General features: G+C 67.3%; 55 protein-coding genes, 1 tRNA gene and 3 pseudogenes (1 of these 59 running past the window's edge). 44 read left to right on the top strand and 15 right to left on the bottom strand.

The features are described 5' to 3' along the window. Positions 1-18: 18 nt before the first annotated feature. The 3 genes from EZH22_RS21170 (at position 19) to EZH22_RS21160 (ending at position 5,994) form a co-directional block, all read left to right on the top strand. The gene (locus EZH22_RS21170) at positions 19-1,794 is read left to right on the top strand and encodes a type I secretion system permease/ATPase (RefSeq protein WP_203192412.1); all 1,776 of its coding nucleotides are present in this window, start codon (positions 19-21) and stop codon (positions 1,792-1,794) included. Positions 1,795-1,810: 16 nt separating this feature from the next. Beyond that, a complete protein-coding gene (locus tag EZH22_RS21165) occupies positions 1,811-3,109 on the top strand; it encodes an HlyD family type I secretion periplasmic adaptor subunit (RefSeq protein WP_203192411.1) in 1,299 nt (432 codons plus the stop codon). Between the two features lie 89 nt (positions 3,110-3,198). Continuing rightward, positions 3,199-5,994 (top strand): VCBS domain-containing protein, encoded by a 2,796-nt coding sequence (locus tag EZH22_RS21160; protein WP_203192410.1) that lies wholly within the window; start codon positions 3,199-3,201, stop codon positions 5,992-5,994. A gap of 190 nt (positions 5,995-6,184) precedes the next feature. On the opposite strand, the gene EZH22_RS31955 is transcribed toward EZH22_RS21160, so the two are convergent. Both EZH22_RS31955 and EZH22_RS21150 read right to left on the bottom strand, forming a co-directional pair. Next, positions 6,185-6,706 carry an alcohol dehydrogenase catalytic domain-containing protein gene (locus tag EZH22_RS31955; RefSeq protein ID WP_231711084.1) on the bottom strand — a complete coding sequence of 174 codons (522 nt, stop codon included), beginning with the start codon at positions 6,704-6,706 and terminating at the stop codon, positions 6,185-6,187. Beyond that, positions 6,703-7,251 (bottom strand): hypothetical protein, encoded by a 549-nt coding sequence (locus EZH22_RS21150; RefSeq protein ID WP_203192409.1) that lies wholly within the window; start codon positions 7,249-7,251, stop codon positions 6,703-6,705. Before EZH22_RS21150 ends, EZH22_RS31955 begins: the two co-directional genes overlap by 4 nt. A 194-nt stretch (positions 7,252-7,445) precedes the next feature. Here EZH22_RS21150 and EZH22_RS21145 point away from each other — a divergent pair, with 194 nt between their 5' ends. The 8 genes from EZH22_RS21145 to EZH22_RS21110 all read left to right on the top strand — a co-directional run bounded on the left by EZH22_RS21145 (position 7,446) and on the right by EZH22_RS21110 (position 13,379). Then, positions 7,446-8,444, top strand: coding sequence for a LysR family transcriptional regulator (locus tag EZH22_RS21145; RefSeq protein ID WP_231711083.1), 999 nt, complete (start codon positions 7,446-7,448; stop codon positions 8,442-8,444). Positions 8,445-9,016: 572 nt separating this feature from the next. After that, a complete protein-coding gene (locus tag EZH22_RS21140; RefSeq protein WP_203192408.1) occupies positions 9,017-9,301 on the top strand; it encodes a DUF1330 domain-containing protein in 285 nt (94 codons plus the stop codon). A 103-nt stretch (positions 9,302-9,404) separates the two neighbouring features. Further along, positions 9,405-9,641: a putative quinol monooxygenase gene (locus EZH22_RS21135; protein ID WP_231711564.1), complete on the top strand. Its 237-nt coding sequence runs from the start codon at positions 9,405-9,407 to the stop codon at positions 9,639-9,641. A gap of 35 nt (positions 9,642-9,676) precedes the next feature. Further along, positions 9,677-10,408 (top strand): SDR family oxidoreductase, encoded by a 732-nt coding sequence (locus EZH22_RS21130; RefSeq protein ID WP_203192406.1) that lies wholly within the window; start codon positions 9,677-9,679, stop codon positions 10,406-10,408. Positions 10,409-10,519: 111 nt separating this feature from the next. Beyond that, entirely contained in the window at positions 10,520-10,807 is a 288-nt protein-coding gene (locus tag EZH22_RS21125; protein ID WP_231711082.1) for an Atu4866 domain-containing protein, read from the top strand. A gap of 107 nt (positions 10,808-10,914) precedes the next feature. Continuing rightward, a complete protein-coding gene (locus EZH22_RS21120) occupies positions 10,915-11,844 on the top strand; it encodes a helix-turn-helix domain-containing protein (protein WP_231711081.1) in 930 nt (309 codons plus the stop codon). A 159-nt stretch (positions 11,845-12,003) separates the two neighbouring features. Then, positions 12,004-12,753 (top strand): SDR family oxidoreductase, encoded by a 750-nt coding sequence (locus EZH22_RS21115; RefSeq protein ID WP_203192404.1) that lies wholly within the window; start codon positions 12,004-12,006, stop codon positions 12,751-12,753. A gap of 74 nt (positions 12,754-12,827) precedes the next feature. After that, entirely contained in the window at positions 12,828-13,379 is a 552-nt protein-coding gene (locus tag EZH22_RS21110; RefSeq protein WP_203192403.1) for a flavin reductase family protein, read from the top strand. Positions 13,380-13,435: 56 nt separating this feature from the next. On the opposite strand, the pseudogene EZH22_RS21105 reads toward EZH22_RS21110, so the two are convergent. Together EZH22_RS21105 and EZH22_RS21100 are read right to left on the bottom strand one after the other, a co-directional pair. Then, positions 13,436-13,531: pseudogene (locus EZH22_RS21105) on the bottom strand (LysR family transcriptional regulator); the annotation flags it as partial. A gap of 235 nt (positions 13,532-13,766) precedes the next feature. Then, positions 13,767-14,681: a LysR family transcriptional regulator gene (locus tag EZH22_RS21100; RefSeq protein WP_203196675.1), complete on the bottom strand. Its 915-nt coding sequence runs from the start codon at positions 14,679-14,681 to the stop codon at positions 13,767-13,769. A gap of 121 nt (positions 14,682-14,802) precedes the next feature. Here EZH22_RS21100 and EZH22_RS21095 point away from each other — a divergent pair. The 6 genes and pseudogenes from EZH22_RS21095 (at position 14,803) to EZH22_RS21070 (ending at position 18,505) form a co-directional block, all read left to right on the top strand. Then, a pseudogene (locus tag EZH22_RS21095) lies at positions 14,803-15,710 on the top strand (pirin family protein). Between the two features lie 41 nt (positions 15,711-15,751). Then, on the top strand, positions 15,752-16,348 hold the full coding sequence (locus EZH22_RS21090) for an NADPH-dependent F420 reductase (RefSeq protein ID WP_203192402.1): 597 nt from the start codon (positions 15,752-15,754) through the stop codon (positions 16,346-16,348). A gap of 99 nt (positions 16,349-16,447) precedes the next feature. Beyond that, entirely contained in the window at positions 16,448-16,570 is a 123-nt protein-coding gene (locus tag EZH22_RS21085) for an SDR family oxidoreductase (RefSeq protein ID WP_231711080.1), read from the top strand. 126 nt (positions 16,571-16,696) lie between these two features. Beyond that, positions 16,697-17,296 carry an NAD(P)H:quinone oxidoreductase gene (wrbA, locus tag EZH22_RS21080; protein ID WP_203192401.1) on the top strand — a complete coding sequence of 200 codons (600 nt, stop codon included), beginning with the start codon at positions 16,697-16,699 and terminating at the stop codon, positions 17,294-17,296. 210 nt (positions 17,297-17,506) lie between these two features. Next, positions 17,507-17,941 carry an ester cyclase gene (locus EZH22_RS21075; protein ID WP_203192400.1) on the top strand — a complete coding sequence of 145 codons (435 nt, stop codon included), beginning with the start codon at positions 17,507-17,509 and terminating at the stop codon, positions 17,939-17,941. A gap of 78 nt (positions 17,942-18,019) precedes the next feature. Continuing rightward, a complete protein-coding gene (locus tag EZH22_RS21070; protein WP_203192399.1) occupies positions 18,020-18,505 on the top strand; it encodes a hypothetical protein in 486 nt (161 codons plus the stop codon). A 2-nt stretch (positions 18,506-18,507) separates the two neighbouring features. Here the strand turns inward: EZH22_RS21070 and EZH22_RS21065 are convergent. Beyond that, positions 18,508-18,597, bottom strand: a tRNA-Ser gene (locus tag EZH22_RS21065). A gap of 368 nt (positions 18,598-18,965) precedes the next feature. Between EZH22_RS21065 and EZH22_RS21060 the strand changes: the two genes are divergently transcribed. The 7 genes from EZH22_RS21060 to EZH22_RS21030 all read left to right on the top strand — a co-directional run bounded on the left by EZH22_RS21060 (position 18,966) and on the right by EZH22_RS21030 (position 25,972). Beyond that, positions 18,966-19,766, top strand: a complete 801-nt coding sequence (locus EZH22_RS21060; protein WP_231711079.1) for a septal ring lytic transglycosylase RlpA family protein — start codon at positions 18,966-18,968, stop codon at positions 19,764-19,766. A gap of 193 nt (positions 19,767-19,959) precedes the next feature. Further along, on the top strand, positions 19,960-21,285 hold the full coding sequence (locus EZH22_RS21055; protein ID WP_231711078.1) for a D-alanyl-D-alanine carboxypeptidase family protein: 1,326 nt from the start codon (positions 19,960-19,962) through the stop codon (positions 21,283-21,285). Continuing rightward, positions 21,282-21,947, top strand: coding sequence for a dTMP kinase (gene tmk / locus EZH22_RS21050; protein WP_203192397.1), 666 nt, complete (start codon positions 21,282-21,284; stop codon positions 21,945-21,947). The genes EZH22_RS21055 and tmk overlap by 4 nt, the downstream gene beginning before the upstream one ends. A gap of 37 nt (positions 21,948-21,984) precedes the next feature. Beyond that, positions 21,985-23,016 (top strand): DNA polymerase III subunit delta', encoded by a 1,032-nt coding sequence (locus EZH22_RS21045; protein ID WP_203192396.1) that lies wholly within the window; start codon positions 21,985-21,987, stop codon positions 23,014-23,016. A gap of 43 nt (positions 23,017-23,059) precedes the next feature. Then, complete coding sequence (gene metG / locus EZH22_RS21040) at positions 23,060-24,616, top strand: methionine--tRNA ligase (RefSeq protein ID WP_203192395.1); 1,557 nt, start codon at positions 23,060-23,062, stop codon at positions 24,614-24,616. 146 nt (positions 24,617-24,762) lie between these two features. Then, complete coding sequence (locus EZH22_RS21035; RefSeq protein ID WP_203192394.1) at positions 24,763-25,239, top strand: hypothetical protein; 477 nt, start codon at positions 24,763-24,765, stop codon at positions 25,237-25,239. A gap of 190 nt (positions 25,240-25,429) precedes the next feature. Continuing rightward, the gene (locus EZH22_RS21030; protein WP_203192393.1) at positions 25,430-25,972 is read left to right on the top strand and encodes a DUF2087 domain-containing protein; all 543 of its coding nucleotides are present in this window, start codon (positions 25,430-25,432) and stop codon (positions 25,970-25,972) included. A gap of 6 nt (positions 25,973-25,978) precedes the next feature. Here EZH22_RS21030 and EZH22_RS21025 read toward each other — a convergent pair whose 3' ends face one another. Continuing rightward, on the bottom strand, positions 25,979-26,557 hold the full coding sequence (locus tag EZH22_RS21025) for a biotin transporter BioY (protein ID WP_203192392.1): 579 nt from the start codon (positions 26,555-26,557) through the stop codon (positions 25,979-25,981). Between the two features lie 140 nt (positions 26,558-26,697). On the opposite strand from EZH22_RS21025, the gene EZH22_RS21020 reads away from it, so the two are divergent. The 3 genes from EZH22_RS21020 (at position 26,698) to EZH22_RS21010 (ending at position 29,412) form a co-directional block, all read left to right on the top strand. Next, on the top strand, positions 26,698-27,474 hold the full coding sequence (locus tag EZH22_RS21020; RefSeq protein WP_203192391.1) for a TatD family hydrolase: 777 nt from the start codon (positions 26,698-26,700) through the stop codon (positions 27,472-27,474). Between the two features lie 15 nt (positions 27,475-27,489). After that, the gene (locus tag EZH22_RS21015; RefSeq protein WP_203192390.1) at positions 27,490-28,038 is read left to right on the top strand and encodes a CoA-binding protein; all 549 of its coding nucleotides are present in this window, start codon (positions 27,490-27,492) and stop codon (positions 28,036-28,038) included. Between the two features lie 72 nt (positions 28,039-28,110). Beyond that, positions 28,111-29,412: an O-acetylhomoserine aminocarboxypropyltransferase gene (locus EZH22_RS21010; RefSeq protein ID WP_203192389.1), complete on the top strand. Its 1,302-nt coding sequence runs from the start codon at positions 28,111-28,113 to the stop codon at positions 29,410-29,412. Positions 29,413-29,449: 37 nt separating this feature from the next. Here the strand turns inward: EZH22_RS21010 and EZH22_RS21005 are convergent, their stop codons facing one another. After that, the gene (locus EZH22_RS21005) at positions 29,450-30,346 is read right to left on the bottom strand and encodes a LysR family transcriptional regulator (protein ID WP_203192388.1); all 897 of its coding nucleotides are present in this window, start codon (positions 30,344-30,346) and stop codon (positions 29,450-29,452) included. 139 nt (positions 30,347-30,485) lie between these two features. Here EZH22_RS21005 and EZH22_RS21000 point away from each other — a divergent pair, with 139 nt between their 5' ends. Both EZH22_RS21000 and EZH22_RS20995 read left to right on the top strand, forming a co-directional pair. Next, the gene (locus EZH22_RS21000; RefSeq protein WP_203196672.1) at positions 30,486-30,908 is read left to right on the top strand and encodes a CidA/LrgA family protein; all 423 of its coding nucleotides are present in this window, start codon (positions 30,486-30,488) and stop codon (positions 30,906-30,908) included. Continuing rightward, complete coding sequence (locus EZH22_RS20995) at positions 30,898-31,593, top strand: LrgB family protein (protein ID WP_203192387.1); 696 nt, start codon at positions 30,898-30,900, stop codon at positions 31,591-31,593. Before EZH22_RS21000 ends, EZH22_RS20995 begins: the two co-directional genes overlap by 11 nt. Here EZH22_RS20995 and EZH22_RS20990 read toward each other — a convergent pair. Beyond that, positions 31,550-32,632: a COX15/CtaA family protein gene (locus EZH22_RS20990; protein WP_203196671.1), complete on the bottom strand. Its 1,083-nt coding sequence runs from the start codon at positions 32,630-32,632 to the stop codon at positions 31,550-31,552. The genes EZH22_RS20995 and EZH22_RS20990 overlap by 44 nt on opposite strands. A 195-nt stretch (positions 32,633-32,827) precedes the next feature. Here EZH22_RS20990 and EZH22_RS20985 point away from each other — a divergent pair, with 195 nt between their 5' ends. Then, complete coding sequence (locus tag EZH22_RS20985) at positions 32,828-33,040, top strand: DUF2842 domain-containing protein (protein WP_203192386.1); 213 nt, start codon at positions 32,828-32,830, stop codon at positions 33,038-33,040. A 150-nt stretch (positions 33,041-33,190) separates the two neighbouring features. On the opposite strand, the gene EZH22_RS20980 is transcribed toward EZH22_RS20985, so the two are convergent. After that, complete coding sequence (locus EZH22_RS20980) at positions 33,191-34,582, bottom strand: P-loop NTPase family protein (RefSeq protein ID WP_203192385.1); 1,392 nt, start codon at positions 34,580-34,582, stop codon at positions 33,191-33,193. A 246-nt stretch (positions 34,583-34,828) separates the two neighbouring features. Further along, positions 34,829-35,659: an enoyl-CoA hydratase gene (locus EZH22_RS20975; protein WP_203192384.1), complete on the bottom strand. Its 831-nt coding sequence runs from the start codon at positions 35,657-35,659 to the stop codon at positions 34,829-34,831. 142 nt (positions 35,660-35,801) lie between these two features. Here EZH22_RS20975 and EZH22_RS20970 point away from each other — a divergent pair, with 142 nt between their 5' ends. From EZH22_RS20970 to rpsI, 4 genes are all read left to right on the top strand, one after another. Beyond that, positions 35,802-36,224 (top strand): PaaI family thioesterase, encoded by a 423-nt coding sequence (locus EZH22_RS20970; protein ID WP_231711563.1) that lies wholly within the window; start codon positions 35,802-35,804, stop codon positions 36,222-36,224. Positions 36,225-36,284: 60 nt separating this feature from the next. Continuing rightward, positions 36,285-36,866 carry an NAD(P)H-dependent oxidoreductase gene (locus tag EZH22_RS20965; protein ID WP_203192382.1) on the top strand — a complete coding sequence of 194 codons (582 nt, stop codon included), beginning with the start codon at positions 36,285-36,287 and terminating at the stop codon, positions 36,864-36,866. A gap of 297 nt (positions 36,867-37,163) precedes the next feature. Further along, positions 37,164-37,625 carry a 50S ribosomal protein L13 gene (rplM, locus tag EZH22_RS20960; RefSeq protein ID WP_203192381.1) on the top strand — a complete coding sequence of 154 codons (462 nt, stop codon included), beginning with the start codon at positions 37,164-37,166 and terminating at the stop codon, positions 37,623-37,625. Between the two features lies 1 nt (position 37,626). Further along, a complete protein-coding gene (gene rpsI, locus EZH22_RS20955) occupies positions 37,627-38,106 on the top strand; it encodes a 30S ribosomal protein S9 (protein WP_203192380.1) in 480 nt (159 codons plus the stop codon). Positions 38,107-38,291: 185 nt separating this feature from the next. Here the strand turns inward: rpsI and EZH22_RS20950 are convergent, their stop codons facing one another. After that, positions 38,292-38,612 carry a hypothetical protein gene (locus EZH22_RS20950; protein ID WP_203192379.1) on the bottom strand — a complete coding sequence of 107 codons (321 nt, stop codon included), beginning with the start codon at positions 38,610-38,612 and terminating at the stop codon, positions 38,292-38,294. Positions 38,613-38,779: 167 nt separating this feature from the next. On the opposite strand from EZH22_RS20950, the gene EZH22_RS20945 reads away from it, so the two are divergent. After that, a complete protein-coding gene (locus EZH22_RS20945; protein ID WP_203192378.1) occupies positions 38,780-39,517 on the top strand; it encodes a hypothetical protein in 738 nt (245 codons plus the stop codon). A gap of 104 nt (positions 39,518-39,621) precedes the next feature. Here the strand turns inward: EZH22_RS20945 and EZH22_RS20940 are convergent, their stop codons facing one another. Further along, positions 39,622-39,813, bottom strand: a complete 192-nt coding sequence (locus tag EZH22_RS20940) for a hypothetical protein (protein ID WP_203192377.1) — start codon at positions 39,811-39,813, stop codon at positions 39,622-39,624. 124 nt (positions 39,814-39,937) lie between these two features. Here EZH22_RS20940 and EZH22_RS20935 point away from each other — a divergent pair, with 124 nt between their 5' ends. After that, positions 39,938-41,032, top strand: a complete 1,095-nt coding sequence (locus EZH22_RS20935) for an AI-2E family transporter (RefSeq protein ID WP_203192376.1) — start codon at positions 39,938-39,940, stop codon at positions 41,030-41,032. 151 nt (positions 41,033-41,183) lie between these two features. Then, positions 41,184-42,680 carry a sensor domain-containing diguanylate cyclase gene (locus EZH22_RS20930; RefSeq protein ID WP_203192375.1) on the top strand — a complete coding sequence of 499 codons (1,497 nt, stop codon included), beginning with the start codon at positions 41,184-41,186 and terminating at the stop codon, positions 42,678-42,680. Here EZH22_RS20930 and EZH22_RS20925 read toward each other — a convergent pair. Further along, positions 42,668-43,036, bottom strand: a complete 369-nt coding sequence (locus EZH22_RS20925; RefSeq protein WP_203192374.1) for an RICIN domain-containing protein — start codon at positions 43,034-43,036, stop codon at positions 42,668-42,670. The two genes, EZH22_RS20930 and EZH22_RS20925, sit on opposite strands and share 13 nt — an antisense overlap. A gap of 733 nt (positions 43,037-43,769) precedes the next feature. Between EZH22_RS20925 and EZH22_RS20920 the strand changes: the two genes are divergently transcribed. The 3 genes from EZH22_RS20920 to soxZ all read left to right on the top strand — a co-directional run bounded on the left by EZH22_RS20920 (position 43,770) and on the right by soxZ (position 48,935). Beyond that, complete coding sequence (locus EZH22_RS20920) at positions 43,770-45,839, top strand: NAD(+) synthase (RefSeq protein ID WP_203192373.1); 2,070 nt, start codon at positions 43,770-43,772, stop codon at positions 45,837-45,839. A 27-nt stretch (positions 45,840-45,866) separates the two neighbouring features. After that, entirely contained in the window at positions 45,867-48,470 is a 2,604-nt protein-coding gene (gene mgtA / locus EZH22_RS20915) for a magnesium-translocating P-type ATPase (protein ID WP_203192372.1), read from the top strand. A gap of 135 nt (positions 48,471-48,605) precedes the next feature. After that, complete coding sequence (soxZ, locus tag EZH22_RS20910; RefSeq protein WP_203192371.1) at positions 48,606-48,935, top strand: thiosulfate oxidation carrier complex protein SoxZ; 330 nt, start codon at positions 48,606-48,608, stop codon at positions 48,933-48,935. A gap of 27 nt (positions 48,936-48,962) precedes the next feature. On the opposite strand, the gene EZH22_RS32940 is transcribed toward soxZ, so the two are convergent. Continuing rightward, a complete protein-coding gene (locus tag EZH22_RS32940) occupies positions 48,963-49,061 on the bottom strand; it encodes a hypothetical protein (RefSeq protein ID WP_408647742.1) in 99 nt (32 codons plus the stop codon). 346 nt (positions 49,062-49,407) lie between these two features. Here EZH22_RS32940 and EZH22_RS20900 point away from each other — a divergent pair, with 346 nt between their 5' ends. From EZH22_RS20900 to EZH22_RS20885, 4 genes and pseudogenes are all read left to right on the top strand, one after another. After that, on the top strand, positions 49,408-50,934 hold the full coding sequence (locus tag EZH22_RS20900) for an efflux transporter outer membrane subunit (RefSeq protein ID WP_203192370.1): 1,527 nt from the start codon (positions 49,408-49,410) through the stop codon (positions 50,932-50,934). A gap of 13 nt (positions 50,935-50,947) precedes the next feature. Beyond that, on the top strand, positions 50,948-52,225 hold the full coding sequence (locus tag EZH22_RS20895) for an efflux RND transporter periplasmic adaptor subunit (RefSeq protein WP_203192369.1): 1,278 nt from the start codon (positions 50,948-50,950) through the stop codon (positions 52,223-52,225). A 3-nt stretch (positions 52,226-52,228) separates the two neighbouring features. Next, positions 52,229-54,179 (top strand): annotated as a pseudogene (locus EZH22_RS20890) (MacB family efflux pump subunit). 258 nt (positions 54,180-54,437) lie between these two features. Further along, positions 54,438-55,001: an SGNH/GDSL hydrolase family protein gene (locus tag EZH22_RS20885; protein ID WP_231711562.1), complete on the top strand. Its 564-nt coding sequence runs from the start codon at positions 54,438-54,440 to the stop codon at positions 54,999-55,001. Between the two features lie 40 nt (positions 55,002-55,041). On the opposite strand, the gene EZH22_RS20880 is transcribed toward EZH22_RS20885, so the two are convergent. Continuing rightward, positions 55,042-55,755, bottom strand: partial view of a multicopper oxidase domain-containing protein gene (locus EZH22_RS20880; protein WP_203192367.1) — the 3' end only. Its footprint extends 2,448 nt past the window's final position; 714 of the gene's 3,162 nt are visible here — the last part of the coding sequence; the start codon falls outside the window, past its right edge; its stop codon occupies positions 55,042-55,044.

Raw genomic sequence — 55,755 nt, 5'->3', positions numbered from 1 at the left:
GGCGTCACTTTGCAACCGATGAGCGCCGCGAAAAGCGCATTCAGCAAGCACAGGGCGGGCGCGGTTGCCGACGCAGATCTGCCCTCGCGGGCGCTGTCCTCCTGTCGCAGAGCGTTCCTTGTGGTGGCGCTGTTCTCGGCAGCCGTCAACATTTTGATGCTCGCCGGCTCCTTCTACATGCTGCAGGTGTACGACCGGGTGCTCCCGTCGCGCAGCGTGCCGACGCTGGTGGCCCTCACCATCGCGGTGGCGCTGGTCTATGCGGTGCAGGGGCTCTTCGATGCGCTGCGCCAGCGGATTCTGGGGCGCATTGGGGTGGCGCTCGATCAGTCGCTTTCGGGCGAGGTGGCGCGCGCCATCCTGAGGAATGCCGCGCTGGGCGGAAATGAGGGCGCCATGCGGCTCGCCCGCGACCTTGACGCCGTCCGCACCTTCCTGTCCGGCGTCGGGCCCATGGCGCTCTTCGATATGCCGTGGATCCCGCTCTATGTGGCGGCCTGCTTTCTGCTGCATCCCGTTCTCGGCGTCATCCTGGTTGCCGGAGCCTCCCTGCTGGTGGCCCTCACCTTCCTGACGGAGGTCGGGACGCGGCGCCGGGTGGAGGAGGCGGGACGTGCCGGAGCCGCCCGAGGCGCCCTGCTGGAGCAGGCACGGCGCAACGGCGAGGTGGTGGCCGCTCTGGGCCTGACGAGCCGGCTGGTCGGTCGGCTCGACATCCATGGCGATGCCGCCGTCGCCGCCCAGCAGCGGGCTGCGGATATTTCCGGCGGTCTCGGTGCCGTATCCAAGGTGCTGCGCTTCATGCTCCAGTCCGGCATGCTGGGCGCGGGTGCCTGGCTGGTGATCGAGGGCCAGGCCTCGTCCGGCGTCATGATCGCATCCTCCGTCATCGCCAGCCGGGCGTTGGCGCCGGTGGAGCTGGCGATTTCCTCCTGGCGCCCGTTTCTTGCCGCGCGGCAGGCGTGGCAACGGTTGCGCCACGCGCTCGCCGCGCCGCGCTCCGTTGCTCTGGCCGTCGCTCCGGAACGGGCGCGGCACCGGCTGACGCTGGACCAGATGACTGTGGCGGCGCCGGGCGCGTCCACCGCCATTCTCTCCCAGGTCAGCTTTGCCGTGGAGGCCGGGCAGGTGCTGGGCGTGATCGGCCCTTCGGCTTCCGGAAAATCGTCGCTGGCCCGCGCGCTGGTCGGCGTGTGGCCAGCGGCACGGGGCGAGTTGCGGCTCGACGGCGCCACCCTCGACCAATGGCCGGAAGAAGACCGCGGTGCAATGATCGGTTATCTGCCGCAGGACGTGGAGCTGTTTGACGGCACGGTGGCGGAGACCATCGCCCGCTTCGATCCCGCCGCGACGGAAGAGGCGGTACGCGCCGCCGCGCGGGCGGCGGGCGCCTATGACATGATCCTGCGCCTGCCGCAGGGGTTCGCCACCCGGATCGGCGAGAGCGGCGGCATCCTATCCGGCGGGCAGCGCCAGCGTCTCGCCTTGGCGCGGGCGCTCTATGGCGATCCCTTTCTGGTCGTCCTCGACGAGCCCAACGCCAGCCTGGACGCGGAGGGTGAGGCGGCGCTGGTGGGCGCCATCCTCGGCGTCAAGACGCGGGGCGGCATCTGTGTCGTGATCGCTCATCGAGCCGCGGCGTTGGCGACCGCCGACCTCGTCCTTGTTCTGGCCGAAGGCCGGATGCAGGCGTTCGGTTCCCGCGACGACGTGCTGAAAAGGGCGCTGGCCGGCCGCTCGCTCAGCGGGGAAGAGCCGCCGCCAAAGCCGCGCATCGTGGCCGAGCGGGCGTAAGGCGGCCGCACGGGAAATGTCGCGCATCAACCCACATCAGGACATCCGAAGGGCCGGCCTCGCCGGCCTCTGCACCCTCGCTGTGCTGTTGGGCACCGCCGGCGTCTGGGCCACCACCGTGCCGCTGGCCGGCGCCGTGATCGCGCCCGGACAGGTGGTGGTGGAGAGCAGCGTGCGGCGTGTCCAACATCCCGCCGGCGGCGTCGTGGCCGAAATCCATGCCACGGACGGGAGTTTGGTGAAGGCGGGAGACATCCTTCTGCGTCTGGACGAGACCACCGCCCGCGCGAGCCTTGCCATGGTGGACAATCAGCTCAACCAGCTGCGGGTCCGAAAGGCCCGTCTGGAAGCGGAGCGGGACGGCCGCGACACGCTCGACCTGCCAGCCGAGCTGGTGGCCACGGACGACCCGTCGGTCGCGTCCATTGTCGCGGGCGAGACGACGCTGTTCCGCTCCCGTCGCAGCGCGCTGGAAGGCCAGATGTCCCAGCTGCGCGAACGCATGGCTCAGACGCGGGAGGAGATTCGCGGGCTTGAGGCCCAGATCTCCTCCAAGCAGGAGCAGATGCGGATCATCAAGCTCGAACTCGAAGGCGTGCGCAAGCTTTACCAGGCCAATCTCGTCGCCCTTTCACGCCTGACGAGCCTGGAGCGGGAGGGGGCCCGGCTGTCGGGCGAGGGCGGCCAACTCACCGCCGAGGTTGCTCGCGCACGCGGCCGCATCGCCGAGACGGAGCTGCAGATCCTTCAGCTCGGCCAGGACCTGCGCCGGGAAGTGGCGACCGACTCTCGGGATACGCAGGCGAAGATCGCCGACCTTGTGGAGCGGCGGATCGCAGCCGTGGACCAGCTCCAGCGGCTCGATGTGCGCGCCCCCGCCAGCGGCTTTGTCCACGAGAGCACTGCGCATACGGTGGGCGGCGTGATCGCCGCGGGCGAGCAGATCATGCTGATCGTGCCGGAGCACGATGGCTTCGTCGTCGAGGCACGCATCGAGCCGCAGATGATCGACCGACTGAAGGCCGGCCAGGACGTCACCCTGCGCTTCTCCGCCTTCGACAGCGCCACGACCCCCGAGGTCGAAGGCGTGGTGCAGCGGGTCGCGGCCGATCTCTCGCACGCCCCCCAGGGCGGCCAATCCTTCTATCTGGTGAGGATCGCTTTGAAGGAGAGTGAGCGCGCCAGGCTGGGGGGCAAGGCCCTGGTGCCGGGGATGCCTGTGGAGGCCTTCATTCGCACCGGCAGCCGCACTGCGCTGGCCTATCTGGTGAAGCCGGTGGAAGACCAGCTGATGCGCGCGTTCAGGCACGACTGAGTTGCAAATTCCCTTAGGGAATCTGCATTGGATTTCAGCTTTCCGGCCTGCTATGCACGGTTGCATATCAGCGCAGGGAACGGTCGGGAATGGCGACGAAGAAATCTCCCTTCAGTGGGCTCGACCGTAACAAGACCCTTGCAGAAAACACGGTGAACGCCGCGCCTGTGGTTCTGGATTCCAACGTGAAGGTCGCCAGTCCGGACGGCACGGGTTTCAGTCATGGCGCATTGAACGTCAGCCTGGCCGGCGCGACCTACGATGATCATCTTTCCATCGCCGAGGTCGGTGGGATTACGCTGGGGACCGACTCCTCCGACCGGACGATCGCCTTTTACGAGGGCGAGCAGATCGGCACCGTCATCGCGGGCCCCGGCGGGCTGACGGTTCTTCTCGGCGAGCCGGTGGACGACGCCGCGATGACGGCCCTTGCTCGGGCAGTCGCCTACTCCTACACGGGGGACACTCCCCCAACGACCCCGCGGACCGTGACATTCCGGGCGGATCAGGACGAGGCAACCGGCTCCATCGTCTCGACCATGAAGCTCAAGCTGAAGGCGGAAGCCGACGCGCCGGCCGTCTCGAACTTCGGTCCTGTTTCGTCCCACACGCCAGCCGCAGCGGGCGCCGGCGTCGTCATCGACGGCGACATGAGCGTCGTCGATCCCGACGGGATTGGGTTCAAGGGCGGCAAGCTCGTGGTCCATATGGACGGCGCGATGGCCGAGGACAATTTCTATCTCTCCCCGGGCCCCTTCAGCATCACGGGCAACAAGCTCTATCTCGACGGCAAGGTGGTGGGCAGCGTCTCCGGTACCGGTGCCGCGGGGCGGGATCTGGCGATCACCTTCAAGGGCAATGCAGCCATCTCCGACGGGCAGATGACCGCGCTCGCCGAGCAGGTGTCCTACCGGTCCACCGCGCCGGTTTCGGACAGCGCGTCGCGCCATGTCACCTTCACCTTCACGGACGCGCAGAAGGCCAGCACGAGCGCCCAAGTGACGCTCACCTTCGACAACGAGGCGCCCGCTTTCCTGGCGTCCGGGCCGTCCGGGGGCATGTCTCTCGTATCCGTTGGATTCAGGGGGCAGGGCGGGGACAGGGGCAGCGAGCACCCCGTCGTTTCGCCCGACGGCAACAAGGTCGCCTTCCGGTCGTATGCCTCGAACCTCGCTGACGCGCCCACGCCGATGCCCCAAGCGAGCGGTCAGATCTTCGTGAAGGACCTCGAAACGGGCAGCGTCACCCTTGTGTCGTCCAACTCTGCGGGCGCGGTGGGAAATTCCGGCCCTGCCGACACCATCGTGTTCTCGGCCGACAGCACCAAGGTCGCATTCGTCTCCACTGCGTCCGACCTCGTGGATGGCGATACGAACGAAGCCACCGACATCTTCGTCAAGGATCTTGCCACCGGCACGACCAGCCGCATCTCCGCCGACGCGGCGGGCGGACAGGCGAACTCCTGGAGCCACACGCCGGTCTTTTCGGCGGACGGAACCAAGATCGCCTTTGTGTCCGGGGCGTCCAATCTGGTGGCGGGGGATACCAACGGCCGCGCCGACCTCTTCATCAAAGACCTTGCAACGGGCGAGATGACACGCATCTCGAGCGACGGGGCTGGCGCCGGCTTCGCCGGCTCGCCCGCCAACGCCGTTTTCTCTCCGGACGGCAGCAAGATCGCCTTCATTGCCTTCGCGGGCGAAGTCACGCCGGGCATCCTCAGCCCCTCCTCGGTCTATGTGAAGGATCTCGACACGGGGGAGGTGGCGCTTGTATCCGGCCTGAGCAGTCCGGAAAATGTGGTCCTGTTCTCCCCCGACGGAACCAAGGTCGCATTCCTGTCCGACCCGTGGAGCGTCATCCCCGGCGCGCCCCATTCTTCCGCACAGCTGTTCGTGAAGGACCTCGCCACGGGCGAATTGACCCTGGTGAGTGCTGACGCGACGGGCGTCATGGGCAATGGCCTGACGAGCGGGTCGTTCGCCTTCTCTCCGGACGGCACGAGGATGGTCTTCACATCCGCCTCGTCCAACCTCGTGCCCGGAGACAGCGAGGGCCTCTCCGACATCTTCATCAAGGATCTCATTACCGGGGCTATAACGCGCGTGGCCCAAAGCTCCACAGGGCAGAGCTTTAATCCGACATTCTCGCCGGATGGGGCCTATCTGGTGTTCGCGTCCGGGGCATCAAACCTGGTGGCGGGCGACAACAACGGCCAGGCTGACGTCTTCATGCTTCCGCTCGCCGCATCTTCGGTGACGAGCTCGACCCTGACCGAAGATGCAGCCAAGACCACCCTGACAGCAATCGGCACGCTCTATTACGCCGACCGGGACACTGGCGACACCCACTCGGTGGTGGTGGCCCCCGCATCCGACACGCTGGGCACGGTTACGGCGAAGGTCGTGAGCGACAGGGACGGCGCTGGCGCCGTGGTATGGACCTACACCGTGGACGAGGCAAAGGTGGAGCCTCTCTCGGCTGGCGAAACGCGCACCGAGACCTTCACCTTGATCCTTTCGGACGGCTATGGCGGCACCGCCAGCCAGGATGTGACGGTCGCTCTGAGCGGTTCCGGCGAAGCATCCCCGCGGTCGCAACTTTCGCCCGTTCGGCGGCGGATACGGGGTTTTCCAAGGGGAATAACGGCGATCTATGGGCGTCCGTCGCCACGAGCCTCTTGGGGACACACGATGAATTCGGGGGCTTTCTCGCTGTGCTCGAGGCGCGGGTTTCAACCTTCGGCAGCGCGCATCCGGCGGGAGGACAAGCAACGCCGTTTGCGGACTCTGGCTGGGGAAGTCTGGCCGGGTCGCGCTCGGATTTCGTCACAGGCTTCACAGAACCCGTGGACACCGTCCTGGACCATCTCGCGCATCCTGTAGTGGCGCAATCCGCGCCGGAGGCCGATCCCGCGTCTGACGCGGAGACGATCGCGCTTCGTCTTTGGAATGCACTTCACATGGCCCAGGAGGAGGGGCATGCATTGATCTAATGCGACATCATCTCAACCGCACGCGAGTTCAATTATTGACCAATATAATAATGGCGATCGTGTAAAGCTGTTAATGCTGTTTAACGGCGGCTAGGGGCTCGTTTATCAGGAGCAGAGGCGGTTGACCCAGCAGCGGCGGAACGGAAGGGGCTGACGATCGCAGAGATGTGAGCTGTTGGCACCGCTCCGCGAGCGATACTTCGAACGGGGCGAATGCGCCCCGAAGCCAGCCGAAGCGCCGAGCGCGGACACTTATCTGCCTGCCTGAGGCGATCAGCAGACACCGCCATGCCGCGATCCACGCGGGCAAACTCCGCATAGGCACCGCCGCCGACAATGGCCATGACACGCTCGCCTGGATGGACATCCGTGACGTCATTCCCCACGACGATCACCTCGCCCGCCACTTCCAGCCCGAGCAGGTCGCTTTCGCCATAGCTCTGGCGGCCATAGTAACCCTGCCGTTGCAGCAGCCCGGCGCGGTTGACGCCGGCAGCCTTCACCTTGACCAGAAGATCGCCGGGGCGCCGCTCCGGCATCGGCGGGTCAGTGAGGCGGAGGACGTCCGCCGTACCGAAATCGTCGAACACCACCGCCTTCATTTCGCGGGGACCTTGGCCATCGCCCGACGGGCGATGCTGGCGGCGAAAAGCGGTGTCTCGCGGCGGTTGTGATCGCCGCCGGCTTCCTGCCGGGCTATCGCCGCCTGTTCGAAGGTCTGGCCGTGCGCGGCGACGAAGTCCATGAACACATCGGTCGGATGCGAGGTGACGCGGTTGGTGTAACGGGTGCGCCCGCCTTCGATGGCCTCGGCGATCAGCTCCCAGATCACGTTGACCTGCGTGCGCCCGACGGGGGTGAACACGTCGGAGATCGAGTTCATCCGGCAATAGCTCGCCGTCGCTTCCTCGGCGACATAGTGCTGGATGACCAACCCGGTGCCGATCATCTCGACATTGATGACCATGCGGCGGCCGTCATCCGTGGTCGTGACGCCGGAGCCAATATGGTCGGGCGGACAGCAGCGCAGATACTCGGCCTCCGGCAGGTTGAACAGCCAGTCGGCGATGTCGACCTTTTCCAAGGGAACGTCGATCTCGGCGGTATAGGCGGACTGCGAGAGGATCTTGTCGGTGAGGATTTTCATGGCATGGCCTTCTCAATTGCGTCTTGTCTTCAGGCGTGGTTCCCCCAGCCGCGCTGGCGGGATCCCAGGTGCACAGCGATGACGCCGCGGGTGTTTGTGCGCCGTGTCGGGAAGCGCCGTATTTCGAGCTTGCCCTCATCGCCGGCGTTTTCTTGCGAGGTGGAACGTCCGTGCGACGAGGCGGGCGCGCTGTGTTGACGGCGACGAATATGCGACTGTCGCGGATCGGCGATAAGCTGACGCCTCCGTCAAATGGCTTTGCCTGGATCGCAAAGATGAGACCCCATTTCGCCGAGTTCCTCGCCACCTTCGTCGATGTCGTCCGGGCAGGGAGCTTTTCCGGCGCGGCGCGTCGGCGTGCGGTGACACCCTCGGCCATCGTGCGCCAGATCGATGCGCTGGAGGCGGATCTCGGCGTCGCCCTGCTGATCCGCTCGACGCGTGCCCTGACCCTCACCGATGCAGGCCGGCGGCTGCACGAGCGGGCGGTACAGCATCTCAGCGAACTGGCCGACACCCATGCCGAAGTTGCCGCCTTCGACGGCTCCGTCTCCGGCACGCTGCGGATCGCCTGCATCCCGACCTTCGGCAAGCGCTATGTCCTTCCGGTCGTCGCTGCGCTCCAGGTCGAACACCCCGCGCTCAAGGTCGAGATCGACCTGACCGAGCGGCTGGCGGACCCGGTGCTCGAGCGTCTCGACGTGGTCATCCGCATGGGCGCGCTGACCGACAGCACCCTGATCGCTACAAAGCTCGCGCCACTGACCCGCCTCCTGGTGGCGTGCCCGGCCTATCTGGCGAGCACGGGCGTGCCCGAGAGCGCGGCGGACCTGTCATCGCACCGTCTGATCGACAAGCTGCATGGCGCCGATCTCCTTGGCTGGCGCGACGTGCTGGGCTGCCCGGCCGGCCATGCCGGGAACGGTCTGGTGATGTTCCGATCCGACGATTTCGAGGCCCAGCGCGCGGCGGCCGAAGCGGGCCTGGGAGTGGCGTTCCTCTCTAGCTGGGTCGTTGGACCGGACGTCAGGGCCGGGAGACTGGTCCGGTTGCGGCCTGGCGGCGAGCCCTGGAACGATGGGCCGTCGGGCATCTACATCCTTCGCGCCCTGCCGCAGCCGAGCGCGAAGGTGAGAGCCTTCACCGAGGCACTGCGGAAATCGATCGGAAGTCCCCCGGTCTGGGGCCCATGATTTGGTGCGTGTTTGTTGGGTCAGCATGGAATCCAGGCCGACTTTCGAGAACGATGCATTGGCCATTGCGGCACCAGGAAACTGACGAGATCGCCGATAATGGAAAGCCGAACAAAATCGTTCGTTACCTTCCATAAAATTGAACCGGCGCCTCCTGGGCCTATGTCGGGCGACGCCTTGCCTGGGCTGCAGGGCTCGCTGCCGACTGCCGGAAACTGACGGACCGCGGGGCAGATATCTCATGCGCTTTTGCTGAAGTTGTCGGAGTTTTGCGCTTTTCTCCGAGCGCACTTGCCCAGTGCAGTGACGAACGTCCGAGGTCTCCTGCTCCGCGATAGGCAACGAAGTGATGGGGAGCAGCGCCCCAATTCGCCTCGGCTTTGAGATGCGCCGGTCGATCGTCGCGAAGTGGCCACGACGCCGGGGGCCGCGTTCGAGCGCGCAGGAAAACGCAAGATCCCGATAGCCTCCGCAGGCCTGCGAGAGAGGTGTCGCGGAGGTCCTGCTAGATGTCCCCCTGTCGATACCGCCCATCCAAGCCGTGAGGCGGGCCCGTGCAACAGGGGGCATCTATGCCAGCTTATCTCGTTGTCGATCTCGATATTCACAATCACGAGGCGATCGCCGATTATCGCTCCAGGGCTTTGCCGCTCGTCGCAAAGGCCGGCGGGCGCCTGATCGCGCTCGATGACGCGCCGCTCGGCCTCGAAGGCTGGCAGGCGACGAATATGCTGATCATCGAGTTCTCCGACATGCAGGCGATTCGCAGCCTCTTCGCGTCGCCGGACTACGCGCCGCTCGCGCGGCAACGTCAGGCTGCCGCCGGATCGCGGATCGTCGCCCTACGCGGCATGTAAGCGCAAAAAGGGCCGTATTCGGCAGGCGCTCCCCAGGATGCGCTCGCGGGGAAGCGGCACATCATCAATGTCTCGTCGATTGCAGGCAGACGACTTGGGCAAGGTGCTGCTGGCTCCGGTCGCCCCGTCCCGCGAGGGGGATGCCTGCCTTTCCCATGATGTGCATCGCTCGAACGACGATCCCGGCTTGTGGGTGGTCTACGAAAACTGGCGGTCTTCCGGCGATCTCGACGGGCACTTCGCGCTTCCGCACATGCAGGCTTTCGTCGCCCGGATCCCCGATCTGGTCGAGGGAGAACTCGATCTGCGCAGCTTCACGCGGCTCTCCGGCGCCGTGTGACTACCCCCAATCAGCCTCCAAGAAAGGATCATTGAATGAGCAATATCGCCAACAAGATCATTCTCATCACCGGAGCCAGCAGCGGCATCGGCGACGCGACCGCCCGGACGCTTGCCAAGGCCGGAGCCGCGGTCGTGCTCGGCGCGCGGCGGACGGATCGTCTCGAAACCCTGGCGGCCGAAATCACTGCCGCCGGAGGCAAGGCCATCTACAAGAGCCTGGATGTGACCTCCCGCGAAGACGTCCAAGCCTTCGCCGACACCGCCCTGGAAACCTTCGGGCGCATCGACGTCATCGTCAACAATGCCGGCGTCATGCCGCTGTCGCCGATGGCATCCCTGAAGGTGGACGAGTGGGATCGGATGGTGGACGTCAACATCAAGGGCGTCCTCTACGGGATCGCGGCCGTGCTGCCGACGATGACCCGGCAGGGCGCCGGCCAGATCATCAATGTCTCGTCGATCGGTGGCCTCGCCGTTTCGCCGACAGCCGCAGTCTACTGCGCCACCAAATTCGCCGTGCGGGCGATTTCCGACGGCCTGCGGCAGGAGACCGACAAGATCCGCGTGACCTGCGTCTATCCAGGCGTCGTGGAATCGGAGCTGGCCAACTCCATTACCGATTCCACCGCAGCGGAAGCGATGGTCGCCTACCGCCAGATTGCCTTGAAGCCCGAGGCCATTGCGGATGCGATCGCTCATGCGATCGGTCAGCCCGCCGATGTCGATACCAGTGAAATCGTCATCCGGCCTACCGCGAGCGCTTGACGGGAGGTTGGGATGCCACCCTCAAACCGCCTTCAACCCGTAACGGCTACCGTCGCCGCAGTGCTTCTCGCCTGCACGACGGCGGCCCTAGCCCAGCAAGGATATTCGCACATGCACAAGGCACAAAAGACATCGGCCTCCTCGCCTGACCAGGACCATCCCTATGTCGGGATGTGGATCACGGCGGACGGCCATATTCGCCACAACCTCCTGCCGAACGGTCGCTATGACGAGGCGCGTGGTCGTCGAGAGAGCGCCTACCAGGGACGCTACGAGGTCCGAGGCAATCATATCGACTATTGGGACGATACCGGGTTTACCGCCGATGGTGAATTCAGCGACGACGTTCTCTATCACGCTGGCATGATTCTTTATCGCGACGGCAACAACGCGCGATAGCGACGAACAGCAACAACTCTGTTCTTCCGTAGCGCTGAACGGTCCAATCTGCTCCGCGCTACATTGCTTTGAGGGAATTCGGAACCCATAGCGCAGAGGAGACTATTTTGGCCTCGAACGAACCGTCGGCGCCGCCGCCTGTCCCCGAGCGGACCTCCCCGATCGGGCTCGAAAACTATATCAGCGGAACCACACTGATCAGCGGCGAGGGACCGGCGTGGAAGGATCTGTTCGTCCAGATCTTCTCTCGCAATCGCGTTCAACACCCTTTCTTGGTGCCCGCGGTCGCCGAGCCGCTCGTCGTATGGGTGATGTCAGGCAGCGCCACCGTCGAAGAACGCGATCTTGGTGGTGAATGGATGGCAAGCCGCGTTGGCGTGGGCGACTTCTTCCTGACGCGATCGCCCGTGCCCTATGAAATGCGGTGGCAGGCCGAGGGCGACCAGCCTTTCCAGGTGATGCACCTCTATGTCTCCGTCCCGCTGTTCGAGAAGGTGGCGCGAGAGATGCTGGGAAGGGCAGGTGGCAAAGTCAGCTTGAAGGATGTCTCCGGTGCGCGCGACACGACGATCTCGCATATCCTGAGCCTCCTTCATGGAGAATTGGTCGCCGAAAACCGTGGCAGTGCGCTGTTTGTCGAAGGGCTGGCGCAGAGCCTGACCGTGCATCTCGTGCGCCAGTACGCGCTGGCGGATACCGAGGCGCGTGTCCAGAACGCCTTGCCCGGCTCGAAGCTGCGCCGGGCAGTTGCCTTCATGACGGCGCGGCTCGATCAGCCCTTCGACCTCGACAGCCTCGCCCGTGAGGTGGGAATGAGCGAATTCCATTTCAGCCGGCTCTTCAAGAAGGCGACGGGCCTTTCTCCATCGCTCTACTTCATTCGCCAGCGGGTGGCTAAGGCGCAGCAGCTGTTGCAGGAAACCGACACCAGCATCATCGAGATCGGAATAAGCGTCGGCTACTCCAGCCCCAGCCATTTCGCGCAGATCTTCCGCCGCGAGACCGGCCTGTCGCCGACGGACTACCGTCGCGGTTGAAGCGTCACGCCCGTCCAAGGTCAGAAAAGAGCAAAATCCCGACAGGCTCTGCAAAGCGCCGGGAGAGAGAAAATCCGAGGTTTCCTAGATTTCTCCTTGTCGAACACGAACGCCTTTCCGCTTCGCCGAAAGCGTTCGCAAGCAACAAGGAGACAGGTCATGACGAACATTAGCGGAAAAGTCGCGCTCATCACTGGTGCATCGAGCGGCATCGGCGCGGCGACGGCCCTCAAGCTGGCGGCAGCCGGCGTCACGGTCGGCATCGCGGCGCGGCGCGTTGATCGCCTCGACGCTCTGAAGGCCGACATCGCGGAAAAGGGTGGCGACGCTCTCGTGATCGAGATGGACGTGGTGGACCCCGCCTCCGTCGAAGCCGGCGTCAAGACGCTGATCGACACCTTAGGTTCGATCGACATCCTCTTCAACAACGCCGGCCTGATGCCGCTTTCTGACGTCGACCAGTTCAAGACCAGCGAATGGCATCGCATGGTCGACGTCAACGTCAAGGGCTTGCTCAACACGACGGCGGCCGTGCTGCCGCAGATGGTCAAGCAGCATTCCGGGCACATCTTCAACACCTCGTCGATCGCAGGTCGCAAGGTGTTCAAGGGGCTGTCGGTCTATTGCGCGACCAAGCACGCGGTGACCGCCTTCTCCGATGGCCTTCGCATGGAAGTGGGGCAGAAGCACAACATCCGTGTCACCTGCATCCAGCCCGGCGCTGTCGCCACGGAGCTCTACGACCAGATCACCGATGCCGGCTATCGCCAGCAGATGGACGATCTGGCCAAGCAGATGACCTTCCTCCAGGGGGCGGACATCGCTGAGACCATCCTGTTCGCCCTTCAGGCACCCGCCCATGTGAACGTCGCGGAACTCTTCGTCCTGCCCGTCGACCAGGGTTGGTAATCGCCCAATCCGACGAAGCAAAACGTCCGCCCTCCCGCTTTCGGCGGGATGGTCGGCGATCAAGGAACGCCTCCATGAAGGAATTGCCAGTCTCGCAGGCCTATCGCCTGCTCGAGCCAGGTCCGATCGTGTTCGTGACGACCAGCCAGAACGGAAAACCCAACATCATGACGATGGGTTTCCACATGATGATCCAGCACGATCCGCCGCTGATCGGTTGTATCATCGGCCCTTGGGATCATAGCTACAGCGCTCTGAGAGCAACCGGCGAATGTGTCATCGCCATTCCTACAGTCGATCTTGCGGAAAAGGTCGTCGATATCGGCAATTGCTCAGGCGAAGCGGTCGAGAAATTCGAACGCTTTGGTTTGACACCGCAGCCGGCGCGCGACGTGGCAGCGCCGCTGATCAAGGAGTGCATCGCGAATATCGAATGCAGAGTCACCGATACCCGCCTCGTCGATGAATACAGTATGTTCATCCTTGAAGCTTACCGGATCAGGGTCAATGCCGATCGGAAGGAACGGAGAACCCTGCATCACCGGGGCGACGGTAGCTTCACCGTCGATGGCGACGTGCTGGACCTGCGCGAGCGCATGGTGAAATGGCGCCACCTGCAGCGCTGACGCTGGTTCGTCGGGCGGAATGGCCGCAAGGTCGGGAACACGCTCCGGCTCGATTTTTAGCGGGTACGAGCATCGAGGCTCAAGCGTCCGGCGCCAAAGGCCACGATCTGCAGCAATCCGCCGACGATCGTGATGTTCTTGAAGAAATGAATGGCTCCACGGCGGAAGCGGTGCTGGTCGAGTTCGAAGACAGGGCGGCGGTCCGTGACACGACGATTTCTTTCCTGAGACGGCGCTCCCCGCTGGAGCGCTCTTGCAGGATCAATCTGGCAGTTCCGTTCTTATCGAAATAGACGAATGGGATCGATGGTTAGGTTGCATAGATTCGAAACGATATCCACGCGGCGACCAGCCGCCGTGGACGCGATGGCGGCGCGCCCGTCGGAGCTACGCCGGTTCGGCATCATCGCATTGCGCCTGAAATCGAAGGCGCTCGATCAACCATCTGCCGGCAGGGCCGGGCGGCGTGTCCGTGCGATGGATGGCGTCCATGACATAATAGCCTTCAATGCTGTCGGGCATGTCGAGATGGACCAATCGTCCGGTGGCGAGATCGTCCCGGATCATCGGCTCGGGCATGTTCCCCCACCCGATGCCCGCCTTGAGCAGCATGTGCTTGGAACTGAGATCGGCCAGGCGCCAGGTGCTCGTGCCAACGACAGCTATGTCCCTGCCTTTCGTGAATTCCGATCGGTCGGTGAGGACGAGTTGGACATGCTCACGACCGGCGCCGGGCAGGTTCTCCTCGGCGGTGGCAAGCGGATGGCCAGGTGCGGCGACAGGTACCATGTGAACGCTGCCGATGCCGATCTTCTCGATGCCATCGACCGTGACCAACGGACCGGCGACGCCGATGGTGGCCACACGATCAAGGACCAGCCGCGTGACGGCGCCAAGAGATTCCACATAGAGATGCAGATTGACCGTGGGGAAATGCTCTCGAAAGCTCGTGAGAGCATCAACCACCCGATGCTCGGGAAGCAACGTGTCGAGGACGATATGCAGTTCCGATTCCAGTCCCTGTAGCATTCCCTTCGACTTGGCCCGCAGATTGTCGATCCCGTTGGCGACACGCCTCGCCTCGGCCAGGACCATGCGCCCGGCCTCGGTGAGTTGCGGCTTGCGCGTGGTCTCGCGGTCAAAAAGGGTGAGGCCAAGCTGCGCTTCGAGGTTCGCGATCGAATAGCTGATGACGGAGGTGGCGCGGTTCAGCTTGCGCGCCGCACCGGCAAAGCTCCCCACGTCGACAACGGTCAGCAGGACCTTGAGCTGGTCCAGGGTGGGGGTGCCTGGCTCTGATATCATGTCGATTTCCTCGAACGTAAGTGCCGATCTTATGCCGGTTTTTTCGGTCGTCCACCAGGCATAGCTTTTCCCCATCGCACAGGAGCACGGGCTTTCGAGCCGAGATGAGGAGAAGTCCATGAGCATCCAATCCAACAATGCGCAGGTTGACCAGGTTCTGCTTCCGTCAGTGCGGGATCTCGGCGATTTCCAGGTTCGCAGGGCTTTGCCCTCGGCACAGCGCCGGATGGTCGGCCCGTTCATCTTCCTCGACAGTTTCGGTCCGGCGGTCTTTCGCGAAGGTGCGGGCGTCGATACGCGCCCTCATCCGCATATCGGGCTCGCCACGCTCACCTATCTGATCGAGGGAGAGATGGATCACCGCGATAGCGAGGGTTATGTCCAGACGATCCGTCCGGGCGAGGTCAACGTGATGACCGCGGGGCGCGGCATCGTCCATTCAGAGCGCAGCGGTCCCGATTTTCGGGCGCGCGAGGACAGGATGTTCGGTTTCCAGGCGTGGCTTGCCTTGCCGTCGGCGTTGGAGGAGACCGATCCCGGTTTCCAGCATGTCAGCGCAGCCGAGATCCCCGTCATCGAGGATCGCGGCGTTCGCCTTCAGGTACTGGCGGGCAGCTTTGGGGGGTGACAGCGCCCACTCCGACCTTCTCCGATACCCTGTATGCCGATGCTATCCTTGCTGACGGCAAGACGCTGAAGCTCGCTTCTAACCATATCGAACGCGCCGCCTATATCGTCGAGGGCGAGATCGAGGTGTCCGGTCAGGCCGGACGGTTCGGACAGGATCGTCTGGTCGTGTTCAAGCCCGACGCCGAGATCCTCCTGAGGGCGGTCGGGCCGACGCGCCTGATGCTTTTGGGCGGCGAGCCGCTTGAGGGCGAGCGGCACATCTACTGGAACTTCGTATCCAGCCGCAGGGAGCGGATCGATCAGGCCGCCGCCGACTGGCAGGCCGGCAGATTTCCCATCGTGCCGGGCGACCCCGAATTCATTCCTCTGCCAACAAAGCCCCGTCGGGCAGCGTGAACCACGCGCCGCCCTCCAACAACCCATGAAGGGACATAACCATGACCTACGCAATCATCGGCGCCGGTGCGATCGGCACGGCCCTCGCACGCCAGTTCGCCCGCAAGGCCATCCCCGTCAAGATCGCCAACAGCCGTGGCCCGGCGTCGCTTGCGCCGCTCGCGAGCGAACTCGGGGCGAGCATCCAGCCGGTTGAACTCTCCGAGGCGCTGGCCGCCGACATCGTCATCCTCGCCGTCCCCTTCACGGCGGTCGAGGACACGGTGAAGACAGCCGCGCCCTGGAACGGTCGCATCGTGGTTGATGCGACCAATGCGATCAATTTCACCGATTTCTCCCCGGCCGATCTCGGCGGCAGGCTTTCGAGCGAGATCGTCGCGGAGGCTGTTTCCGGCGCCCGCCTGGTGAAGGCATTCAACACACTGCCGGCCGCCGTGCTTGCGGACGTGCCCGACGGCCCGAGCGGCCGGCGCACGATCTTCGTGTCGAGCGATGATGCGTCCGCATCAAAGACGGTGGAGGAACTGGCCGGGCGCCTCGGCTATGCCCCGATCGCTCTTGGAAAGCTCGCGGAGGGCGGCCGGCTCCAGCAGTTCGGCGGCGCGCTGATGGTTCACAGCCTGATCAAACAGGGCTGACAGCGCAGCGGACGATCAGCCCGGGACACATTCAACCAGCAGCACCCCTTCAAGAACCGCGCGACCGCGGCATTCGCTCGTGGGCCCAGGAGACAATCAATGAGCGATATTCTGAATGACAAGACGGTCGGCGACGCTGTCGCGTTCCTCGGCTCGGATCTGTCGAGGTACGTCACAGGCATCGCGCTTCAGGTCGATAGCGGCCTGCTCGCCGTGATCTGAGCGGCTTGCCGAAATTTTCGAACCTATCGCTCGATCCTATTTGGATTTTCAAAGCGATCTGCGACCGGCAGAAATGTCCGCGACACGCCGGTCCAAACTACCACCCATGAAAAGGAAGACGTCATCATGACTAAGGTTCTGGTGCTGTACTACTCATCCTACGGGCATATCGAGACCATGGCGAACGCCATAGCCGAAGGCGCCCGTGCCGCCGGCGCGACCGTCGACATCAAGCGCGTGCCGGAAACTGTTCCCGAAGAGATCGCGAAGAAGGCCTATTTTAAGCTCGACCAGGCGGCTCCGATCGCCAGCGTGGCTGATCTCGAACACTACGATGCGATCATCGTTGGCACCGGCACGCGCTTTGGCCGGATGTCGAGCCAGACGGCTGCCTTCCTCGACCAGGCCGGTGGCTTGTGGGCTCGTGGCGCACTGAACGGCAAGGTCGGCGCTGCTTTTACGTCGTCCGCGACGCAGCATGGCGGCAACGAGACGACGCTGTTCTCGATCATCACCAACCTGCTGCACTTTGGCATGACGATCGTTGGTCTGCCCTATAGCCACGCCGGCCAGATGACGCTCGATGAGATCGTTGGCGGCGCTCCCTATGGCGCAACGACTGTGGCCGGTGGCGACGGCTCGCGCCAACCTTCGGCAATTGAGCTGGACGGCGCACGGCATCAGGGCGAGCTCGTCGCTAAGACGGCGGCCAAACTGTTCGGCTGATCCGATAGGCCGGGCCGCATAGCGCGACAACTCCAACCGGCGGCACCCACCGTATCCAAGATTTTTCGGTCGAGGATTTCGACGAGGTCGTCGCCGTCAACCTGCGCAATGTCTTTCTCGGCCTGAAGCACGAGATCCCGGCCATGCTCCGGGCCGGGGGCGGCGCTGACCATCGGCGGCTTTGAACTCTAGCCACGAAAGAAAAATTCGATGACACAGGACATCAGTGAGCAGGCGAAGGCGGTCATCCGCCGCAACACCGAAGAAGTTCAGGGCGGAGGCGATTGGGCGCTCTTCGATACGTTGTTCTCCGACGACTTCTACGACCACACCCCCCAGCCGGGCATGGCCCGCGACAAGGCAAACGTTCTCGGCCTGTATCAGCGCCTGCGCGTCGCCTTCCCCGATTTCAGACCGGAAATCCATTGGCAACGTGCCGATGGTGATGTCGTGACGACCTTCAAAACCTATCACGGCACGCATCTGGGCGACTTTCTCGGTGTGCCGGCCACGGGCAAGAAAGTGAGCTTCGAAACCGTCGACGCGATGCGCGTGGTGGACAGCAAGATCACCGATCATTGGGGTGTGGCGAACCTCTATTCGGTTCTCCAGCAACTGGGCGCGCTCGCGCCGATGGCGAAGTGAGGAGCGTGCCATCGCTCTTACACCTGCTCGATCAAGGCACGGCAGGGTGAGACGGGTTGCTCCGGCCGCACGATTCCGATGCCGCAGCTCGACGCCATCGTCTGCGACCATATTGAGAACCGGCTGCTCCAGCCCGAGCGGCTGAAGGAGGTTCCGGCCTCAATTCTCGATCGATGCGAGGAGCGGGCAGAACGCCGCCGCGAGCATATCGCCGAGTTGAACCGGCGCGCGGCCGAGACCGAGCTTCGCCTGAAACCCCTCTACGAGGCCATCGAAGCGGCCGTAGCCGATCTGGACGATCCGGCCTTGAAGAAGCGCGTCGTCGCCCTTCGGGCGCTAGGCGACCAAGCGCAGGTCGATGCCGAGCGGGCACCGGCGATGCGAGAAAGCTCCGGCAACATGGCGGTGGCTACCGGCGGGACCATCTGCGCGCTTTTGCCCAGCGCGTCGAAGTCGGAGATGGCCATGTTCGCATCATGGGATCGAAGGGCGAACTGCTGCGCACGCTCACTTCGGTCTCTAGCGGGAAATCGGCGGGAATCGCCGTGCCCACTTTGGGACTGAAATGGCGGAAGGGGTGGGATTCGAACCCACGGTGGGCTTGCACCCACGGCGGTTTTCAAGACCGCTGCCTTAAACCGCTCGGCCACCCTTCCGCAGGCGGATGCGGGTGCGGACGCGCGTCCCGCGCGCCATCCGCACCCGTCTCTCTAACCCAGTCAAAATGCGGCGTCGAGTGTCCGCGGGAGCAGGTCGTGTTAACCATGGCCATGGCCTCGCCGCATTTTCGCCGTCATTGAACGCCCTCTTGGTCCAGGTTGCCGGGGTCCTGCTCGATCGCGGTGCACCGTCGACCTTGTGGGCCAAATACCTTGTGGACCGAATTCGGCGGCTTCAGCGATCAGTCAGGGGACCAGGCACGGATGGAGACGGGATCCGCATCGCACGCACTTCGCCGCATGCGCGGCCGGACGGGGGGCAGCCCGGCGGCTCTGGCACGCATCACGGCGGGGGATCGGTGCTCGTGGCCTGTCTTGCTCTCGGCGCGTGCGGATCCATCGACCTCGACGGCAAGATCGACCCGGTCTACGGCGTGTCCGCGTCGCCGCGCGTCGTCGCAGACGGCGATCCAGTGCCGCGTGGCGGCGGCGGCTACAAGGTGGGCAAGCCCTACATGATTGGCGGGCGCACCTACGTGCCGGCGGAGAACCCGAACTACGTGGCCGAGGGCACGGCCTCCTGGTACGGGCGCGATTTCCACGGGCGCAAGACTGCCAATGGCGAGATCTTCGACATGACGTCGATCTCCGCCGCCCACAAGACGCTGCCCATGCCGTCCTACGTGCGCGTCACCAACCTGTCCAACGCGCGCTCCATCGTGGTGCGCGTCAACAATCGCGGTCCCTATGTGGGTGACCGGCTCATCGACGTGTCCTATCGCACCGCCGAGCTGCTCGGCTTTTCCACCCGTGGCGTGGCGAAGGTGCGGGTGGAATATCTCGGCCGCGCCCCGATCGAGGGTTCGGACGACGTGAGGCTCGCCTCCACCCTCACCACCACCGGCAAGCCCGCCGACCTGCCCTCCGGGTCCACGGTAATGGTCGCCTCCGCCAAGCCGTTCGTGCCCGAGGCACCGTCGGCCCGCACGGTGGTGGCCTCCGCACCGTCGCGCGAGGAAGCGCCGCTGCCGCCCAGTCGGCCGTACGATCTCGGCATGGCGGCCGCGGGAAGCCCGGTCAGCGTCGCAAGCGCCGGCTGGTCCGCGGGAGCTGCGCCCGTGAGCGGGCTCGGATATGCCGGCGTGCCGGCGGATGGCGCGCGTTGATCCCCGTGCGCTTTTTGGTGCGCTGATCCGGCGCGCCCTTTGCGGCGGGCCGTTCTCCGCCGCTTCCGTTTTCCATTTCGGCGTCGCGCCCCTTTACCGAACGGCCCGGCTTGGCCGATGATCGCCGCGCATGGCCGGACGCCGAGTCGGCCACCCGTTCGTGGGGTCACCCCCTCCAATCAGGTGGAGCAGCATGTCGCCGAAGGTCCGCCTCGCCTGTCCAGGCATCGTGCGCCGGCGCGGTGGGGGCGGGGGCATCGTCGCCCGCGCCGCGCGCCTCGCGACATGCGCCGGCATGGTACGCACCGGCATCGCGCGTAGGGGCATCGCGTATACGGGCATGGCGGCGCTCACCGGGCTGCTCTTCCTCGGCGCCATGGGCACGGCGAATGCGGCCGACGGATTCCAGACCTCCGTCCCCTCCGCCATCCTCGTGGACTACGATACCGGCAGCATCCTGTTCGAGAAGGATGCGGACAAGCGGATCGCCCCTGCCACCCTCGCCAAGGTGATGATGGCGGACGTGGTCTTCGCCCAGCTGCGCGCCGGCAAGATCGCCCTTGATACCCCCCTCGTGGTCAGTGTGAATGCCTGGCGCCGGGGCGGCGGCCCGTCGGGCGGGGCAGCCATGTTCGCCGAGGTGAACAAGCCGGCGCCGGTGGGTGAACTGCTGGCCGGCGCCCTCGTGGTGTCCGGCAATGATGCGGCCATTACCCTCGCGGAAGGCCTGGGCGGCACCGAGAGCCAGTTCGCGCAGATGATGAATGCCCAGGCGCAGGCCATCGGCATGACCAATTCGGAATTCCACAACGCCACCGGCTTCGCCGATGCGGGACAGGTGTCCAGCGCGCGGGACCTTGCCACGCTCGCTGCCCACATCATCCGCACCTTTCCGGACTACTACCCGATCTTCGCCAAACCCAACATCGAGTGGAACCGCATCAAGCAGCGCAACCGCAATGTGATGCTCGACGCTGGCATCGGGGCCGACGGCCTGCAGGTGGGATGGCTGAAGGACGTGGGCTATCACGCCCTGGTCTCGGCGGTGCAGAACGGCCAGCGCCTCGTGGTCGCCACCCTCAGCGCCAGGAGCGAGAAAGAGCGCGTCGAGGAGACGCGCAAGCTGCTCGAATGGGGGTTCCAGTCCTTCCGTCAGCGGCAGATCTTCGCCGCCGACAAGGAGGTGGGGCGCGCCCAGGTGTTCGGCGGCGCCCAGTCCTCGGTCGGGCTCGCAGCGCGTGGGCCGGTGAACCTGCTTACCCCACGCTCGGGCGGCGAGCGGGTTTCCGCCCGGGTGGTCTATACCGGCCCGCTGCGCGCGCCCGTGACCAAGGGCGCGGAGGTGGGCCGGCTCGAAATCAGCCGCGGGCCGGTGAAGGTGCTGGACGTGCCGCTCGTCACCACCGAGGACGTGGCGGTGGGCTCTCTGATGGATCGCGCCATCGACGGCGGCCTCACCTTGATGGGCGATTCCGTCCGCGACCTCGCGCGCAGAGCCATGGCGAAGCTGCACAAATGACCCGGGGGTTCTTCATCACGCTGGAGGGCGGGGAGGGCACCGGCAAGTCCACCCAGGCCCGCCGCCTGGCCGCGCACCTGCGCGCCACCGGCCGCGACGTGGTGGAAACCCGCGAGCCCGGCGGCTCGCCGGGAGCCGAGGCCGTGCGGCACGTGCTGCTCTCGGGGGCCGCGGAGCCGTTCGGCCCGTCCGCCGAGGCGCTGCTGTTCGCCGCGGCACGGGCCGACCATGTGGACAGCGTGATCCGGCCGGCGCTCGATGCCGGCGCGTGGGTGGTGTGCGACCGGTTCGTGGATTCCACCCGCGTCTATCAGGGCGCGGTGGGCCGGGTGCCGACGGCGCTGCTCGACGCTCTGGAGGCGACCGCTGTCGGCGCCGTCCTGCCCGACCTCACCCTAGTGCTCGACGTGCCGCCGGACGTGGGCCTCGCCCGCGCGGCGGAACGCGGGAAGGGCTCTGCCGCCGACCGGTTCGAGAAGGAAGGCGCGGCCTATCACGCCGCCGTCCGGCAGGCCTTCCTCGACCGTGCCGCGGAAGCCCCGACCCGCTGCGTGGTGGTGGACGCCACGCCGGATGCGGACCAGGTGGCCCGCGCCATCATCGGGCTGCTCGATGCGCGCCTCGGGTCAGCCGCCGGGCGGGCGCAGGCTGCGTCGGCGTGACCCCGCGCCATAGCCCCGTGCCCGCGAGCGCGTCCAGATGAGCGAGATTCTCTCCGGCGACGTGCTGCCCGGCGCGCCCCATCCGCGCGAGCAGACGCGCCTGTTCGGCCATTCGGCGGTGGAGGCCGACCTTTTGGGCGACTTCCACGCCGGGCGGCTGCCACACGCTTTGCTCATCGGCGGGCCGGAAGGCATCGGCAAGGCGACCTTGGCCTATCGCCTCGCCCGCACGGTGCTGGCGGGCGGCACGGAGGCGGGCGCCCACGACCTGTCTCTTCCCGCGAGCCACCCGGTGTTCCGGCAGGTGGCCTCCATGAGCCATCCGGATCTCCTCGTGCTGCGACGGGCGCCGGAGGCGGGCGAGGAGAAGATCCCCACGGTCATTCCCGCCGAAATGGTGCGGCGGGTGCGCAGCTTTTTCGGCGCGACGGCCGCGGCCGGCGGCTGGCGGGTGTGTATCGTGGATGCGGTGGACGAGCTCAACGCCTTCGGCGCCAACGCCCTGCTGAAGACGCTGGAGGAGCCGCCGCCACGCGCCCTGTTCCTGCTGATTTCCCACGCGCCGGGGCGGGTCCTGCCCACCATCCGCTCGCGTACCCGGTTGCTGCGGCTGCGCCCGCTCGCCAGCCCGGACGTGCTCGCCGCCCTCGACCATCTGAAGGAGGCGGTGGAGGACCTCGACGCCGCCGGCCTGCCCTCCGCCGCCGAGGCCAGCGGGGGCAGCGTGCGCCGGGCGCTGGTGCTGGCGCGGGGGGAGGGGATGGAGGTCCGCTCCGCCACCCTGAGGGCGCTGGAGCAACTGCCCCGGCCCCGGCCGGAGGACCTCCACGCCCTCGGTGCCCGGCTCCAGGGCGACCGCGCGGACGGGCTCGATTTGTTCATCGAGGCGGTGAGCGACTATGTGGCCGCGCGCGCCACGCAGGAGGGGGAGGCGCGCCATCGCCTTGTCCGCCTCGGCGAGGTGTGGGAGAAGGTGCGGCGCAGCGCGCTCGAGGCCGATATCTACAATCTCGATCGCAAGGCGCTGGTGTTCCGCATCTTTGCCGATCTCGCCGAGGCCGTGCGCTGACCCGCGCGCTCCCGGGAGAGGTCAGAAATCGCCCGAGTCGTCGATGTCCACCAAGCCGAATTTCTATATCACCACCGCCATCGCCTATCCCAATGGCGTGCCCCATATGGGTCACGCCTACGAGGCGATCGCCACGGACTGCATCGCGCGGTTCAAGCGGCTCGACGGCTATGACGTGCGCTTCCTGACCGGAACCGACGAACACGGCATCAAGATGCTGCAGACGGCGCAGAAGGCCGGCCTCACGCCGCGCGAACTGCTGGCACGCAACGTGCCACGCTTCCAGGCCATGGTGGAGGCGTTCAACCTTTCCAACGACGACTTCATCCGCACCACGGAAGAACGGCACCATCGCGCCTCCCAGGCCATCTGGGAGAAGATGGCGGCCAATGGCGACATCTACAAATCCACCTATGCCGGCTGGTATTCCGTCCGCGACGAGGCCTATTACGCCGAGGACGAGACCCGGCTGAACGAGGATGGCGTGCGCCTCGGCCCACAGGGCACGCCGGTGGAGTGGGTGGAGGAGGAGAGCTACTTCTTCCGCCTCTCCGCCTACCAGGATCGGCTGCTGGCCTATTACGCGCAGAACCCCGGCTTCATCATGCCCGAGGCGCGGCGCAACGAGGTGACGAGCTTCGTCTCCGGCGGGCTGCAGGACCTCTCGATCTCGCGCACCACCTTCGACTGGGGCATCCCGGTGCCGGGCGACGAAAAGCACATCATGTATGTGTGGGTGGACGCGCTCACCAACTACATCACCGCGCTCGGCTATCCCGACACCGATGCGGACCTGTTCCGGCGGTTCTGGCCGGCGGACCTGCACGTCATCGGCAAGGACATCATCCGTTTCCATGCGGTCTACTGGCCGGCCTTCCTGTGGTCGGCGGGGCTGGAGGCGCCGAAGCGCGTGTTCGGCCACGGCTTCCTGTTCAACCGCGGGGAGAAGATGTCCAAGTCGGTGGGCAACGTGATCGACCCGTTCGATCTCGCCGCCACCTACGGCGTGGACGCCATCCGCTATTTCTTCCTGCGCGAGGTATCGTTCGGGCAGGACGGCTCCTACAGCCACGAGGCCATCGTGGCGCGGATGAATGCGGACCTTGCCAACGATCTCGGCAACCTCGCCCAGCGCTCGCTGTCCATGATCTCCAAGAACCTCGACGGCGTGGTGCCGCAGCCCGGCCCGCTCTCGCCGGAGGACGAGGCCATGCTCACCCTGGCCGACGGCATGCTGGAGAAGAGCCGTGAGGCCATGGAGACGCAGGCCATCCATCTCTATCTCAACGTGGTGTGGGCAGTGGTGGCCGAGGCCAACCGTTATTTCGCCGCGCAGGCGCCCTGGGCCCTGCGCAAGACCGATCCGCCGCGCATGGGCACGGTGCTCTGGGTCACCGCCGAATTGATCCGGCAGGTGGGCATCCTGGTGCAGCCGGTGATGCCGGAGAGCGCGGGCAAGCTCCTTGACCTCGTGGCGGCGCCGGCCGATGAGCGCGGCTTCGACCGGCTGGGGGCGAGCCATCGCCTTCCGGCGGGACGCACTCTGCCCACCCCGGTGGGGGTTTTTCCGCGCTATGTGGAACCGGAGACGGCAGGCTGAGCACCGATGCGTAAGACGGGATGGATGCCGCGCAATAAAGTGTCTTAACCTTGTTATGTTTATTTGAGCCGAACGTGCCCATCAGGCGCGCGGCAGCGGGGGCAGCGAGGACGGTGCGAATGACGGGCGGAAGAGGGATCTCGGCTTTGGCCGTCGCGCTTGTTCTCGCAGGCTGCACGGCCGAGCGGTATGACCGCGCGCCATCGGCCGCCATTGATCCCATTCCGCCGGCCATGCCCCTGGAGCCGCAGGCCGTGCCGGAGGGGCCGGCGGTCCCGCGCATCGAGGTAAAGCTGAACAACGCCGACCCGACCCTGGTGCGCGCCCGCATCGCCACCGCGCGCCGGGCGCGCCAGTACAACATCACGGTGGACCAGCCGGCGCACCTCGTGGCCGAGAAGCGCCTGCCCCCGGACGAGGCCATGCGCCGCACCAACGGCCAGAGCCAGGACGCCGCCTTCCGCCTCGACTACATCTTCAACAGCTCGGGCGGCGTGGTCACGGTCGCGCTTGAGGCGGCCATCGTCACCAATCCCGGCCGGCCGGGGGAGAGCGTGCGCGCCATCACCATGCCGGGCAGCGACGCCGACGCGCTGAAGGAAGAGATCTCCGGCGCCGGCTGATCCAGCCTGGCCCCCTTGCACGCCGGGCCGGGATGCCTGTACAACCGCCCCCGGTCGGCAGTTCACCGAGGCGTCGCTGCCCCGCAAGGGGAGCTAAACCTGCCATCTTCCCTTCGGCAGACACTTGTCCCGTGCCGTGTCGTAAGCCAGCGACCAACGACTGAAGACCTCGGCACATGAGGGATAGGTCATGTCCAGAATCCAATTGCCGTTTGCCGCGCTCGACGTCTCGGCGCTCGCTCGCGCCCTCGGCCGGGAACTCGAAGCCTGCGAGGGCAAGCCCGGCCACGTCCAGCTGCTGAACATGCTGGTGCGCTCCGTCGGCTACCGGAACTTCCAGCATTTCCGCGCCAACCACGTCGCCGAGGCGCGGCTTGCCAGTCCACCCGCACCGCCGGAGCCCGTGGACCTCAAGCGGGTGGAGCATGCCGCCAAGCATTTCGACGCCGCCGGCCGGCTGGCCCGCTGGCCGGCGAAGGAAAGCCGGCGCAGCCTTGCGCTGTGGGTGCTGTGGTCGCGCATTCCGGCCGGAGCAACCTTCACCGAGGCGCAGTTCAACGCGCTGCTGCGGGCCGGCCACCTGTTCGATGATCCGGCATTGCTTCGCCGCGGCATGGTCGATGGCGGCCTTGCCTGGCGGACGACCGACGGGCGGAGCTACCGTCGCATCGAGCAGCGCCCGCCGGAGGAGGCGCTGGCCCTCATCCGGCATCTCGGGCGGGAGCTGAACTGAGCGGCTTCAGCGCGGCCGCGGCGTCCCTGCCGCGCGCTCCACCAGGATCACCGTGGCGAGGGCCGCCACGGTCTTCACCACCGCGCCGGGAATGAAGGGCAGGAAGTTTTTCTCGAAGGCCAGGGCGGGGCCGACCTTGGTGGCGAACCAGCCCGAGCCGATCGCCATGAGCACCAGGTGGCCGAGGGCGAGGACACCGAACAGGGGGAGCGGGCGCAGGCGTGCCCACTTCTCCTGGAGCACGGCCACCAGCACGGCCGCCACCAGGAAACCCACGATAAAGCCGGCGGACGGGGTCGAGAGAATCTCGAGCCCGCCCCTCCTGCCGGAAAAGACGCCCAGTCCCATGAGGCCGACGGCGATGTAGCCGGCCACCGTGATCCCGGCGAGCCGCCAGCCCATGAGCGCCGCGAGGGAGAGGAGCACATAGCTTTGCGCGGTGATGGGCACCGGCTGGATGGGGATGCTTATCTGCGCGCTCCAGGCGAGGAGCGCGACGCCCACCACGGGGATCGCCAGCCCCCATGCGGGCGCGGTGGCGGCGAGACGGGAGAGGGCGGGCTGGAAGTCTGGCGCGGTCGGCATGGAGGACCTTTGCGGGGCAAGGGCGCGCAGGAAACGGTCTGGCGAGCGTTTCGTCAATCGCGCACCCCTCCCGCGGCCGGCCCGGCTCGACGCCGGCCGGGGATGCGCTTATGTGAAGCCTGCCTTTCACCGTGGATGCCATGCTCGTCGACAGCCATTGCCATCTCGATTTCCCCGACTTCGCCGCCGAGCTGCCCGATGTGGTGGCGCGCGCCGAAGCGGCGGGGGTCTCCCATCTCGTCACCATTTCCACGCGGGTGCGGCGATTCCCCGAGATCCTCGCCATCGCCGAGCGGTTTGATCAGGTATCCTGCTCCGTGGGCACCCATCCGCACCAGGCGGCGGAGGAGCTTGATGTGACAGTGGACGAGCTCGTCTCCCTGTCGCGTCATCCCAAGGTGGTGGCCATCGGCGAGGCCGGGCTCGATTATCATTACGACACCAGCCCCCGCGCGGCGCAGGCCCAGGGCTTTCGCACCCATATCGCAGCGGCGCGCGAGACCGGCCTGCCCCTCGTCATCCATGCCCGCGAGGCGGACGAGGACGTGGCCGCCATGCTGGAGGAGGAGAGCGCCAGGGGCGCCTTCCCCTTCCTGCTGCACTGTTTCACCGCGGGGCCGGAGCTCGCTCGGCGGGCGCTGGCGCTGGGCGGCTACGTCTCGTTCTCGGGGGTGGTGACCTTCAAGAAGAGCGAGGACCTGCGCGCCATCGCCGCCTCGGTGCCGAAGGACCGCATCCTGGTGGAGACGGATGCGCCGTTCCTCGCCCCCACGCCCCATCGCGGCAAGCGCAACGAGCCCGCCTTCGTGCGCGAGACCGCGCGGGTGCTCGCCGAGGCGCGGGGCGAGCCGTTCGAGGATTTCGCCGCCATGACCACGGCCAACTTCTACACGCTGTTTTCCAAGGCGCGGGGCTGAGAAGAGGAGACGGCCGTGGACCACGACCGCTATGACGACGCCTACATCCGTTCCATCCTCTCCGACGTGCGAACCATCGCCATCGTCGGGGCGAGCACCAATGCGGCGCGTCCGTCCTACTTCGTGATGAAGTATCTCTCCGAGCGGGGCTACAAGGTATTCCCGGTCAATCCCGGACAGGTGGGCAAGACGGTGGCGGGCCTCACCTTCATCGGTTCCCTCGCCGACGTGCCCGAGCCCATCGACATGGTGGATGTGTTCCGCGCACCGGATGCCGTGCCCGGCGTGGTGGACGAGGCGCTGGCCCTCGATCCGAAGCCCAAGGTCATCTGGATGCAGCTGGGCGTGCGCCACGATGCGGCCGCGGCCAAGGCCGAGGCGGCGGGACTGAAGGTGGTGATGAACCGCTGCCCCAAGATCGAATATGGCCGCCTCTCGGGCGAGATCGGCTGGACCGGGGTGAACTCGCGGACCCTGTCGTCGCGCAAGCCGCTGCGGCTGGGGCAGGGGGTGCAGCGGCTGTCCATCGCGCCGCGCGGGCCGCAAAGCCCACAAAAATCGTAGAATTACCGTATTAAAGAAAATTCCACGCCGGGTTATGAATGCCGGCGAAATACCACACGGGAGACAGCGCCGATGAACGACGAGACCAGCGCGGCCGCGCGCGAGCCGGGCTTTTCCACCCTCGCCATCCACGCCGGTGCCCAGCCGGACCCGACCACCGGCGCGCGGGCGACCCCCATCTACCAGACCACGTCCTTCGTCTTCGACGACGTGGACCATGCGGCGGCGCTGTTCGGCCTGCAGACGTTCGGCAACATCTACACCCGCATCGGCAACCCGACGAATGCGGTGCTCGAGGAGCGCGTGGCGGCGCTGGAGGGCGGCACGGCGGCCCTCGCCGTGGCCTCGGGCCATGCCGCGCAGCACCTCGTCTTCCACACCCTTCTGACCCCAGGCGACGAATTCGTCGCCTCGCGCAAGCTCTATGGCGGGTCCATCAACCAGTTTAGCCATGCCTTCAAGAGCTACGGCTGGAACGTGGCCTGGGCCGACCCCGACGACATCTCCTCGTTCGAGAAGGCGATCACGCCCAAGACCAAGGCCATCTTCACCGAGACCATCGCCAATCCGGGCGGGGTGGTGACGGATATCGCCGCCATCTCGGCCATCGCGAAGAAAGCTGGCATCCCGCTCATCGTCGACAACACGCTGGCTACGCCCTATCTGTGGCAGCCCATCAAGGACGGTGCCGACGTGGTCGTGCACTCGGCCACCAAGTTCCTGGGCGGCCACGGCAATTCCATCGGCGGCGTGATCGTGGACGCGGGCACTTTCGACTGGTCCGCCACCGACCGCTACCCCTTCCTCTCCAAGCCGCGGCCCGAATACCAGGGCATCGTGCTGCACGAGACCTTCGGCAACTTCGCCTTTGCCATCGCCGCCCGCGTGCTCGGCCTGCGCGACCTCGGGCCGGCGCTGTCGCCCTTCAACGCCTTCATGATCCTCACCGGCATCGAAACGCTGGCCCTGCGCATGCAGCGCCACAGCGACAATGCGCAGGCGGTGGCGGAGTATCTCGCCGGCCATCCCAAGGTGGCGTGGGTGAGCTATCCCGGCCTCAAGGGCGACCGTTACCAGGCGCTGGCGCAGAAATACCTGCCGAAGGGCGCGGGCGCGGTCTTCACCTTCGGACTCAAGGGCGGCTACGAGGCGGGCGTGCAGGTGGTCTCCAGCGTGGAGCTATTCTCCCACCTCGCCAATATCGGTGATACCCGATCGCTGATCATCCATCCCGCTTCCACCACCCACCGCCAGCTGTCGGACGAGGCCAAGGTCGCGGCCGGAGCGGGGCCGGAGGTGGTGCGCCTGTCCGTGGGCATCGAGGATGTGAAGGACATCATCGCCGACCTTGAACAGGCTCTGGCCAAGGTCTGAGGTTCCCGCGGCGGCGAGCGCGCCGCCGCAGCCCTCCTTATTCCACGGAGCCCCCGGCGCCGTAGACTTCCCGCGTGAGATCGAGCCAGGCACGGGCGGCGTGGGAGAGGTAGCTGCCCTGCCGCCAGACGATGGCCATGTGCCACTCGGTGCCCGGCTCGTCCAGCAGCGTCAGGGCCACTGCGGGTGTGCGGCGCTGCTCGGCGATGGTGCGGGGCAGGAAGGCGACGCCAAGGCCTGCGCCCGCCAGTTCCACGATGAAGTCGATCTGTCCGCTGCGCGCCGCCACCTGCGGGGCAAAGCCGTTGCGGGCGCAGGCGTCTTCCAGCACCTGATTGAGCGCGAAGCCGCCCTCGAACAGGATGAAGGGCGAGCGCACCAGAGCGGCGATGCCGATCCGCGCCTCGCCCGCCAGCGGATGCGACTTGGGCAGCACCACCATCAGCGGCTCGTGCTTTACCGGCTGGGCGTCGAAGCCGTCCTTGGCCGGCAGCAGCGAGGCCGCGAGCTCCACCTCGCCCTCCAGCAGCATTTCCTCGAGCCGCTTTGAGCCGTGTTCGGTCAGGCGGATGTCGATGCCCGGATAGCGGGCGCGATAGACCGCGAACAACGGCGCAAACAGCGTGCTGGCGCCGAGCGGCGGCAGGCCGAGGCGCAGGCTGCCGCGCCGGAGGCCGCGCAGGTCGTCGAGCTCGGCGACCAGGCCCTCGCGCTCGCCGAGCATGGTCAGCGCCCGCCGATAGACGATCTCCCCCGCCGCGGTCAGCTGGCTGCGATGGCCGATGCGGTCGAGCAAGGGCACGCCCAGCTCGTCTTCCAGCTGCTTCACCGCCTTGGAGATGGTGGGCTGGGTGGCGAACAGCACCTTGGCGGCCGGCGAGAAGCCGCCCTGACGCACCACCTCGACGAAAGCCCGGAGCGTCCGCAATTCCATATCATTCCAATATGGAATGCTATTAATTCAGTCAATTCATTTTCAGTATGTTGCAGTGCATACTATAGTCCCGACATCGGCACTGGAGGTGCCCCCGATGTCTGCCCTGATGCCCCGGCTTCCCTCACCCCGCTCGTCAATGCTGCGCAATATGCTGCGCACAACAAGGTCGATGCTGCATCGCAGCATAATCCTTCAGATCGCCATCCTCGCCGGCTTCTGGGCCATCGGCGAAGCCGCGGTTCGGCTCTCCGGCCTGCCGCTCCCCGGCGGTATCGTCGGCATGGCGGTGGTGCTGACGCTGCTCACCAGCGGCCACATCCGGCCCGCCGCCGTGCGGCGCGGAGCCGGGTGGCTGATCGCCGAGATGCTGCTGTTCTTCGTTCCGGCGGTGATGGCCATTCTCGACCATGGCGAGATGCTCGGCCTGCTCGGCCTCAAGGTCGTGGCGGTGATCCTTGCCGGCACGGTGATGGTGATGGGCGGCACCGCGCTGGCCGTGGACCTGTGCTACCGCTGGCGCGCCCGCGCGGCCGGGCAGGGGACGCGCCATGCTGCATGATCCCCTCTTCGCCGCCCTGTTCTGGTCGGCGGTCACCATCGGCGGCTATGCGGCGGCGCGCCTCGTGGCCCGCCGCTGGCGCTTCTGGTGGACCTCGCCGCTTCTGCTCACCCCGGTGGCGGTGGGTGCCGTCGCGCTCAGCCTGCACACGGGCTATGCCGATTATATCCGCGGCACCCACTGGCTGGTGCTGATGATGGGGCCGGCCACGGTGGCCTTTGCCCTTCCCATCTATGAGCAGCGCGCGCTCATCCGGCGGCACTGGCCGGTGCTGTTGGTGGGCGTGCTGGTGGGCTCCACCCTGGCCATGACGACGGCCTTCATCCTTGCCGATCTGTTCGGCCTGTCGCAGACGCTCCAGCTTAGCCTCATGCCGCGTTCCACATCCACGCCCTTCGCCATGGCGGTGTCCGGCGACATCGGCGGCGCGCCGGACCTGACCGCGGTGTTCGTGATCGTCACTGGCATCTGCGGCGCGGCGCTGGGGGAGCTGGTGATGAAGCTCATGCCGCTGCGCTCGTCGCTGGCCCGTGGCGCCCTATTCGGCATGGGTGCCCACGGGGCGGGGGTGGCGCGGGCGCACCAGATCGGCGGCGAGGAAGGCTCCATCGCCGGCCTCGTCATGGTCCTCGCCGGCCTGTTCAACGTGCTGATGGCGCCGGCCGTGGCGCATCTGCTCCACTGAGAGCCCCGGACGCCGCAAGCCCACTCAGGTGGACGGTGGCGGCGATCAGCACCACCGTTGCGCCGAACTGGTGGGCGAGGGCGAGGTCGATGGGCACCTGGTACACCAGCGTCAGGATGCCCAGCATGGCCTGCGCCGAGACCAGCGCGAACAGCAGCCACGCCCGCCGCGCCACAGCTCCGCCGGTGCGGGCGGCGTCGAGCGCGTGCAGGAGCGTGAGCCCCCAGAGGGCGTAGGCGATCACGCGGTGGTTGAATTGCACCGTCAACGCATTCTCGAACAGGTTGCGCCAGAATGGCTCGGCGGCGGCGAGCTGGGCGGCGGGCGGAATGAGGTGCCCGTCCATCAGCGGCCAGGTGTTGTAGGCCATGCCCGCATCAAGGCCAGCCACCAGCCCGCCGGCGAAGATCTGCACCAGCACCAGCAGCACCAGGCCGAGGGCTGTCGCCCGAAAACGCGGCGGCGCTTCCCACTCCGCCTGCGGCACGAGCGACCGGGCCACGGCGACGATGGCGGCGAGGATGATGCAGGCCAATGTGAGATGAATGGCGAGGCGGTACTGGCTGACCGAGACCCGCGCGGAGAGGCCCGAGGCCACCATCCACCAGCCCACAGCCCCCTGAAGGCCGCCCAGCAGGAACAGGCCGGAGCATTTGGCGAGCAGCCGCCCGCGCAGCACGCCCCGGAACGCGAACCAGAGGAACGGCAGCAGGAAGGCGACGCCGATGAGCCGGCCCAGCAGGCGATGGCCCCATTCCCACCAGTAGATGCGCTTGAACGCCTCGAGGCCCATGCCCTTGTTGAGGATTTCGTACTGGGGAATGGCCTTGTACTTCTCGAACTCGGCGGCCCAGTCGGCTTGCGAGAGCGGGGGCAGGGCGCCGGTCACCGGCTTCCATTCGGTGATGGAGAGGCCGGATTCGGTGAGGCGCGTCGCGCCGCCCACCACCACCATAGCGACGATCAGCCCCGCGACCGCATAGAGCCAGAGGCGAACGGGAGACAGGCGGTCCGGCCGTTGGCTCCGGGCCGCCGGCATGGCGACGGCGTGCGAGGTGGCTTCCATTCTTCGCGCCTCCGGCAGCATGCTTGGGCCGCCTCTTCCTGACCGCGCGGCCGTGGCATGCGCGGCATCGTTGACGTGGCCCCCTCCCGTCCGATCCGTTATAGAGCGGCGGTGCGCGGTGCAAGGGAACGCGTGCCGCACCTCCCGGCCGCAGGATCCCGTCCGACCATGCCCCAGCGTCTCCGCAAGCTCATCGGCACCGTGCTCCTGCTTCTGCTCGTGGTGTTCTGGGCGCTCTCCGCCATGGCCCTGGCGCAAGGGCGGGTGACCGAGCTCGGCTGGTTCCTACAGCTTGTCTGCTACGTGCTGCTAGGCGCGCTCTGGGTGGTTCCCGGTGGCCTGCTCATCTGGTGGATGGAACGGCCGGACAAGCGGGCCTGATCCTTAAGCTGTATAATTATCATATATATATGAGAATCTCTTCATGCACTTCATGAGCGATGAAGGGGTGCGAATCGAAGACGCACGAAAGCCGACTCACATGCTGAGCCGGCTACTATTTTTATTTATGCGGCTAAATTTATGGGCCGCTCACGCCGCGCCGGCGTACTGCGCAGCCTCGTGCCGGGGCGGTGGCGGCGCTTCCGCGGCATCGAGCGTGGGCACCGGCGATTGAGGGGCGGCGACCTCATCGTCCCGGCCGCTGGCGAGGCACAGCATCACAACCCGTGAGAAGTGCCTTTCCGCCAGCGCGTCGAAGCTCTCCACGGCAGCGGTGGAGGGGGCGGTGTCGGCGGTGATGCAGACCACCAGGGGATCGAGGGCGGCGAGGCGCTGGCCGCCGCGCGCGGCGCCAAGGTTCGGCGAAGCCACCACCACATAATCATAGGTGAGACGCAGCGATTCGAGCACCAGCGCAAGGCGCTCGGCTGCCACCATCGCGGATCCGCCCCGCGCATCGCGGCCGGGGGGAATGACGTGGGCGCGCGATTTTGCATCGCGATGAATGGTCTCGCCGAACCCCGCCACGCCGAACAGCAGTTCGCTCATGCCCGGCGCCCAAGGATCGGCGACGAGGGCGGCGAGACTTTCCGCCGCGCCGTCGAGGGCCACCAGAGCTACCCGCGCGTCCTCCGAGAGCCGGCGGGCGAGGGTGATGGCGCAGCGGGCAGAGGCCTCGGGCAGGTCCTCGGACGTCAGCAGGATGAGATGGCAGGCGCCTCCCGGCGGTCCCGCCTGCGCCGCCAGCCGGTCGACGGCGCCCGCCTCGTCGAGCCCGGCCCCGGTGCCGCCCAGCCAGGCGATGCGGTGGGTGGGCTGAAGCTCCACCGGCAGCACGGCTCGGTCCACCGGGCCTTCGGCTTTCGGCGCCTGCACGGCATTCCGGCGGGCGATCACGAGCATGAACGCCGCCGCCAGAAGCAGGCAGAGGGCAATGGGGCGGGGCGGATCGGGCAGGAAGGAAGCGCTTCCCGGCGCCCCGCGCCGCAGCGGGGGAAGCTGTTCTGTGTCACCGGCGCTCGCCCGTGTCGCCGCGTCCAAAGCGAGGAAGGCGGCGACGTAGGTGTCCGCCGCACGAGCGGCGAGGGCCGGTGTTGGAGCGGACAGGGAGAGGCTGATATCGCGACCGCCGGCGGATGGCGTGACGTCCAGATCGCCCATCAGCCGCCAGGCGGCGCGCATGGTTTCCGACCGACCTTCCGTCGCGCCATGTCTGTCGATGCCAAGGCGCGCCGCAAGGCTGCCGCCGGCGATTCGCGCCGCATTGTCCGGCCCGAGGCGCTGGACCACGTCGTACGCCATCTCGCGGGAGGCGAGCAGCTGCGCCACCCCCTTGACGGAGGCCGCCGGGGGCTGCGTGCCCAGGTCGAACACGAGGGACGCGCTGGCGGTGAAACGCAGGGGGAAAAAGCTCGCCAGGACAGCAATGACGAGAAGCACCGCCGCGACCTGCCAGGCGGTGAGGCTCGAAGCGCGGAGCATCCACCGGCGCGCCACCCGAGTCCGCGCCGCCCAAGTACGTGGTGCCCAAGTACGTGGTGCCTCGATGCGCGTCGAGTCGAGGTGCACCATGCCGCCCTCCCGCGTTCGCCGGCACGGAACGCACCAGCTCTCACGAAGGAAAGCGCGATTATGGTTGATGGAAGGTAAACGCGCCGCTCAAGCGCCGACTCCATGGCGGCGCTCGCCGCCTGCCGGGAACCGGTGCCGCAGCTCCAGCCCTCTGTTTCAGCGGTCTTCCCATACCGGCGCACGTTTGGCGAGCACCGCGGAAATGCCTTCCTCCGCATCCCGCGCCAGCATGTTTTCGGCCATGACGCGGGAGGCGTAGGCATAGGCGTCGTCGAGGCCCAGTTCGGCCTGGGCATAGAAAGCGGCCTTGCCGAGCTTCACCGGGACCTGCGACTTCTCGGCGATGCGCCGGGCGAGGCCCTGGGCGGCGGCGAGCGCTTCACCGGCCGGCACCACACGGTTGACGAGGCCCATGCGGCGGGCCTCGTCCGCCCCCACCCATTCGCCCAGCAGCAGCATTTCCATGGCGTGCTTGCGGGCAAGGTTGCGCGACACTGCCACCATGGGCGTGTGGCAGAACAGGCCGATATTCACCCCCGGCGTGCAGAAGCGCGCCTGCTCGCCGGCCACCGCAAGGTCGCAGCTCGCCACCAGCTGGCAGCCGGCGGCGGTGGCCATGCCTTCCACCGCTGCGATCACCGGCTGGGGCAGGCGGACGATGGCGGTCATGAGCTGCGAGCAGCGCTTCAGCACATCCTCGAAATAGGCGCGGCCGCGATCGGCATCGCCGCGATGGCCCTGGATCTCCTTCAGGTCGTGACCGGCGGAATAGACCGGCCCCTCCGCCGCCAGCACCACCGCGCGCACGGACGGGTCGACGGCGAGGGAGGCGAGGGCGGAGGTGAGCGCCGCCATCATCGCCTCGGACAGGCTGTTGCGCTGCGCGGGCCGGGCGAGGGTAAGGGTGGCCACGCCTCCCTCCAGGCTGCTTGTCACGACAGGCGCCGCCGCGCCGGCGACGGGATGGGCCGATGGCACAGCCGACATGAGTTTCCGCCCTCGATGGTTTGACCTTTGAAACGCTATCCTATTCACAGGGCGTCAACGGCGCGAGCCCGTGGACGGCGGTTTCGAGGGCAAAGGGACGCTAAGGGGGACGCAGAGGATGGATGCGGTGCGCGACGCAGTCATGTCGGTCCGGGAGCTGGAGGCGTTCCTGGTCCGGGAATTTCCCCAGGCCTTCGGCCCGGGCAAGCCCCACCACGTGGTGAGCGTGGGCCGCAAGATCGCGACCGTGCGCCTCGACGCCGACGACAGCCACCTGCGCCCCGGCGGCACCATCTCCGGCCCGGCCATGATGACCCTGGCGGACGTGGCGGTCTATGTGGCGCTGCTTGGCCAGATCGGGCCGGTGGGGCTTGCCGTCACCACCAACCTGTCCATCAACTTCCTGCGCAAGCCGATGCCGGGTCCCCTGTTCGCGGACGCCCGGCTGATCAAGTTGGGAAAGCGCCTCGCGGTGGGGGACGTGGGCCTGCGCGGGCCTGGCAGCGACGATCTCGTCGCCCATTGCGTCGCCACCTATTCCATCCCCGACCGTCCGGCCGCCTGATCCCGGTCAAGGACGCAGCGTCCGCCGCGGGCTAGGACTGGCCGGGTGGAGGACGCGGCCATGGCGACCATTCTGATCCTTCAGGGACATCCCGACCCCGACGGCGGCCATCTGTGCCATGCCTTGGCTGACGCCTACTCGGCTGGCGCGGAGAAGGCCGGACACCGGGTCCTGCGGGTGGAGGTGAGCCGGCTCGTATTCCCGCTGCTACGCACGCAGCAGGATTTCCAGCAGGGCCCGGCGCCCCAGAGCCTTGCCGGCGCCCGCGCGGCGCTGGTGGAGGCTGAGCACGTCGTCCTCTTCTTCCCGCTCTGGCTCGGCGGCATGCCCGCTCTGCTCAAGGGCTTCCTGGAGCAGATACTGCGGCCGGGCTTTGCCTTCGACTATCTGCCGGGCGGGGGCACGCGAATGCTGCTGGACGGCCGCTCCGCGCGGGTGGTGGTAACCATGGGGATGCCGGGGCTGGTGTTCCGGCTCTGGTATCTCGGGGCGGGACTGTCGGCCGTGACCCGCAACATCTTCCGCTTCGTCGGCTTCTCCCCGGTGCGGTCCACGGTGCTCGGCGGGGTCGACGTGGCGGGGGACGCCCGCCGCCGCCGCTGGCTGGCGCAGATGGCGGCGTTGGGTCGGGAGGCGGCCTAGAGGCCGTTCCGGCCGCGTTGCCGGAAAGACGGAAACCGCGCCATGGCGCGGGCGGGCGGGTGCGATCGTGCGCGACAGGGATTTACCGGCGGAAATGCCCGTCCCTAAGTCATGGCAAAATGAAGCGATTTTTCACGGTGCTATAGCACCATTTTTCTAAGTTATTGTTTTTACAAGAATTATATGGGCGTCATTGCATTGACGCCCGTGCGCGGCTCCTTTAGAAGCCCTGCATCGCCGGAACGCGCGCGGCCCCCCGGGTCGCCACATCCGGCTTTCTCATTCGGAACCGATCCCATGAAGACGTATTCGGCCAAGCCTGCCGATATCGAGAAGAAGTGGGTGGTGATCGATGCCAGCGGACTGGTCGTCGGCCGTCTCGCCACCATCATCGCCATGCGCTTGAAGGGCAAGCACCTGCCCATCTACACCCCCCACGTGGATTGCGGCGACAATGTCGTCGTGGTGAACGCGGAAAAGGCGGTGTTTACCGGCCGCAAGAAGGACCAGAAGGTCTACTACCACCACACCGGCTTCCCGGGCGGCATCAAGGAGCGCACCGCGAAGTTCGTCCTCGAGGGGCGCTTCCCCGAGCGCGTGATCGAGAAGGCGGTGGAGCGCATGCTCGCCCGCGGCCCGCTCGGCCGCAAGATCATGGGCAACCTGCGCGTCTACAAGGGCTCGGTTCACCCGCACGAGGCCCAGCAGCCGGTCGCCCTCGACGTGGCGGCGCTCAACCGCAAGAACGTGAGGAACTGACATGGCCGAGGTTCTCCAGTCCCTCGACGCTCTCGGCGCCGCGACCGTTGCCGTCCAGCCCGAAGCCCCCGTCCACGTCCAGAAGCTGGACAAGTACGGTCGCGCCTATGCCACCGGCAAGCGCAAGGACGCGGTCGCCCGCGTGTGGGTCCGCCCCGGCACCGGCAAGATCACCGTCAACGACCGGGACATCGAGGTGTATTTCGCCCGTCCCGTGCTGCGCCTCATGATCAACCAGCCCTTCCAGGCTGCGGCGCGTGAAGGCCAGTACGACGTGGTGTGCACCGTCTCCGGCGGCGGCCTCTCCGGCCAGGCCGGCGCCCTGCGCCACGGCATCTCCAAGGCGCTCACCTATTACGAGCCGGAACTGCGCACCCCCCTCAAGAAGGGCGGCTTCATCACCCGCGACAGCCGCGTGGTCGAGCGCAAGAAGTACGGCCGGGCCAAGGCGCGTCGTTCGTTCCAGTTCTCCAAGCGCTGATCGCGCGGGAGCGGTTCGCAGACTTCGGGAAGCGGCGGGGATTTCCCCGCCGTTTTCTTTTGGCCGGATGTTCGTCTCGGGCGGTTTTTCGCGCGGACCGCCACGCCGCCGGCCGCGGGCGGGCGCGCGTTCCGAACCATGGGCGCACGGATGGCCGCGTCCCCGCACCCTCTCCGGGGCTTTTCTCAGAAGCTCGGCGTGTCGCCGTCCAGCGGGCTCCACTGGCCGTTATTGGTGGGATCGCCGGGCGGTCCGGAACCGTAGCCGCCGGTGAGATCGGGCGGGAACGCATAGTCCTCGTTGCGGTCGTCGCCGATCTTCACATCGGGACGGATGGCGGGACCGGGGCCGGGATCGAGATAATTGCCCTGCGGGATCACCGGCAGGTTGATCACGCCGCCCTTGGAAATGGTGATGCGGGTCCGCGTCGCATTGGTCTGCGCGATGGCCACCATTCCGGCCGTCCCCACAAGGGACAAGAACAGCGCGCCTGCGTAGCCGCTCATTCCCCACATCACGCGCGTCATCGCATCGTCCTGCATCGGCGCCGGAGGCATGCACCGGCCTGAGGCCTTGAAGCATGTTCGCGATCGGGTGTGAAGGGGCGGCGTGTGCCGTCGACGGCCCCGCGTCCGGCGTGGTTCTCTTCGACACAGGTCCGTTGGAGGGACGAATGAGTCGGTTCAGCCAGAAGGGGTGGCGGCTTCTCGCCGGCCTCCTTGTCACCGCCACCGTCACCTGGTCCGTGCCCGCCCCGGCGGCTCCGCAGCGTATCGTGCTGGTCCGCCACGGCGAAAAGGGCGGCCCCTGGACGCTCTGCCAGGTGGGCCGCGACCGTGCGCGGGCCTTGGCCACCTATTATCTCGGCAAGGACGCGCAGAAGTCGGCCTTCCGGCCCGGCGAGACACCGAAGGCCATTCTCGCCATTTCCCTCCACACGCTGGAAACGGTGTTTCCGGCGGCCGATTCCTGGCAAATGCCGGTGGTGTTCTATGCCGCCATGCCGGAAATGGTGGATGGCAGGTTCGTCCTCAGTGAAGCACGCCTGTCCCAGCGCACACGCGAAGCGGCCCGGGACATTCTGGAGAAGCCCGAATGGGCCGGACAGACACTGCTGCTCTACTGGGAACACGACCACGTCGCGCGCACCTCGGACGACCCGGAGGGCACCGAGCACAAATCGACGCTCTACGACCAGCTCGGCCTCGGAGCCCTGACCGACGTACCGCGCATCTGGCCGGATAATACCTACGACTATATCTGGTTCATCGATTTCGACCAGAAGACCGGAAAGCCCATTTCCTTCTCCATGATGAAAGAGGAATTCGGCGCCCCCTTCGAGGACCTGCCGCAGAACGATTGGGGCCAGCCCGAGGGACTCAAGCCGTCGAGCGGCTGCATCCTGCCCTGAGCGCCCGGGGGACCCGTCCGCCCCGGCCGGAATCCGTGCGAAGGCTGTCCGGAGATACCCGTGTCAGCCTTCGCACGCCCTGTACGAACTGCGACAGACGCGCGCTACTTCTTGTACTTGCGGAGCATCATCTCGATGGCGGTGACCGACTCCGACACGTTGAGCCAGTTTTCAGCCTGTTCGTCGTTCTTGAATTCACGGCCGAGATTGATGGGTTCCTCTTGGCCTGTCATGTGAAGGAAACAGGCCCACTTGCCGTTCGGCAACTGCTCGACGGTGACCTTATGGTCCGACATGCTGCGATCCTCGCCTGCACTGTTTTGCTTTCCGGACAACCGGGTGGCGCATAGGTCACCGGCGGTCCGCCTCCGGTGATGCAATCTGTCGGCCATGGGTCCGGCGTCGACAAAAGGGGAACACATGGTGGAAGAGCGCAGGCCGACGGGCGTGGAGGCACGGTTCGGGCTCACGGTGCATCTCATGGTGCGCGTGGCGGCGCTGGTGCTGCTGCTGGGCTGGTGCCTCGCGATCCTGCGGCCGTTCCTGACCCCCATCCTGTGGGGCGTCATCATCGCCATTTCATCCCACAAGGCCTTCGTCACCCTGTCGCGCGCGCTCGGCGGTCGCACTATGCTCGCGGCGGCCATCTACGTCCTCGCCGGATTGGCGCTTCTCGTCGTGCCGGCGGGCCTGCTCGCGAGCACCCTGTTCACCAGCCTCAAGGCGCTGGCCTTCCATCTGGCCGACGGCACCTTCCGGCTGCCGCCGCCGCCCCAGGTGGTGCGCTCCTGGATCCTCATCGGCGATCCGCTGCATCGCTTCTGGGCTCTGGCCTCGGCCAACCTCGACGAGGCCCTGAAGGTGGTGGCGCCCGAGCTCACCAAGGTCGGGCGCTGGCTGTTTTCCTTGGTGGGCCAGGTGATGGTGGGCTTCGCGGAATTCATCATCGCCATCTGCGTCGCCGCCGCCCTGCTGATGAACGCCGCCGGTGGGCAGCGCATCGCCGGGGAGGTGGCCACCCGTCTCGCCGGCGCGGACGGGCGAACCCATTCGGATCTCGCGGTCCGAACCATACGCAGCGTCACCCGCGGCATCATCGGGGTGGCGCTGATTCAGGCGACCCTCGCCGGGCTCGGCTTCCTGGCGGCGGGAATCCCCGCTGCGGGATTGCTGGCGCTGGTGTGCCTCATCGTCTCCATCGTCCAGCTACCGCTGCTGCTGGTACTCCTGCCCGTGGTCATCTACGCCTTCACCGATCTCCCGGTGCTGCCGGCGTCACTGTTCGCGGCGTGGTGCCTGATGGTGGCGTTGCTGGAGCACGTGCTGAAGCCGCTGCTGCTGGGGCGGGGGGTGGAGGTGCCCATGCTGGTCGTCTTCATCGGCGCAATCGGCGGCCTGCTGTCCTCCGGCATGCTGGGGCTGTTCGTTGGCCCGGTTGTTCTGGCCCTCGGATACACTCTTGTGCTTGCGTGGCTGCATGCCGCATCTGGCTTGGACGAGAAAAGGCGAGATTAAGCGCGGAATACGGTTGGATTTGCCCAGAACTTCGTATCATCCTTGCGGGCGGGAGCACGTAAGGGGGCACCGGCCGACGCTTCGAGGCTCAATGAGTTCGTCTAATCCGAGAATGTTTAGGACGCATCTACCCAAAATTGTGACGGGGGTGATGATTTTCATCATCTGCGGCCTTCAGATATCCGATCTGTGGCGCGCGCGTCGTGCGAAGTGGGAAGAGGTGACGACGTCCCTCGTGAACCTCCACAAGACCCTTTCCACCAGCATAGACAGGAACCTCTCCCTGCTCGACCTGTCGCTCATCGGGGCGCAGGAGGCGGTGCAGTTGCCCGGTGTCATGGAGCTCGACCCGGAATTGCGCCGAAGGATTGTCTTCGACCGCTCGACCAGCGCCCAGTTCATGGGAGCGCTGCTCATCCTCGACGCCAAAGGGGAGATCCTGATCGAATCCGAGCAGGTCGCTTCGCCTCAGTTCAATCTCTCCGACCGGGACTATTTCGTGGCCCACAAGTCCGCCACGGTGGGCCTCTACGTCAGCAAGCCCCTCTTCAGCCGCATCAGGTCCGGGGAGCCGACCATTGTCCTGAGCCGCCGCCTGAACGGGCCGGACGGAACGTTCCAGGGGATCGCGATGGCAGCCATCCGCATCGCCTATTTCCAATCCCTGTTCGAGGGAATCGACCTGGGCGAAGGCGGCGTGCTCCGGATCGACAATCTGGACGGCACGGTGATATTCCGCGAACCCCCGATCAACGGAGCCGCTGATATCGGGGCCGCGGGCGGTCCCCCATTACTCCGTGATCAGGGAAAGCCCTACGCGGTGCTGGTCCGGCCCGGTCGGCTCGATGGTGTCGAGCGCCTCTATGTGAGCGGTGAGGTCGGAGGCTTTCCCCTGACTCTGACGGTCGGCACCTCGGTCTCCGGCATGTTTGCCGGATGGAACACGCGAGCCCTGGTCACCGGAGCTCTCACCTTCCTCGTCTGCACTCTGCTGGCCTTTACCGTGGCGGCGCTGACCGCAGCGCTCCGGCGCAGCGAGGAGATGGAGGCCGAGCTCGAACGCCTCGCGGTCACCGATCCCCTCACCGGCCTGCCGAACCGGCGCGCGCTGGATCTGTTCCTCGCCGGCGAGGTGCGTCGGGCGCGGCGCGAGGACAGCAGTTTGTCGCTGCTGATGATCGACGTGGATCACTTCAAGACCGTGAACGACCGCTTCGGTCATGCCGCCGGGGATATCGTGCTGCGGCAGATCGGCCAGCTGATCGCCGCGTCCGTTCGCCGCGCAGGTGACTTCACGGCGCGGTTTGGCGGCGAGGAGTTCGTCGTCGTGCTGCCGGCGACCACGCAGGAAGGGGCGGTACGGGTCGCTGAAGGTATCCGCTCCCGGGTGGAGGCCGCGCGTTTCCTCGCGGGTGATGGCGCGGAGCCGCGCGTCACCGTGAGCATCGGGGTGGCCACGGCATCGTCGCCAGCTGCGCTGGAGGATCTCATCCAGCGCTCGGATATTGCGCTCTATCAGGCCAAGAACTCAGGTCGCAATCGGGTCAGCGCCATCGACCTCGATAAGGCGGCGGACACCGCCGACCTGGAGAAAGACGGGTCACCGAAAGCCCGGCCGGATGCTGCCTCCGCCCGTCAGTCGTTATAGATGAACTGCTGGTTCGGGCCGTTGTGGCACGGCCAGGCGATGAGCGGCCGGCGGGAGCGGATGTTTTCCGGCCGGCGACCGCCGGAGACATCCCAGCACATGCCGTTCGACGAGCGGATGGTCTTGGTCCTCTCCTCGTAGCGCCACTGTGTTTCCACCGACTGGCACTGAACCACCAGGAGCTGCTGATTGGGGACGCCGTCCACGCACAGGTGAGGCGCCGCCGCAAGGTAGATGCGCCCGTTCCGGCCGTCGACGCCGAACAGCTGCGGCGCCTTGCCGTGACACTTCCACAACTGGACCGGCGTGCCCTGCGCCAGCGCGCCGCCGGCGACGTCGACGCAGAGGAGCGGCACGTCGTCCTCCGCCCCGCGGGCACCAGGTGGAACGACTTGCCCTTCGCCGGCCCAGCCGGCGGAGCAGGCACCGGGGCCACCGGCGGCACGGCGGCACCCTGGGCGCTCGTCAGGCAGCCGTCGAGCTTCGCCGAGCTCGTCTCCTTCAGGCTTTCCACGCGGTCGCGGGGCTGCTGCTCGCACCATTGCAGGTGAGATTCCCACTTCATGTTTGCGCTGCGGTAGTCGGGGCACTTCGCCTGCTGGCCGCGGAAATTGTCCGCGATCATCTGGTTGGCGAAGTTGAAGCAGTTGTTCTCGGGGGCCGGCTGTGTCCGGCCGGGCGATGGCGCGAGGCCAGCCACGATGGCGAAGGCCACCGCAGCCACGGCTGCGACAATGCCACGGCAGGGCGGCTTAAAGGTCATGAATTCCCCCATTTGCGGCCGCGAGCCGGACAACGACGAGGCAGGCTCCCCGCCTTCCCGCTCTGGAGTATTCCATGGGATGGCGTCCGTCGACAGCGGAATGGACCGTGCCTCTGCAGCGATTGCGCGCATCCGCCGCGCCTTGGGGGGATGTCCCGCGGAAGGTGCGGCCGGGCGAATAAATGTGAGATGAAAACGGTCTGGACCCGCGACGTCCGTGGCGCGCGGCTGTATGTATCGCGACACCTGCGCCAACAGGAAACACACGCGCAAGGCCGCCGACCGGGCACCGCGCGCATGGACCCGCACCAGCACGACGCGATGGCATGAGAGACTTCAGCTGCCTGTATCGCCACGAATTCCTGCGCATCGCCTCCTGCGTTCCCCGCGCAGCGGTGGCGGACCCTGCGTTTGCCGTGGCCCGCACCCTGGAACTTGCCGAGCGAGGGCATGAGGCGGGAACCGCCATCATGCTCTTCCCCGAGCTGGGGCTGTCCTCCTACGCCATCGACGACCTGCTGTTCCAGGCGACCCTCCTCGATGCGGTGGAGGCAGCCATCGCGCACCTCGTCGAGGCATCGCGGACGCTCGATCCGGTGCTGGTGGTCGGCGCGCCGCTGCGTCATCGCGGCCGCCTGTTCAACACCGCGGTGGTGATCCATCGCGGTGCAGTGCTCGGTGTGGTGCCGAAGAGCTACCTTCCCAATTACCGCGAGTTCTACGAACGCCGGCACTTCACGCCCGGCGGCGGGGAGCGCGGCGGGCAGATCGTGCTTGCCGGTGGCGCGGTGCCGTTCGGCGTCGACCTGCTGTTCCGCTCGGAAGGTCCGGTGCCCGTCACCTTCCATGTGGAGATCTGCGAGGACATCTGGGTACCCTTGCCGCCCTCCACACGGGCGGCAATGGCCGGGGCGGAGGTGCTGCTCAACCTGTCGGCCAGCAACATCACCATCGGCAAGGCGGAGACCCGCCGGCTGCTGTGCGGGGCGCAATCCTCCCGCGCCGTGGCGGCCTATGCCTATTCTGCGGCAGGGCCGGGCGAATCCACCACCGATCTCGCCTGGGACGGCCATGCGGCCATCTTCGAATATGGCGACCTCCTCGCCGAGACGGAGCGCTTTCCCAAGGGATCGGTGATGGCGGTTGCCGACGTGGAGCTCGGGCGCCTGCGGCAGGAGCGCATGCGCATGAACACGTTCGGCGACTGCGCGCAGGCGGAATCCGGCGCCGCCCCCTTCCGTCCGGTCGCCTTCTGTTACGAGCCCCCGGCGCATCCGGTGCCCCTGCGGCGCGCTTTCGCGCGCTTTCCCTTCGTTCCGGACGACCCGGCGCGGCTGAGGGAGGATTGCTACGAGGCCTACCACATCCAGGTGCAGGGCCTTGCCCAGCGCCTGTCGGCCACCGGCATGTCCCGTGCGGTCATCGGCGTCTCGGGCGGCCTCGATTCCACCCAAGCCCTCATCGTCGCGGCCCGCGCCATGGACCTTTGCGGCCATCCGCGCACCAACGTGCTCGCCTACACCCTGCCGGGCTTCGCCACCTCGGAATCCACCAAGGCCAATGCCTGGGCGCTCATGCGCGCGCTCGGGGTCAGCGCCGAGGAGATCGACATCCGCCCGGCGGCGCGGCAGATGCTGGCGGATCTCGGCCATCCGTTCGCCCGGGGCGAAAAGGTCTATGACGTGACCTTCGAGAACGTGCAGGCGGGGCTGCGCACGGATTACCTGTTCCGCCTCGCCAATCACCATCGCGGGCTGGTGGTGGGGACCGGCGACCTGTCGGAGCTGGCGCTCGGCTGGTGCACCTATGGCGTGGGGGACCACATGTCCCACTACAACGTCAACGCCTCGGTGCCGAAGACCCTCATCCAGCACCTCATCCGCTTCGTCGCCGCCTCCGGCGACGTGAGCGAGGAGACCGCCGCGATCCTTGCAGCCATCCTCGCCACCGAGATCTCCCCGGAGCTGGTGCCGGCGGCGCCCGGCGCCTCGATCCAGGCGACGCAGGACATCGTCGGCCCCTATGCGCTGCAGGACTTCACCCTGTTCTACCTGACCCGCTACGGCTATCTGCCATCGAAGATCGCTTTCCTCGCCGAGCGCGCCTGGGCGGATGCGGGCCATGGGCGATGGCCGGACGGGCTGCCGGAGGCCGAGCGGCGCGCCTACGATCGCGCCACGATCAAGCGCTGGATGAAAGTGTTCCTGTCGCGCTTCTTCACCAGCCAGTTCAAGCGCTCGACCCTGCCCAACGGCCCCAAGATCTCCTCCGGCGGCTCGCTCTCGCCGCGCGGCGACTGGCGGGCGCCATCGGACGGGGGTCCGGGCCTGTGGCTGGCGGAGCTTGACGCGAACGTCCCGGATGCGATCCCCGTCACAGGGGTCACGGCCGACTGACCCGGAAATGGCCGGAGGAAGCGAACGATGGACACATCCGACCATTCCGGCCAGAACACGCCGCCTCGACAGGCCGATGCCGGCGCCTTCTGGAAGGAAGCCGACGCGCACCTTCTGGCGCGCCTCGGCGCGCGCCCCGAGGGGCTGACGCGGGCCGAGGCCGAGGAGCGCCTCGCCCGGTTCGGGCCCAACCTTGCGGTGGTGAGCCTGCGCCGTGGCCTTCTGGCCAAGCTCGGCAAGCGCCTCGTCGAGCCGCTCACCGCCATCCTGCTGATGGCGGCGGCCATATCGGGGGCAACCGGGGATTGGCAGAGCTTCGTCATCATCCTCGCCATCGTCCTCTTCTCCACCGTCCTCGACATCACGCAGGAGCAGAAGGCGGAAAGCGCCGTGGAGGCGTTGAAGCGGGCAGTGGCGGTCACCGCCCGCGTATGTCGCGATGGGACCGTGGTCGAGGTGGCGGTGCGCGACATCGTTCCCGGCGACGTGGTGGAGCTGGATGCCGGCCGGCTGGTGCCGGCGGACGGCGTCATCCTGTCGGCGCATGGCGCCTTGGCCAACGAGGCCGCGCTCACCGGCGAGCCCTACCTGGTGGAAAAGCGCCCCGGCCCCTGTGCCGGCGCCACCCCACCGGAGGCTTTCAACGCCGCCTTCGCCGGCACCACCATCGTGAGCGGCACGGCCCGGCTGCTGGTGGCGGCCACCGGCCGGAGCACCCGGTTCGGCGCCATTTCGGCGTCGCTCCAGGCGCGCGAGCCGCCGACCTCGTTCGAGCGCGGCGTGCACGCGCTCGGCATGCTGATCCTGCGCCTTACAGCCTTTCTGGTGCTGTTCGTGCTGCTGACGCAGATGCTGCGCCAGGGCCTGTCGCTGGAGAGCTTCCTGTTCGCCGTGGCGCTCGCCGTGGGGCTCACCCCGGAACTCCTGCCCATGGTCATGACGGTCACGCTGGCGCGCGGAGCCGTGCGCATGGCGCAGCGCAAGGTGGTGGTGAAGCGCCTGTCCGCCATCCACGACCTCGGCGCCATGGATGTGCTCTGCACCGACAAGACGGGAACCCTGACGGAGGCGCGCATCGCCCATGTGGGCAGCTTTGCGGTGGACGGCAGCGAAAGCCAGCGCGTCGGGGCGCTGGCCGTGCTCAACAGCCGGTTCTGCGGCGGCATGCGCAGCGCGCTCGACGACGCCATCCTCGCCGCCGCGCCGCCCGCCGCCGAAGCCGGCTGGACGCTGGTGGGCGACCAGCCGTTCGATTTCGAGCGCCGCCGGGCGGCCGTGCTCCTGTCGCGCGGCGGGGAGGGGACGCACGATCTTGTGGTCAAGGGCGCGCCGGAGGCGGTGCTCGCCCTCTCCACCCACGCGGAGCAGCCGGACGGCACCAGCGTGCCGCTGGACGATGCCCTGCGCGCGCGCATCACCGCGCTCATCGAGGAGAAGGGGAGCTGCGGCCTGCGCCTTCTCGGCATCGCCCACCGCCCCATGGCGGCAAGCGTCACCAGCATCGGGCCGCAGGACGAGGCCGACCTCGTCTTCGTCGGCTGCGCCGCCTTCCTGGACCCGCCCAAGGCCTCCGCCACCGACGCCGTAGCGCGACTGATGCGGGCCGGGGTGCGGGTGAAGATCATTTCCGGGGACGGCGGCGCCGTGGTCCGGCATCTGGTGGAGACGCTGCACCTGCCGACCCGGGGGATGATGACCGGCGAGGAGATTTCCGGCCTCGGCGATACGGCGCTGGCCGCGCGGGTCGAGCACACGGACCTGTTCGTCCGCGTGGATCCCGACCAGAAGAGCCGCATCGTGCGCGCCTTGCGCCGGCGCGGGCACACGGTGGGCTTCATGGGCGACGGCATCAACGACGCCCCTGCCATCCATGCCGCCGACGTGGGCCTCTCCGTGGAGGGCGGCACGGATGTGGCGCGGGAGGCGGCGCAGATCATCCTGCTCACCCCCGACCTCGGGGTGCTCGCCGACGGGGTGGCGGAAGGCCGGCGCACCTATGCCAACATCATGAAATACGTGCGCATGGGCACCAGCTCCAATTTCGGCAACATGCTGTCCATGGCGTTCGCCTCGCTGATGCTGCCGTTCCTGCCGCTGGCGCCGCTGCAGATCCTGCTCAACAACCTCATCTACGACCTGTCCGAGATCGGCATCCCCTTCGACACCGCCGATGCCGACACCCTCGCCACGCCGCAGGTGTGGGACATGCACGCCGTGCTGCGCTTCACCCTGGTGATGGGCCCGCTCTCCTCGGTGTTCGACATGGCCACCTTCGGCCTGCTGATGTGGGGCTTCGGCGCGGGCGTCGACGAGTTCCGCACCGCGTGGTTCGTGGAATCCATCGCCACCCAGATCCTGGTGATCTTCATCATCCGCACCGCCCGGCCGTTCTGGCGCAGCCGGCCCCACCCCATCCTCGCCGCCACCTCCCTGGGCGCGCTGGCGGTGGCGTTGCTGCTGGCGCTGACGCCGCTCGGCCACGTCGTCGGCTTCGCCCCCGTGCCACCGGCGATGCTGGCCGCCATCGCCGCGCTCACCCTCGTTTACCTTGCCGCTGCCGAGGCGCTGAAGCGCGTGGCCATGGGGAGGGACAGGCACCGAGGCAGAGCGGGAAGGGTGCCTCGTTCCTGAAGCGCGGGAGCAGGCCCATGGGCAGGTGACGGTCAATATCGGCGGCTGCGGAAGCTGACATTTTCAAGTAAAATTCCAACGCTGGAATAATAAGCGCGAGCGGATACCGCATCGCAGCAAGAAGCGGAGGAAGCCATGACCATCAGGTCCACGCCCCGCGTGCGCGTGCCAACGCGGGCGAAAATGGGCGAGGTCATCGAGATCAAGACCCTGATTTCCCACGAGATGGACAACGGCCAGGGCGGGGAGGCCGCCGGCGAAGGCATGCCGAGCGACATCGTGAATTCCTTCGAGGCCTCCTTCAACGGCAGGCCTTTCTTTAGTGCGGAGTGGTTCCCGTCCGTCTCGGCCAATCCCTTCCAGTCCTTCTTCTTCAAAGTGAAGGAGAGCGGGGAATTCACCTTCGTGTGGAAGGACGACCAGGGAGCCGAGCGGAAGACCACCGCCAGGCTGACCGTGGCCTGAGGACGGGAAGGCACCGGCGGGTCGCGGTCACTTCTGGTAGATGGGGACGCCATCGACATACGTGGCGCGCACCCGCGACTGCGATGTCTCCTCCGGCGCGGCGTCCGGCGGGTCGCGGTCGAGGATGACGAAATCCGCGCGCTTGCCCGGCTCCAGGCCGCCGCAGCGAAGTCAACGCGGCGCAATCGGTGCGGCATTCCTTGCCGGGCAACGGCGCGGCCCATCAAACAGGCCGCGGGGGCACGACCGGAGCGTTGCCGGAAACGTTGCGATACATTGCGGAAAATAAAAGACTCGCCGGTGGCCCATTGCGGACACCGACGTGGACAGAATGCTGCCGCACTGCTCCCGCCTCGTACGGCCTCCACCGGGCGCCGCGGCGGGACCCGGATCGCAAGCGGATAGTCATGATTCCACCGACGCAAGCTCGCCCCATCAGAGACCGCTGCCCATCGGGCGGCGGGGGCCGGGCATGAGGCAGCCTGAAGCCGGCCGCCGGCCTGCAGGGCCGGCGCTTGCGCTGGTTCTCCTTCTCGGCCTTGGAGGATGCGCCGTCGGCCCCGACTACGAGACGCCCGAGCTGATCGTGCCCTCACACTGGGGAAGCGGACGCAGCCCACGCGCCGAGGCGCAGCCGCACCTCGCCCGCTGGTGGCACCGCCTCGGCGACCCCCTGCTTGATGCCCTCGTGGAGGAGGCGGTCGCCGGCAATCTCGATGTGGCCACGGCCAAGGCGAAGGTGCGCGCCGCCCGCGCCTCCTATCGCCAGGCGGTGGGCACCTTGTTCCCTGAGGTCACCGGGAATGCCTCGGCCACGCGCGGCGACAATGGCGGCAACGTCTCGACCGGCGGCGACGTGACCGTGGCCAGCACCTACACCGAATTCCAGGCCGGCTTCGATGCCAGCTGGGAACTCGATTTGTTCGGCGCCAACCGGCGCGGCGTGGAGGCGGCGCGCTACGGGGTCGATGCGGCCAATGACGACCTCGACGCGGCGCTGCTCACCCTCGTGGGCGACATCGCCTCCAATTATATCGACGCGCGCGGCTATCAGGCGCGCATCGCGCTCGCGCAGCGCACCGCCACATCCCAAAGGGCGACGGCTGCCCTCACCCAGCGCAAGCTCGATGCAGGCGGCGCCTCCGCCGTGGACGTGGCCAACGCGACCGGCCAGGCGGCGAGCACCGAAGCCGCCATTCCCGAACTCAGGGCCTCCTATGCCGAGAGCATGCACCGGCTCGGCGTGCTCACGGGCCGCGCGCCGTCGGCGCTCGCGGAGCGGCTGTCTGGCTCCCGGCCCATCCCGGCGCCGCGCCTGCCGGTGCCCAGGGGCATTCCGGCGAATGTGCTGGTGAACCGGCCGGACGTGCGCTCCGCCGAGCGCCAGCTCGGCCAATCCACCGCGCTTGTGGCCCAGGCGGAGGCGAACCGCTATCCCTCCGTCAGCCTCACCGGCACGTTGAACACCACCGGCGCTCAGGTGGGAGATCTCGCCAGGGGATCGTCCATCAGCTGGTCGTTCGGCCCCACGCTGACCGTGCCGATCTTCACCGGCGGCCAGCTCAAGGCGGCCGAGGAACTGGCGGAGGCGGAGCGCGACCAGTCGTTCGTCGCCTATCGGGCGGCGGTGCTCACCGCGCTGGAGGACGTGGAGAACGCTTCCGTCTCCCTCGCCCAGCAGCGGCTCAAGGCGAGAAGCCTCGCCAGCTCCGCCACCGCCTATCGCGAGGCCAACCGCCTGTCCCGGACGCTGTATGAGAACGGCTCGTCGAGCTTCCTCGACGTGCTGGTCGCCGAGCGCTCGCTCTATACGGCGGACGATTCCCTGCTCCAGAGCCGGGTCGCCATCGCCAAATACTACGTGGCCCTCAACAAGGCCCTGGGCGGCGGCTGGGACGGAGTGGTGGACACCTCGACGCCGGAAGTGGTGGACCGCAATACCGGCCCACGCCTCGCGCCCCTCACCATCCCCGCACCTGCGCCGGCGGCGACGCAATGATCCGGGAGCCCCGATGAACGCCCTTTCTCCCATCGACGACAAGGTGTCGGCCGGCCTCGGCCGCCGCCCCGCGGCAAAGCGCCGGCGCGGGCTCTGGCGCTGGGTGGTGATGGCGCTGGTGCTCGCCGGCGGCGCCTATGCCTATGTCCGCTCTACCGCGCCGGATCCCAATGCCGGGCTCTCGATCGCCCCCGTCGTGCGCGGCGACGTGGAGGAGACCGTGCTCGCCTCCGGCACGCTGAAGCCGGTGAAGCTGGTGGCGGTGGGCTCGCAGGCCTCCGGCCGCATCACCGGCCTGAGGGTGGTGCTGGGCCAGCGGGTGAAAGCGGGCGACCTGGTCGCCGAGATCGATTCCGTCACCCAGGAGAACGCCCTGCGCACCGCCCGCGCCGCCCTCGCCAACGTCCGCGCCCAGAAGGCAGAGAAGGAGGCGACGCTGCTGCGCAACGAGCAGACCTTCGCCCGGCAGAAGACGATGGTGGCCCAGAAGGCGGTCTCCCAGTCGGATTTCGAATCCGCCGAGGCGGACGTGAAAACCACGCGGGCGCAGCTCGAGGCCCTCGACGCCCAGATCGTGGAGGCCGAGATCGCGGTGGAGACGGCCAAGGCCAATCTCGGCTACACGCGCATCACCGCGCCCACCGACGGCACGGTGCTGGCCATCGTCGCCCAGCAGGGCCAGACCGTGAATGCCAGCCAGTCCGCGCCCACCATTGTCGTCCTCGGCCAATTGGACGTGATGACGGTGCGGGCGGAGATTTCCGAGGCGGACATCGTGAAGGTGCGCCCCGGCCTGCCCCTGTGGTTCACCATCCTCGGCGATCCGGACCGGCGCTTCGAGGGGCGGCTGGACTTCATCGAGCCGGCGCCGGAATCCATCAAGACCGACAGCAGCTTCACCACATCCTCGTCGTCCTCCTCGACAAGCAGCTCCTCGTCGTCGAGCTCCTCCTCCGCCATCTACTATATCGGCGTCTTCGACGTGCCGAACCCCGAGGGGCGCCTGCGCACCTACATGACGGCCGAAGTGCATATCGTCCTGGGCGCGGCCAAAGGCGTGCTCACGGTTCCCTCCACGGCGCTGGTGCGCGCCGGTGACGGCTATGCGGTGCGCGTCGTCGGTGCCGACGGAAGCCTCGCGCGGCGCCGGGTGGACGTCGGCCTCAACGACAAGGTCACCGCCGAGATCCGCTCGGGCCTGAACGAAGGCGATCGCGTCGTGACCGGCGAGATGACCACCGGCGCGGCCACACCGGCACGCCGGTCCGGCCCACCGCCCATGGGGCTCTAGCCGATGGCCGAGCCACTCATCGTCCTGGACGGCCTCACCCGCGAGTTTCCCTCCGGCGACGGCACCATCACGGTGCTGAAGAGCATCGACCTCGTCATCCACGAGGGGGAGATGGTGGCCATCGTCGGCGCCTCCGGCTCCGGCAAGTCCACCCTCATGAACATCCTCGGCTGTCTTGATCGCCCCACCCACGGCAGCTACAGCATCGGCGGGCAGGAGACGGCGGCGCTGGAGCCGGATGCCCTCGCCGCGCTGCGCCGCGAACATTTCGGCTTCATCTTCCAGCGCTATCACCTGCTCTCCGAGCTGACCGCGCTCGGAAACGTGGAGATCCCCGCCATCTATGCTGGCGAGGCCGCCGACGAACGCCAGGCCCGCGCCGAGGGGCTGCTCGCCCGGCTCGGCATGGCCGACCGCACGGGCCACCGGCCGGGCCAGCTGTCCGGCGGGCAGCAGCAGCGCGTCTCCATCGCCCGCGCGCTGATGAACGGCGCGCGGGTCATCCTCGCCGACGAGCCCACCGGCGCCCTCGACACGCGCAGCGGCGAAGAGGTGCTGCGCATCCTCGACGAGCTCCACGGCGAGGGGCGGACCATCATCATCGTCACCCACGACATGAAGGTCGCGGCGCGGGCGGACCGGATCATCGAGATCCGCGACGGCGAGATTGTCGCCGACCGCCGCCATGAGCGCACCGGCGGCATTGCCGCGGTCGCGATGCCCCCCGCCGGGGCGGCGGGGGAGGGCCGGCGGCCCGGCGTCTTGTCCCGCGTCGCCCGCTTGCAGGCGCTGGCCGGGTCCCTGCGCGAGGCCTTCATGATGGCCCTGCTGACCATGGAGGCGCACCGGCTGCGCACCTTCCTCACCATGCTCGGCATCATCATCGGCATCGCGCCGGCAGGTGCTGGCCAACATCTCGAACCTCGGCACCAACACGCTGGAGATCTTCGCCGGCCGCAATTTCGGCGACACGCGCTCCGGCAAGATCACCACGCTGGTGGTCTCCGACGCCGCCGAGCTCGCCAAGCAGCGCTACGTGGCGGCGGTGACGCCCACCGTCTCCACCCAGAAGACGGTGCGCTTCGGCGCCATCGAGGCCAATGCGCTGGTGAACGGCGTGGGCGAGGGCTATTTCGCCGCCCGCGGCACGAAGCTCGCCGCCGGCCGCCTGTTCGACGCCGACAGCGTGCGCACCATGGCGCTGGACGCGGTGATCGACGAGAACACGCGCAAGACCCTGTTCCGGGATTTCCCCGGCAGCCCGCTCGGGCAGGTGATCCTCGTGGGCGACGTGTTCTGCCGGGTGGTCGGCATCGCGGCGCCGCAGCAGGGTGGCTTCGGCTCCAGCCAGAACCTCTCCATCTACCTGCCCTACACGACGGTGCAGGCCCGCTACCTGGGCAGCCGGTCGCTGCGCTCCATCACCGTGCGGGTGGCGGACGACACGCCGGTGGAGCTGGCCGAGCAGCAGCTGACGCGTTTCCTCCTGCAGCGCCACGGCACCAAGGATTTCTTCATCCTGAATACCGACGATATCCGCAAGACCATCACCGCCACCACCGAGACCATGACCGCGCTGATCGCCGCCATCGCGATCATCTCGCTGGTGGTGGGCGGCATCGGCGTCATGAACATCATGCTGGTGTCGGTTTCCGAGCGGGTCGGGGAGATCGGCGTGCGCATGGCGGTGGGGGCGCGGCAGGGGGACATCCTGCGGCAGTTCCTCATCGAGGCGGTGCTGGTCTGCCTCGTGGGCGGGATCGCCGGCATCCTGCTGGCGCTCGCCTTCGGCGTGGGCTTCTCCTTCCTCGGGTCCAACTTCCAGCTGGTCTATTCCACCGCGTCCATCGTCGCGGCGGTGCTGTGCTCGACGCTGATCGGCGTCGCCTTCGGCTATCTGCCGGCGCGCAACGCCTCGCGCCTCGACCCGGTGGCGGCGCTTTCGCGTGATTGACGGTTCAGCGGCGCCGCATCCCTCCGGCGAGCTTCCCAGGACAAGGTGACCACGATGATGCAATCCACCGAACGGCCCCCGGAGGGTGCCGCAGGACAGACGGAGCTTCGCCTGCGCGGCAGCACCCTGTCCGGACCGGGCCTTTCGCGTTTACGCCGGCTGTGGCGACGCAGATCCTGGCGCGTGTCGGGGCGCACACTCGGATGCCTGGTCGCAGGGGCGGCGGCCGCCCTCGCGGCAGGGACCGCCGTGAGCCACATGCCGATGCGCGATCGCGTGCGGATCGAGGCGACGATCCGCTCCAATTTCACCCGCGCCCCGGTGCTCGCCATCGGCGACAGCATCACCTACGAGGCGGCCCCGGGGCACCTGTGCGGCGCCCGCGTGTTCAACGCCGCCGTGCCCGGCGACCGGCTTTCCGACCTCCTCGCCGAAGCCCCGGATTTCGCGGTGCGGCTGGCGCCGGAACGGGTGGTGATCGCCATCGGCATCAACGATTCCCTTCCGCCCCACCCGGACATCGCCCAGTGGGCGGACGACTACCGCACCCTCGTCGCGCTGTTCGCCGGACGCGATCTCGTGCTGGTGGAGATCAACCCCGTGGATCCGCGCATTTCCAGCTTCGTGACCCAGCTGGACCAGGACTTCATCCAGCGTGCCAATGCGGTGATCCGAGACATCGCCGCCGAAACCGGCGCCCACGTCGTGCCGGCGCCGAGGGAGGTCATCACGCGGGACGGACTGCATCCGACCCCCGCGGGCGCCGCCTTGTGGCGGGCTCGCCTGTCCGAGGCAGCGTGCAGCGTGAAGGTCGCGCGGTGAGCCGGGCCCCGGCCTCGCACGCCGCCAACCGAGCGCGGCCTCAATCCCCGCCCAGCACAAGGCGGCCGGGGCTGGCCAGCTTCGTTTCTCCCACCAGGCGGGCATTCAGCGATTTTGCCGACGCATCCGGCCGGAACAGCTGGAAGCGCAGGACCCTTGCCGGATCACTCCCGTCGGGCGGGGCGCTGACGAGGAGATCCGCCCCCTCGGTGGTGCTGGTCGCGGCCACGCTCAGCCCGCGCCGTCCCGCGCCGAACGGCTGGAACGTGATCATCTCCTTGAAGACGACCGGGGGATGCGCGGCCGCGCTGTGGAAATACATGGGAGGCCCGCCATCCAGCGCGGAGCCGCTGGTGAACACCTTGACCGTCCCACCGTCGAGCTGCCCCGCCACGATCCGCTGGGCGCCGCCGAGAACCCCGGCGAGCCAGCCGGTGGCGAGGGTCACCCCACCCCGGTAGCTGTCGCCGAAGGGGGCAAACTCGGCAGTGGTGACCGGCTCGGCCTGGTCGGTGCTGGCGCGGCAGATGTTGTCGAACGGGGAAAGCGCCGTGCCGGAGGCCTGGGCGAGCAGGCCGCCCGGCCCGGAGCCGGCCCCGAGCGGCCCGAGGAGCGGGAAGACGAAGACCTTCACCAGCCCCGGCGCGCCGGGGCCGGGCGCCGTCACGATGCTCTGGCGGCCTGTCGAGAAGTCCACGAAGCCCGAGCTGACGGTGACGCCCGAGCGATCGTCGCCATAAGGGCTGAACGAGGA

The sequence above is a fragment of the Xanthobacter dioxanivorans genome (assembly GCF_016807805.1).
Classification (GTDB): domain Bacteria; phylum Pseudomonadota; class Alphaproteobacteria; order Rhizobiales; family Xanthobacteraceae; genus Xanthobacter; species Xanthobacter dioxanivorans.
Note: the sequence above shows the minus strand (reverse complement) of the source record. Positions and strands in the feature narration are given on the sequence as shown.

Coding starts and splice junctions, on each gene's coding strand:
- wrbA (WP_203192401.1), top strand. CDS start 16,697: ATGACTAAGGTTCTGGTGCTGTACTACTCATCCTACGGGCATATCGAG.
- EZH22_RS21170 (WP_203192412.1), top strand. CDS start 19: ATGAGCGCCGCGAAAAGCGCATTCAGCAAGCACAGGGCGGGCGCGGTT.
- EZH22_RS21130 (WP_203192406.1), top strand. CDS start 9,677: ATGAGCAATATCGCCAACAAGATCATTCTCATCACCGGAGCCAGCAGC.
- EZH22_RS21165 (WP_203192411.1), top strand. CDS start 1,811: ATGTCGCGCATCAACCCACATCAGGACATCCGAAGGGCCGGCCTCGCC.
- EZH22_RS20900 (WP_203192370.1), top strand. CDS start 49,408: ATGAGGCAGCCTGAAGCCGGCCGCCGGCCTGCAGGGCCGGCGCTTGCG.
- EZH22_RS20980 (WP_203192385.1), bottom strand. CDS start 34,582: ATGCTCCGCGCTTCGAGCCTCACCGCCTGGCAGGTCGCGGCGGTGCTT.
- EZH22_RS21005 (WP_203192388.1), bottom strand. CDS start 30,346: ATGGAATTGCGGACGCTCCGGGCTTTCGTCGAGGTGGTGCGTCAGGGC.
- metG (WP_203192395.1), top strand. CDS start 23,060: ATGTCCACCAAGCCGAATTTCTATATCACCACCGCCATCGCCTATCCC.
- EZH22_RS21085 (WP_231711080.1), top strand. CDS start 16,448: ATGAGCGATATTCTGAATGACAAGACGGTCGGCGACGCTGTCGCGTTC.
- EZH22_RS20885 (WP_231711562.1), top strand. CDS start 54,438: ATGCCGATGCGCGATCGCGTGCGGATCGAGGCGACGATCCGCTCCAAT.
- EZH22_RS20970 (WP_231711563.1), top strand. CDS start 35,802: ATGTCGGTCCGGGAGCTGGAGGCGTTCCTGGTCCGGGAATTTCCCCAG.
- EZH22_RS20920 (WP_203192373.1), top strand. CDS start 43,770: ATGAGAGACTTCAGCTGCCTGTATCGCCACGAATTCCTGCGCATCGCC.
- EZH22_RS20895 (WP_203192369.1), top strand. CDS start 50,948: ATGAACGCCCTTTCTCCCATCGACGACAAGGTGTCGGCCGGCCTCGGC.
- soxZ (WP_203192371.1), top strand. CDS start 48,606: ATGACCATCAGGTCCACGCCCCGCGTGCGCGTGCCAACGCGGGCGAAA.
- EZH22_RS21025 (WP_203192392.1), bottom strand. CDS start 26,557: ATGCCGACCGCGCCAGACTTCCAGCCCGCCCTCTCCCGTCTCGCCGCC.
- EZH22_RS21075 (WP_203192400.1), top strand. CDS start 17,507: ATGACACAGGACATCAGTGAGCAGGCGAAGGCGGTCATCCGCCGCAAC.
- EZH22_RS20995 (WP_203192387.1), top strand. CDS start 30,898: ATGCTGCATGATCCCCTCTTCGCCGCCCTGTTCTGGTCGGCGGTCACC.
- EZH22_RS20940 (WP_203192377.1), bottom strand. CDS start 39,813: ATGTCGGACCATAAGGTCACCGTCGAGCAGTTGCCGAACGGCAAGTGG.
- EZH22_RS20975 (WP_203192384.1), bottom strand. CDS start 35,659: ATGTCGGCTGTGCCATCGGCCCATCCCGTCGCCGGCGCGGCGGCGCCT.
- EZH22_RS21150 (WP_203192409.1), bottom strand. CDS start 7,251: ATGAAAATCCTCACCGACAAGATCCTCTCGCAGTCCGCCTATACCGCC.
- EZH22_RS20935 (WP_203192376.1), top strand. CDS start 39,938: ATGGTGGAAGAGCGCAGGCCGACGGGCGTGGAGGCACGGTTCGGGCTC.
- rpsI (WP_203192380.1), top strand. CDS start 37,627: ATGGCCGAGGTTCTCCAGTCCCTCGACGCTCTCGGCGCCGCGACCGTT.
- EZH22_RS21010 (WP_203192389.1), top strand. CDS start 28,111: ATGAACGACGAGACCAGCGCGGCCGCGCGCGAGCCGGGCTTTTCCACC.
- tmk (WP_203192397.1), top strand. CDS start 21,282: ATGACCCGGGGGTTCTTCATCACGCTGGAGGGCGGGGAGGGCACCGGC.
- EZH22_RS20990 (WP_203196671.1), bottom strand. CDS start 32,632: ATGCCGGCGGCCCGGAGCCAACGGCCGGACCGCCTGTCTCCCGTTCGC.
- EZH22_RS31955 (WP_231711084.1), bottom strand. CDS start 6,706: ATGAAGGCGGTGGTGTTCGACGATTTCGGTACGGCGGACGTCCTCCGC.
- EZH22_RS21140 (WP_203192408.1), top strand. CDS start 9,017: ATGCCAGCTTATCTCGTTGTCGATCTCGATATTCACAATCACGAGGCG.
- EZH22_RS21055 (WP_231711078.1), top strand. CDS start 19,960: ATGTCGCCGAAGGTCCGCCTCGCCTGTCCAGGCATCGTGCGCCGGCGC.
- EZH22_RS20945 (WP_203192378.1), top strand. CDS start 38,780: ATGAGTCGGTTCAGCCAGAAGGGGTGGCGGCTTCTCGCCGGCCTCCTT.
- EZH22_RS21030 (WP_203192393.1), top strand. CDS start 25,430: ATGTCCAGAATCCAATTGCCGTTTGCCGCGCTCGACGTCTCGGCGCTC.
- EZH22_RS20930 (WP_203192375.1), top strand. CDS start 41,184: ATGATTTTCATCATCTGCGGCCTTCAGATATCCGATCTGTGGCGCGCG.
- EZH22_RS21090 (WP_203192402.1), top strand. CDS start 15,752: ATGACCTACGCAATCATCGGCGCCGGTGCGATCGGCACGGCCCTCGCA.
- EZH22_RS21125 (WP_231711082.1), top strand. CDS start 10,520: ATGCACAAGGCACAAAAGACATCGGCCTCCTCGCCTGACCAGGACCAT.
- EZH22_RS21020 (WP_203192391.1), top strand. CDS start 26,698: ATGCTCGTCGACAGCCATTGCCATCTCGATTTCCCCGACTTCGCCGCC.
- EZH22_RS21045 (WP_203192396.1), top strand. CDS start 21,985: ATGAGCGAGATTCTCTCCGGCGACGTGCTGCCCGGCGCGCCCCATCCG.
- mgtA (WP_203192372.1), top strand. CDS start 45,867: ATGGACACATCCGACCATTCCGGCCAGAACACGCCGCCTCGACAGGCC.
- EZH22_RS20985 (WP_203192386.1), top strand. CDS start 32,828: ATGCCCCAGCGTCTCCGCAAGCTCATCGGCACCGTGCTCCTGCTTCTG.
- rplM (WP_203192381.1), top strand. CDS start 37,164: ATGAAGACGTATTCGGCCAAGCCTGCCGATATCGAGAAGAAGTGGGTG.
- EZH22_RS21115 (WP_203192404.1), top strand. CDS start 12,004: ATGACGAACATTAGCGGAAAAGTCGCGCTCATCACTGGTGCATCGAGC.
- EZH22_RS21160 (WP_203192410.1), top strand. CDS start 3,199: ATGGCGACGAAGAAATCTCCCTTCAGTGGGCTCGACCGTAACAAGACC.
- EZH22_RS21070 (WP_203192399.1), top strand. CDS start 18,020: ATGCCGCAGCTCGACGCCATCGTCTGCGACCATATTGAGAACCGGCTG.
- EZH22_RS20965 (WP_203192382.1), top strand. CDS start 36,285: ATGGCGACCATTCTGATCCTTCAGGGACATCCCGACCCCGACGGCGGC.
- EZH22_RS21000 (WP_203196672.1), top strand. CDS start 30,486: ATGCTGCGCAATATGCTGCGCACAACAAGGTCGATGCTGCATCGCAGC.
- EZH22_RS20950 (WP_203192379.1), bottom strand. CDS start 38,612: ATGAGCGGCTACGCAGGCGCGCTGTTCTTGTCCCTTGTGGGGACGGCC.
- EZH22_RS21110 (WP_203192403.1), top strand. CDS start 12,828: ATGAAGGAATTGCCAGTCTCGCAGGCCTATCGCCTGCTCGAGCCAGGT.